General features: G+C 53.5%; 38 protein-coding genes and 3 pseudogenes. 19 read left to right on the top strand and 22 right to left on the bottom strand.

Translation table 11 applies throughout. From position 1 onward, the window contains the following. Positions 1-140 precede the first annotated feature (140 nt). Positions 141-302, bottom strand: coding sequence for a DUF1127 domain-containing protein (locus tag FHC48_RS20595; protein WP_008501333.1), 162 nt, complete (start codon positions 300-302; stop codon positions 141-143). A gap of 176 nt (positions 303-478) precedes the next feature. On the opposite strand from FHC48_RS20595, the gene FHC48_RS20590 reads away from it, so the two are divergent. Beyond that, positions 479-1,894, top strand: coding sequence for a PLP-dependent aminotransferase family protein (locus FHC48_RS20590; RefSeq protein WP_023326637.1), 1,416 nt, complete (start codon positions 479-481; stop codon positions 1,892-1,894). A gap of 91 nt (positions 1,895-1,985) precedes the next feature. On the opposite strand, the gene FHC48_RS20585 is transcribed toward FHC48_RS20590, so the two are convergent. Together FHC48_RS20585 and FHC48_RS20580 are read right to left on the bottom strand one after the other, a co-directional pair. Then, positions 1,986-3,107 (bottom strand): cupin domain-containing protein, encoded by a 1,122-nt coding sequence (locus FHC48_RS20585; protein ID WP_045415517.1) that lies wholly within the window; start codon positions 3,105-3,107, stop codon positions 1,986-1,988. A 136-nt stretch (positions 3,108-3,243) separates the two neighbouring features. Beyond that, positions 3,244-3,849: pseudogene (locus FHC48_RS20580) on the bottom strand (ATP-dependent Clp protease proteolytic subunit); the annotation flags it as partial. An 85-nt stretch (positions 3,850-3,934) separates the two neighbouring features. On the opposite strand from FHC48_RS20580, the gene FHC48_RS20575 reads away from it, so the two are divergent. After that, entirely contained in the window at positions 3,935-4,321 is a 387-nt protein-coding gene (locus FHC48_RS20575) for a VOC family protein (protein WP_059363227.1), read from the top strand. A gap of 179 nt (positions 4,322-4,500) precedes the next feature. Next, positions 4,501-5,118 carry a response regulator transcription factor gene (locus tag FHC48_RS20570; RefSeq protein ID WP_059363226.1) on the top strand — a complete coding sequence of 206 codons (618 nt, stop codon included), beginning with the start codon at positions 4,501-4,503 and terminating at the stop codon, positions 5,116-5,118. A gap of 3 nt (positions 5,119-5,121) precedes the next feature. On the opposite strand, the gene FHC48_RS20565 is transcribed toward FHC48_RS20570, so the two are convergent. From FHC48_RS20565 to FHC48_RS20545, 5 genes are all read right to left on the bottom strand, one after another. Next, entirely contained in the window at positions 5,122-10,704 is a 5,583-nt protein-coding gene (locus FHC48_RS20565; protein WP_119311980.1) for an ATP-binding sensor histidine kinase, read from the bottom strand. Between the two features lie 9 nt (positions 10,705-10,713). After that, a complete protein-coding gene (locus FHC48_RS20560; protein WP_008501346.1) occupies positions 10,714-11,094 on the bottom strand; it encodes a response regulator transcription factor in 381 nt (126 codons plus the stop codon). 20 nt (positions 11,095-11,114) lie between these two features. Further along, the gene (locus FHC48_RS20555; protein WP_008501347.1) at positions 11,115-11,378 is read right to left on the bottom strand and encodes a XapX domain-containing protein; all 264 of its coding nucleotides are present in this window, start codon (positions 11,376-11,378) and stop codon (positions 11,115-11,117) included. Then, positions 11,375-11,596, bottom strand: coding sequence for a DUF1427 family protein (locus FHC48_RS20550; protein ID WP_008501348.1), 222 nt, complete (start codon positions 11,594-11,596; stop codon positions 11,375-11,377). The genes FHC48_RS20555 and FHC48_RS20550 overlap by 4 nt, the downstream gene beginning before the upstream one ends. A 61-nt stretch (positions 11,597-11,657) precedes the next feature. Then, complete coding sequence (locus FHC48_RS20545) at positions 11,658-12,344, bottom strand: hydrolase (protein WP_008501349.1); 687 nt, start codon at positions 12,342-12,344, stop codon at positions 11,658-11,660. A gap of 218 nt (positions 12,345-12,562) precedes the next feature. Here FHC48_RS20545 and FHC48_RS20540 point away from each other — a divergent pair, with 218 nt between their 5' ends. The 4 genes from FHC48_RS20540 to FHC48_RS20525 are packed head-to-tail and all read left to right on the top strand — an operon-like array spanning position 12,563 to position 17,309. Continuing rightward, entirely contained in the window at positions 12,563-14,434 is a 1,872-nt protein-coding gene (locus FHC48_RS20540) for an amidohydrolase (RefSeq protein WP_059365211.1), read from the top strand. Then, positions 14,434-14,841: a DoxX family protein gene (locus tag FHC48_RS20535; protein ID WP_059365212.1), complete on the top strand. Its 408-nt coding sequence runs from the start codon at positions 14,434-14,436 to the stop codon at positions 14,839-14,841. The genes FHC48_RS20540 and FHC48_RS20535 overlap by 1 nt, the downstream gene beginning before the upstream one ends. After that, on the top strand, positions 14,838-16,457 hold the full coding sequence (locus tag FHC48_RS20530; protein WP_059365213.1) for an MFS transporter: 1,620 nt from the start codon (positions 14,838-14,840) through the stop codon (positions 16,455-16,457). The genes FHC48_RS20535 and FHC48_RS20530 overlap by 4 nt, the downstream gene beginning before the upstream one ends. Before the next feature lie 30 nt (positions 16,458-16,487). Beyond that, a complete protein-coding gene (locus FHC48_RS20525) occupies positions 16,488-17,309 on the top strand; it encodes an alpha/beta fold hydrolase (protein ID WP_220420580.1) in 822 nt (273 codons plus the stop codon). 41 nt (positions 17,310-17,350) lie between these two features. Here FHC48_RS20525 and FHC48_RS20520 read toward each other — a convergent pair whose 3' ends face one another. Together FHC48_RS20520 and FHC48_RS20515 are read right to left on the bottom strand one after the other, a co-directional pair. Then, positions 17,351-18,745, bottom strand: coding sequence for an MFS transporter (locus FHC48_RS20520; protein ID WP_059365215.1), 1,395 nt, complete (start codon positions 18,743-18,745; stop codon positions 17,351-17,353). A gap of 50 nt (positions 18,746-18,795) precedes the next feature. Further along, a complete protein-coding gene (locus FHC48_RS20515) occupies positions 18,796-19,884 on the bottom strand; it encodes a cellulase family glycosylhydrolase (RefSeq protein WP_059365216.1) in 1,089 nt (362 codons plus the stop codon). 185 nt (positions 19,885-20,069) lie between these two features. Between FHC48_RS20515 and FHC48_RS20510 the strand changes: the two genes are divergently transcribed. Beyond that, a complete protein-coding gene (locus FHC48_RS20510; protein ID WP_059365217.1) occupies positions 20,070-21,077 on the top strand; it encodes a LacI family DNA-binding transcriptional regulator in 1,008 nt (335 codons plus the stop codon). Here the strand turns inward: FHC48_RS20510 and fosA are convergent. Then, positions 21,063-21,488, bottom strand: coding sequence for a FosA/FosA2 family fosfomycin resistance glutathione transferase (gene fosA, locus FHC48_RS20505; RefSeq protein ID WP_059365218.1), 426 nt, complete (start codon positions 21,486-21,488; stop codon positions 21,063-21,065). The two genes, FHC48_RS20510 and fosA, sit on opposite strands and share 15 nt — an antisense overlap. 199 nt (positions 21,489-21,687) lie before the next feature. Between fosA and trpS the strand changes: the two genes are divergently transcribed. Further along, the gene (gene trpS, locus FHC48_RS20500) at positions 21,688-22,689 is read left to right on the top strand and encodes a tryptophan--tRNA ligase (protein ID WP_059365219.1); all 1,002 of its coding nucleotides are present in this window, start codon (positions 21,688-21,690) and stop codon (positions 22,687-22,689) included. A gap of 44 nt (positions 22,690-22,733) precedes the next feature. Here the strand turns inward: trpS and FHC48_RS20495 are convergent, their stop codons facing one another. Next, positions 22,734-23,189 carry a SymE family type I addiction module toxin gene (locus FHC48_RS20495; RefSeq protein WP_072253954.1) on the bottom strand — a complete coding sequence of 152 codons (456 nt, stop codon included), beginning with the start codon at positions 23,187-23,189 and terminating at the stop codon, positions 22,734-22,736. Between the two features lie 459 nt (positions 23,190-23,648). On the opposite strand from FHC48_RS20495, the gene FHC48_RS20490 reads away from it, so the two are divergent. The 3 genes and pseudogenes from FHC48_RS20490 to FHC48_RS20480 all read left to right on the top strand — a co-directional run. Beyond that, positions 23,649-24,662 (top strand): HNH endonuclease domain-containing protein, encoded by a 1,014-nt coding sequence (locus FHC48_RS20490; protein ID WP_220418960.1) that lies wholly within the window; start codon positions 23,649-23,651, stop codon positions 24,660-24,662. Next, positions 24,662-25,246, top strand: coding sequence for a bifunctional 2-polyprenyl-6-hydroxyphenol methylase/3-demethylubiquinol 3-O-methyltransferase UbiG (locus tag FHC48_RS20485; RefSeq protein WP_119311976.1), 585 nt, complete (start codon positions 24,662-24,664; stop codon positions 25,244-25,246). The genes FHC48_RS20490 and FHC48_RS20485 overlap by 1 nt, the downstream gene beginning before the upstream one ends. Before the next feature lie 307 nt (positions 25,247-25,553). Next, positions 25,554-26,054, top strand: a pseudogene (locus FHC48_RS20480) (type I restriction-modification system subunit M N-terminal domain-containing protein); the annotation flags it as partial. Positions 26,055-26,110: 56 nt separating this feature from the next. Here the strand turns inward: FHC48_RS20480 and FHC48_RS20475 are convergent. Next, complete coding sequence (locus tag FHC48_RS20475; RefSeq protein WP_220420581.1) at positions 26,111-26,386, bottom strand: hypothetical protein; 276 nt, start codon at positions 26,384-26,386, stop codon at positions 26,111-26,113. 303 nt (positions 26,387-26,689) lie between these two features. On the opposite strand from FHC48_RS20475, the gene FHC48_RS20470 reads away from it, so the two are divergent. Next, a complete protein-coding gene (locus tag FHC48_RS20470; protein WP_220420579.1) occupies positions 26,690-26,902 on the top strand; it encodes a helix-turn-helix domain-containing protein in 213 nt (70 codons plus the stop codon). 38 nt (positions 26,903-26,940) lie between these two features. On the opposite strand, the gene FHC48_RS20465 is transcribed toward FHC48_RS20470, so the two are convergent. The 3 genes from FHC48_RS20465 to FHC48_RS20455 are packed head-to-tail and all read right to left on the bottom strand — an operon-like array spanning position 26,941 to position 29,409. Continuing rightward, entirely contained in the window at positions 26,941-28,053 is a 1,113-nt protein-coding gene (locus FHC48_RS20465) for a hypothetical protein (RefSeq protein ID WP_114502419.1), read from the bottom strand. Continuing rightward, positions 28,053-28,649 carry a pancortin-3 gene (locus FHC48_RS20460; protein WP_114502418.1) on the bottom strand — a complete coding sequence of 199 codons (597 nt, stop codon included), beginning with the start codon at positions 28,647-28,649 and terminating at the stop codon, positions 28,053-28,055. The genes FHC48_RS20465 and FHC48_RS20460 overlap by 1 nt, the downstream gene beginning before the upstream one ends. Positions 28,650-28,674: 25 nt before the next feature. Then, a complete protein-coding gene (locus tag FHC48_RS20455; RefSeq protein WP_114502417.1) occupies positions 28,675-29,409 on the bottom strand; it encodes a M48 family metallopeptidase in 735 nt (244 codons plus the stop codon). 1,159 nt (positions 29,410-30,568) lie between these two features. Between FHC48_RS20455 and FHC48_RS23855 the strand changes: the two genes are divergently transcribed. Further along, positions 30,569-30,640, top strand: a complete 72-nt coding sequence (locus tag FHC48_RS23855) for a hypothetical protein (protein ID WP_107111807.1) — start codon at positions 30,569-30,571, stop codon at positions 30,638-30,640. A 238-nt stretch (positions 30,641-30,878) separates the two neighbouring features. Here FHC48_RS23855 and FHC48_RS20445 read toward each other — a convergent pair whose 3' ends face one another. The 5 genes from FHC48_RS20445 to FHC48_RS20425 form a co-directional block, all read right to left on the bottom strand. Further along, positions 30,879-34,160 carry a type I restriction endonuclease subunit R gene (locus tag FHC48_RS20445; RefSeq protein ID WP_114502416.1) on the bottom strand — a complete coding sequence of 1,094 codons (3,282 nt, stop codon included), beginning with the start codon at positions 34,158-34,160 and terminating at the stop codon, positions 30,879-30,881. Positions 34,161-34,204: 44 nt separating this feature from the next. After that, positions 34,205-36,772 (bottom strand): AAA family ATPase, encoded by a 2,568-nt coding sequence (locus FHC48_RS20440; protein WP_114502415.1) that lies wholly within the window; start codon positions 36,770-36,772, stop codon positions 34,205-34,207. A 13-nt stretch (positions 36,773-36,785) separates the two neighbouring features. Continuing rightward, the gene (locus FHC48_RS20435; RefSeq protein WP_114502414.1) at positions 36,786-38,003 is read right to left on the bottom strand and encodes a restriction endonuclease subunit S; all 1,218 of its coding nucleotides are present in this window, start codon (positions 38,001-38,003) and stop codon (positions 36,786-36,788) included. Next, positions 37,993-39,516, bottom strand: a complete 1,524-nt coding sequence (locus FHC48_RS20430; RefSeq protein WP_114502413.1) for a type I restriction-modification system subunit M — start codon at positions 39,514-39,516, stop codon at positions 37,993-37,995. Before FHC48_RS20430 ends, FHC48_RS20435 begins: the two co-directional genes overlap by 11 nt. Before the next feature lie 73 nt (positions 39,517-39,589). Beyond that, a complete protein-coding gene (locus FHC48_RS20425) occupies positions 39,590-40,177 on the bottom strand; it encodes a restriction endonuclease subunit S (protein WP_114502412.1) in 588 nt (195 codons plus the stop codon). A 141-nt stretch (positions 40,178-40,318) separates the two neighbouring features. On the opposite strand from FHC48_RS20425, the gene FHC48_RS20420 reads away from it, so the two are divergent. From FHC48_RS20420 to FHC48_RS20400, 5 genes and pseudogenes are all read left to right on the top strand, one after another. Continuing rightward, entirely contained in the window at positions 40,319-41,707 is a 1,389-nt protein-coding gene (locus FHC48_RS20420; RefSeq protein WP_163761937.1) for a tyrosine-type recombinase/integrase, read from the top strand. After that, entirely contained in the window at positions 41,691-44,303 is a 2,613-nt protein-coding gene (locus FHC48_RS20415; RefSeq protein WP_142675309.1) for a hypothetical protein, read from the top strand. The genes FHC48_RS20420 and FHC48_RS20415 overlap by 17 nt, the downstream gene beginning before the upstream one ends. Next, positions 44,300-46,300, top strand: a complete 2,001-nt coding sequence (locus tag FHC48_RS20410) for a hypothetical protein (protein WP_220420578.1) — start codon at positions 44,300-44,302, stop codon at positions 46,298-46,300. The genes FHC48_RS20415 and FHC48_RS20410 overlap by 4 nt, the downstream gene beginning before the upstream one ends. After that, entirely contained in the window at positions 46,297-46,680 is a 384-nt protein-coding gene (locus FHC48_RS20405; protein WP_114502409.1) for a DUF6262 family protein, read from the top strand. The genes FHC48_RS20410 and FHC48_RS20405 overlap by 4 nt, the downstream gene beginning before the upstream one ends. A gap of 154 nt (positions 46,681-46,834) precedes the next feature. Continuing rightward, positions 46,835-48,313, top strand: a pseudogene (locus FHC48_RS20400) (N-6 DNA methylase); the annotation flags it as partial. Between the two features lie 20 nt (positions 48,314-48,333). Here FHC48_RS20400 and FHC48_RS23555 read toward each other — a convergent pair. Then, positions 48,334-48,424, bottom strand: a 91-nt coding sequence (locus tag FHC48_RS23555; protein ID WP_039391442.1) for a hypothetical protein, incomplete at its 5' end; no start/stop codon positions are given.

Raw genomic sequence — 48,424 nt, 5'->3', positions numbered from 1 at the left:
CAACGGAATAACGCTTGCGTACTACGACCGAAAAACCCAGAGTGTGGTGCGGATAGAGTAAAAGTGTTACCTATGTTCCCGGTCTGATCTGTCACCTATGTATCCGGTCATACAGTAGCGCCACCGGGCGATGATACGGCTCATACATCATACCGCGACAACCCAACGTCCTTGAGCTGCTCGTCGCTCATCTGGCTCAGGATGCGGCGGGTGCGGTTGATGCGATACCAGTTACGCAGCGTTTTCGCGATCCAGACAAACACAACAAACGGACGTTTTGAACGATTCTCGTAGAATTCCATGATGCTCTCCTCACTGTGTCAGTGGGGTTATCATCCCGGAAATCGGCCTGTGCAATACAGATGCAAAAACAACTTTTGTTTAACATACAGATCCGCTAAAACAGTATCTGCATGGCAATTTTCGCAGCAATCTGTACTGGTTTTATAATCTGTATGGTGAAAACAGAGGATACAGCATGACGCGCTATCAACATCTCGCCAACCTTCTGGCAGAACGCATTGAACAAGGGCTGTATCGCAGCGGCGAACGTCTGCCGTCGGTGCGCGCGCTGAGCCAGGAGCACGGCGTGAGCATCAGCACCATACAGCAGGCCTACCAGATCCTCGAAAACCTCCAGCTGATCACGCCTCAGCCGCGCTCCGGCTATTTTGTCTCGCCGCGCAAGGCCCAGCCGCCCGTCCCGGCGATGACGCGCCCGGTGCAGCGCCCGGTGGACGTTACCCAGTGGGATGAGGTGATGATGCTGCTGGACGCCCGCGCCGACAAAGAGATGATCTCCTTTGGCGGCGGTTCGCCGGACATTAACCAGCCGAGCCTGAAGCCCCTGTGGCGCGAGATGAGCCGCATCGCGCAGCATAACCCCGGCGAGATGCTGAGCTATGACGTGCTTGACGGGCGCCTGGAGCTGCGCGAGCAGATCGCCCGCCTGATGCTGGACGGCGGCTCCACCGTCTCGGCAAGCGACATTGTGATCACCAACGGCTGCCACGGCGCGCTGTCGATCGCCCTGCTGTCGGTGTGCAAACCGGGGGATATCGTGGCGGTGGAATCACCGTCGTTTCACGGCACGATGCAGATGCTGCGCGGGTTTGACATCAAGGCGATTGAAATTCCCACCGACTCTGAAACCGGGATCAGCATCGAAGCGCTAGAGCTGGCAATGGAGCAGTGGCCGATCAAGGCGGTGATCCTGGTGCCCAACTGCAATAACCCGCTCGGGTTTATCATGCCGGAGGCGCGGAAAAAGCAGGTGCTGGCCCTCGCCCAGCGGCACGATATCGTGATTGTCGAGGATGATATTTACGGCGAGCTGGCGGCGGAGTACCCGCGCCCGCGCACCATTCATTCCATGGATATCGACGGCCGCGTGATCCTCTGCAGCTCGTTTACCAAAACCGTGGCGCCGGGCCTGCGCGTCGGCTGGATTGTGCCGGGACGCTACTACGACCGGGTGATGCACATGAAATACGCCGCGGGCGGGTTTAACGTGCCGGGCACGCAGATGGCGGTGGCGGCGTTTATCCGCGACGGCCATTACCATCGCCACGTGCGCCGTATGCGCCAGATTTATCAGCAGAATATGGAAACCTACACCTGCTGGGTGCGGCAGTATTTTCCGGCAGAGATTTGCGTCACGCGCCCGCAGGGCAGCTTCCTGCTGTGGGTGGAGCTGCCGGAAAATGTGGATATGGTGTGTGTCAGCAAGCAGCTGTGCCGGCTGAAAATCCAGGCCGCGGCCGGGTCGCTGTTTTCCGCCTCCGGGAAGTACCGCAACTGCCTGCGGATCAACGTGGCGCTGCCGCCAACGGAGAAACATCGCGAGGCGTTGAAGAAGATGGGTGAAGCGATTGTGATTGCGATGGAGGAGTAGTGTTTTGCCGGGTGGCGGCTTCGCCTGACCCGGCCTACGTTCTTGCCGTTGTAGGCCCGGTAAGCGCAGCGCCACCGGGCAACAGGCCGCACTACTCGTCGAAGTACCAGTATCCCTGGTTAATCAGCCCGGTGAGCTCCTCGACAAACGCCGGGTTTTTCAGCGCATCGCCCAGCTCGGCCTGACCGAGTTCGGTGTAGCGGCACAGCGCATCCGCCGCCTTCGCGTCTACCGTCTCCAGCTGTTCGCTGTTGATGAAGAAGCTGCCGTTGATATTCAGCACGCGCAGCCCGCTCAGGCGAGACAGCGTTTCGCCGCCCTGCAGCGCATCCAGCACCTCATCCGGCGCGTACGGCGGCTCGGCGGCGGCGATATCCAGCTCGTGGCGCGGCGTGGAGACAAAGCTGCCAAACCATTTTGTGAAATCGTCCGGCTTGCCGATCATGTCGATCATCATCTGACGAATGCGATCAAGCTCGTACTGCTCCACGCGGCCCGGATGTTCGCGGCAGGTCAGATCCGGATCGCTGTAGTGCTCGCCGCCCAGATCGTTTTCCAGCGCGTAGTCGGCGAAGCTGCTGATCAGATCGCGGCCGTTCGGCCCGCGGAAGCCGACGGAGTAGTTGAGCGCCGTTTCATGGGTAAAGCCGTCGTGCGGGAATCCAGGCGGGATGTAGAGGATATCGCCCGGAGCCAGATCTTCGTCAATAATCGGCTCGAACGGATCCACATGCAGCAGCGCCGGATGCGGGCAGAACTGACGCATCGGCAGCTTGTCGCCCACGCGCCAGCGGCGGCTGCCCATCCCCTGAATGATAAACACGTCGTACTGATCGATATGCGGACCCACGCCGCCGCCCGGCACGGAGAAGGAGATCATCAGATCGTCCAGACGCCAGTCCGGCAGAACGCGGAACGGACGCACCAGCTCCGCGGCGGGCATATGCCAGTGGTTCACCGCCTGCGCCAGCAGCGACCAGCCGGTTTCGCCCAGATCGTCGAAGTGCTCAAACGGGCCATTGCTGGCCTGCCATTTACCGTTGAAATGGCTCACCAGACGGCTATCGACCTCCGGCTCCATCGCCAGCCCTGCCAGCTCGTCCGGGGTAATCGGATCGACAAAATTCGGGAAGGCATTTTTCAGCACAACGGGTTGTTTTTGCCAGTATTTCTCAAGAAATTCCGGCCAGTTCAGGTTCAGTTGATACGCCATGGGTAGCACCAGTGAGAGGGGAAACAGGCGCGATTATAGGTAAGAAAGCAGAGGGGGAACTTGTCATGGGTCAAACGAGGGCGTGTAGGTCGGGTAAGGCGTAGCCGCCACCCGACACGTACACGGCGGTAAAAACTTAGTCCAGCTTCAGCTCGTCATAATGGGTGATCAGCTTGCCCACGATGCCGTAGTCCAGCGCTTCCGCCGGGGACATCCAGAAGTTGCGGTCGGTGTCTTTTTTCACTTTTTCCAGCGGCTGGCCGGTGGCGTCAGCGATCAGCTTGTTCACGCGATCCAGCATGCGGATGATCTCGCGCGCTTCGATCTCAATATCCGTCGCCTGGCCGCGCACGCCGCCCAGCGGCTGGTGGATCATAAAGCGGGTATTTGGCAGCGAGTAGCGGTGCTCTTTTTTCGCGGCCAGGAAGATGGTGATCCCGGCGCTCGCCACCCAGCCGGTGCCGATGACGTGCACTTCCGGGCGAATGAATTTGATGAAGTCGTGGATGGTGTCGCCCGCTTCCACATGGCCGCCCTGGCTGTTGATGTACAGCTTGATCGGATCGTTGCTGACGCTTTGCAGCAGGATCATCTGGGTGATCACTTTCTGCGCCAGCTCCTGGTTGATCTCACCGGAGATCACAATCGAACGGGACTCCAGCAGTTTTTGCTGCAGAGCGCCCGCGCCGTTTGACCCTTCCGCTTTATCCTTGTCGCTTTCTTTCAGTGTGTAGTGCATTGTCTTTTCCTCAGCTTGTAGCGCTCAAAACCAGAGTGTAGCCTGTTTTACCGGTGAAAGTCCTCACCGACACATCACGAGGGAACTTATGCATATTGCCCATGTTGCACTCTGGACCCGCAGCCTGAACGCCCAGGTTCAGTTCTGGGAAACGGTTTTTAATGGCCGCAGCAATGAACGCTACGTCAGTAAAAATCGTCCGGGGTTTGAATCACACTTTATTACGCTGGATGACGGTCCGACCATCGAGCTCATGACGCTGCCAGAGCTGCCCGACGCCCCGCCGCACCCGGAGTTTATCGGCTGGGCGCATATCGCCATCAACGTCGGCAGCAAGGCAAAAGTGGATAGCATGGCCGAGCGAGCCCAGGCCAGCGGCACGCTGCTCAGCGCTCCGCGCCTGACCGGAGACGGCTTTTATGAGGCGGTGATCGCGGACCCGGACGGCAACCGCATTGAGCTTGTCGGTGCATAAAAACAGCGTTTCGTTCCTTCACCGCCCCCGCCCCGGCTCGCTATACTTCATACGGTTATCATATTGTTAAATGATAATGATAGTTAATGTGTTAAGATGAAAGGCAGCATAAACAGTCTCTTACGTCGCCGTAGTGACTGTTTGCATCCTCGACATGTCAATCAGCACCGGGGCGGTGAATGGAACACATTGTGTATGTGGTAGATGACGATGACGCCGTCAGACAGTCCGTGATCGGGCTGCTGGAATCGGCAGGCCTGAACGCCATCGGCTTTTCATCGGCAGAAGCGTTTCTGCAATACCGCTTTGAGGATCTGCCGTCGTGCGTGATCCTCGATATGCAAATGCCCGCCATTTCGGGTTTTGAGGTAGCAGACGCCCTCAAGGAAAGCGGGCGCGAAATCCCGATTATTTTCCTCACCGGCCACGGCACCATCCCGATGTCGGTGCGCGCCATCAAAGGCGGCGCGTACGAATTCCTTACCAAGCCCGTCGAATCTAACGCGCTGATAGACGCCATCGAATCCGCACTGCAGCTGGCGGAAAACAACGCCGTGCGCAATAAAGAGCACTACGCCCTGAAGCAGCGCCACATGTCCCTTACGCCGCGCGAGCACGAGGTGCTGACGCTGGCGATAAGCGGCATGCTGAACAAGCAAATTGCCGCCGAGCTGGGCGTCAGCGAGATCACGGTGAAGGTGCACCGACGCCGCGTGATGGAGAAAATGCAGGTGCGCTCCGTGGCCGAGCTGGTCAGGGCCGTTGAGCGCCTGACCAATAGCCAGCCTGCGGAGTAACCTTTACCCTTCCTGCGCGGCCAGCGGCAGCGCGAAGGCAAATACCGTGCCGTGCGGCTCCCGGCGGCGCGCGCTCAGCTTCCCGCAGTGGCGCTCGATAATGCTGGCGCTGATGGTCAGCCCCATCCCCATTCCCTGCGGCTTGGTGGAATAGAACGAGTCAAAAATCTGCTCCAGCCGCTCGGGCTCAATGCCGCTGCCGGTGTCGGCGATCTCAACGATCACCTTCCCGTCCGCGTTGCTGGTGCTGAGGGTGATGGTGCTGGCACGCTCCTTCACCTCGGCCATCGCCTCAACCGCGTTCATCACCAGATTCAACAGCACCTGCTGGATCTGCACGCTATCGCCGGTGATAAAGCTGTCGCTGGCGTTCAACAGATAATCAACGCTTATGTGTCGCTGCTCCAGCTCGCTGCGCGAAAGCGTGATGATATGGTGGATCAGGGAGTGCATGTCGATGCGCGAGAAGGTGGGATCCTGCTTGCGCGTCAGGGACTGAATGCTGCGAATGATCTCCCCCGCCCGCGCGCCTTCGGCGGCGATCTCCTCCAGCCCTTCCCGCACTTTATCCAGCCGGGCGGGCTCGCGGTTGAGCCAGCGCAGGCTCGCTCCGGCGTTCGAGACGATCGACATCAGCGGCTGGTTGATCTCATGGGCGATGGAGGAGGTCAGCTGTCCGACGGTGGTGGCCCGGGACACCCGCGCCAGATCCGCCTGCGCCACCCGCATGGCATCCTCCGCGGCGCGCTGGCTGGTGATATCGGTGATGATGCCGTAATACTCGTTCACCTCGCTGCCCACGCCCACCGGATCGCCAATGCCGAGGATGTAGCGCGTTGAGCCGTCGGGACGCTTAACGCGAAACTCCGCGCGCATCGAGAGCCCGTCGCGCACGCTTTGGGTAACAATGGCGCTGATGCGGGCGTAATCGTCCTCATGGACGAAGGTCAAAAACTCCGCCATGGAGATCGTCTTTTGCTGCTCGGGCAGGCCGAGAATGCGGGCGTATTCGTCCGAGACAAACATCAGATCCTGCTCCAGCTCCCAGCGCCAGCTGCCGGTGTGGCTGATCTGCTCGCCCAGCATCAGCGAGGTCTGGCTGGCGCGCAGCTCTTTCTCCACCCGGCGGCGCTGGATGTTCTCCGCCAGCAGCTCGGCGTACAGCCGCGCCGTCTCCAGGGAGACCGCCGCCTGCGCGCCCAGCAGGCTGACCACGCGCGAGTGCTCGGCGGTAAACACTTCCGGCATCAGCCGGTTTTCCAGGTACAGCACGCCCACCAGCCGCGCCTGTTTGAACATCGGGACGCACATCACCGCCGCCCCCGAGGTCACCAGATAGGGGTCTTGGCTGAAGGGGTGAAACTCCTCCGGCCTGCCGGTGCGGATCTCCTGCCCGGTGCGGATCACCGCCGCGAGCACCGACAGCGGCAGGTCGGTCGCCGTCGGCACGTCTTTCAGGATCCGCACCCGCACGCCGTCGGTGCTGGTCCAGGCGCTGGCCTCGATCTCCGGAATGAGGCTATCGCTCACGCGAAGCAGCAGGCCGCGCTGCGCCCCGGCGCGTTCGAGGAGGATCGTCATCAGGTTTTCGATTAAGCGCTCAAGGTTGATCTCTTCCGACAGCGCGCGGGAGGCTTTGATGACGCTCTGCAGATCGCGGATGGTCTCGTTCTGGGCGAACGCCACCGTGTCATAAGCGCTCGCCTGCCCGGAGGCCAGCAGGTGCGGGAAATCCTGCTCCAGCTGGCGCACCTTGGCCTGCGCGCCCGCGCGGCCCCAGGCGGAGATGGCCCCGCGGAAGTGTGCGTCCGAGGCGGTTGGATAGCCGCAGGCCAGCGCAAAGCGGCCCGCCAGCTCGTGGGCCAGGGCATTAATCGGATTAAATCCGCCCTCGCGGGAGAGCCGGACCGCCTTCTCGTACTGCTCAAGCGCGATGCTGTTCATCCCGTCCAGACGCACGATTTCGGCGTAGATCAGCGCCTCTTTATCCGCGAAGGTGCCGGGATTAATGCGCGCCCAGAGGGCGATTTTGTCGTAGTGGGCGTGAATGCTGCGGCGGTGGTTCGCCGAGAAGGTCTCCGGCGTCAGCTGACGCGAAAGCGCCAGCGCGCTGTAGAGATGGTAATCCAGCAGATGAATGTGCCCCGGCGCGGACCACGCGTACCAGCCCGCCATCTCCAGATCCGCCTGCGCGTCGGCGTACTCGCCACAGGTAAAGTGCGCCATGCCGCGATAGAGCCAGTACCAGAACAGCATGGTGGAGGTCTGCTCCGGGGCCTGCTCCGGCGACGCGGGAAGCAGCGCCTCGGGCAAGACCTGCGACGCGGTCCAGGTGCCGATGACCGGCGTGCGCAGGAACTCAACGTAGCCGCGCTGCACCATCAAAATGCTTTCCACGTCCTGGAAGTGGGTTTTACGCACGAACGCCAGGCCGCGATCGATGCTGGTCAGCACCCCGTCCAGGTGATCGCCCCGCGAGAGGAAGTTAATCACCTGGTGGCAGGCCGCAAAGCAGGCCATCGTCATATCCCCGTGGGTGACCGCCGCGCTGAAGCAGGCTTTCGCGCACTCGATGGTGAACGACAAAGGCTGGGTCCAGACGCTGAGCTGGTCGAGCGGCAGCAGGGTCTTGGCTTCAAAGGCATCGTAGCCGTGGCGGGTCACCAGCTCGCGGGCCAGCGTGCCGTACTGAAACCCGAGGCGATACTCGGCGTAGCGGTGGCCCATCAGCACGCCAAACCAGGCCATCGCCGTGGTGGAGGCGCCGGTGATGCCGTGGTCTAGGGTCAGGTGCATCATGCGGCAGAGCAGTAAGAAATGCAGGCGCGGGCAGATGAAGCTGGCGCAAATGCTGGCGCTGTAGAGCAGGTTCATCACCGCTTCCGTTTCCGGGTTCTCCATCCGCGAGAGCGGGGCAAAGAGATGTTGCGGCGCGTCATTTGCGCGGTTGCAAAAGCGTTCCCAGGCCTCGTCGCAGTCGGCATCTTCCGGATAGCGGCCAATCTGGATGCCAAACACCCCCAGCCAGCAGAGCGCCGCCTCCAGCGCCAGACGGCTGTCCGACTGGCGAATGTAGACTTCCACCAGCAGGTTGGCCGCCAGCGCTTTTTCGGTCAGCCCGCCGGGGCAGCCGAGGATGGCGTCACACAGCTCGCGGGTGCGCGCCAGGTGCCCCAGCGCAAACTCGCAGCCCGCCTCTTCGATATCGAGCATAAAGTCCGACACCGTCCCGGCGTTGCCCAGCGCTCTGGCGGTCTGGATATAGCTCAGCGCCGAAAGATAATCTCCCGAACGCTTCGCGCGTCGCGCGGCCAGCAGGCTCAGCTCGCGGAACCGCTGGCGCTGCGGAGCGGGCTGGATGCTGTCCAGTGCGGCCGTGACGTGATGTACAGCGCGGAACAGCAGCTCATTCCCCGCCGCCTGGCGCGCGGCGTCGGCCAGCAGGCTGGCGGTGGTCAGGTGAAGATGGCTTTTCTCATGCCGATCCAGCAGCGCAAAGGCGGCCTCCTGCACCCGGTCGTGGGTGAAGGAGTACGCTTTCTCCGTCAGCACGATGAGCTGCGCCATCACCGCCGGGTGCAGCGCATAGCGCATTTCCGCCATCGACATGCCGACCACGCGGCACATCATCTCCATCTCGCCCGTGCCGCCGAGACAGGCGATGCTGCCCAGCAGGCGGCGCGTCTCGTCGGGCAGCTCTTCGAGCTGCTCCAGCACCAGGGTGACCACGTTTTCGGTGTAATGCCGGGCGCGGATCGCCTGCAGATCGTAATGCCACTTGTCCTGGTATTTGTTATGCACCACCAGCCCGTCGTCGACGATGCGGCGGAAAAATTCATGCACAAAAAGCGGGTTGCCGCCCGTCTTCTCGTGGATCAGGGTGGCAAGGTCGGTCGTCGCCGCGCTGCGGGTGCGAAACACCGTTGCCAGCCAGCGCGCCACGGCTTTAACCGAGAGCGCCTGCGGGACAATCTCGCTCGCGTGCTGTGCCGCCTCCGGCAGGCTCGCCAGCTGCTGTTGCAGCGTGGGGTCGGACAACGAGCCGATATCGCGGTGGGCGACAACCACCAGCAGCGGGATGGCGCCGCAGTTCACCAGCAGCGCGTTGAGCGTTTGCAGGCTGGCGGCGTCGCTCCACTGAAGATCGTCCAGCACCAGCACCAGCGGGCAGCCCTGCGAGGCAAAGGTTTTCACCAGCGCCAGCACCATATGGCTGAAGCGCGCCCGGGCATCAATGGAAAACGTATCCGCCGAGAAGCGCGGCTTGCTCTCAAGCAGCAGGCCCAGCTCGGGCACCAGGCTGACGGCCAGTTCTTCATAGCCTTCAAGGGCGCGCGAGAGGCGGATTTTCCACTTCGCCACCTCGTCTGCCGGCAGCCCCAGCAGGTGCAGCGTCAGGGTGCGGAACGCGGAGCTTAATACGCCGTAGGGCAGCGACGGTGAAAACTGATCGACTTTGCCCACCGCCAGCAGCACCGTGCGCTGCTGCAGCGTTTTAAGCGCCGTCGCAATGATCGAGGATTTGCCGATCCCCGACGGCCCGCCGATGGTCACCAGCTCCGGCACGCGGTTCTGCACCACCCGCTCAAACGCGGCAATGACGTCGTTCGCCTGCGGATGGGTCGCGAACAGGGAGTCCGCCAGATGGATCGCCGGGGTACGGTCCTGCTGACCGGGGGTAAAGGCGACGATGTCGCCCTCGCAGGTCAGCGTCGCCTGGCAGCGGCGGAGGTCGGCAATCAGCCCGTCGACCGTCTGGTAGCGGTTATCGGGGTGCTTCTCCAGCAGCTTCAGGATGATGGTCGACAGCATCCCCGGCACGTCCGGGCGTATCGCGTCCGGGGCCAGCGGCGCCGAGGCGATGTGGTAATGCGCCCAGTTGGTCTGGTCGTCCTCTCCCAGCTCAAACGGCAGGCGGCCGGTCAGGAGTTCATACAGCACCATGCCGAGGCTGTAGAGATCGCTGCGGTTATCCACGGGACGCTGGGTGCGGGAGGTGTGTTCCGGCGACATCCAGGCAGGCGTACCGCCCGAAACGGCAAGCCGGGTCTGGGAGAAAGCATCGGAGAGCGTGCAGGAGAGGCCAAAGCTGCCCAGGCGGCAGGTGGCATCGTGCTGAACAAAAATGCTGCCGGGCTTGATATCGCCGTGGATCAGGTTTTGCAGATGCATCTGGCGCAGAGGGACGCAGATCTGGATCGCCAGCTCGATAAAGCGCGCGATCCCCGAGATCGCCCTGCCCGCGCGCCGCGCCAGCAGCTCAAAGGAAAACGGGGCGTACACCAGCGCGAAGCGTCCCCGGTACTGGGTGGACGCGACGGCGCGAATGGCCCAGCTGTCCTGCAGCGCGTCACGCAGCGCAAACTCGTTTTTCAGCAGCCGGGTGGCCCGCTCTTCCTCTTCGTCGCTGACCGCGGTGGCGATAATGAACGAGCCGCCGGAATGAGGATGTCGCGCGTGCATCCAGGCGATTCCGCCCTCCTGCGCCAGCACGGTAAAAATCACATCCTCTTTAAGGACAAAAACCCGCCCCTGGTGAAGATTCCCCTGGGCGGGCCAGAATGCAGGCTGCTCGTTTTCGTTCATCCGCGATCCTTATTGTCGGCGGGCCAGCTCCCGCTGGATATGATCCAGCAGAATATCGATGTTAATGGGCTTACGCAAAAAAGCAGCGGCGCCCAGACCGAGAGCGTACCGCTGCATATTTTCATCAGCATGACCGGAGATAAAGAGCACGGGCGGCGGCGGTACGGCCAGCAGCCGCAGCTTGTCAAACAGCTCAAGGCCGCTCATGCCCCGCAGCTTGATATCGGTGATCACCAGCGCCGCGCCGGACAGGGCGAGCGGATGGCTCAGAAATACCTCTGCCGAATCAAACGTATCGGTCGAATAGCCTTCCGACTCCAGGAGATTACTCAACCCGCTGCGGACGGAACGTTCGTCATCAATGATGGCAATGCGCCACGGCAGCGTCATGCTGTTATTCCTCTAACCAGTCATTTAACGTCGCGGGTATCCTTCGCGGGCGCAGGGGGCGCCGTGCCGCTGATTTTCGGTACGCATTCGTGACGAAACCAGGCGAGGGTAAGCGGTTCGCGACTCAGTAAACGCCGTCCCACCGGGATGAGCTGTTCACCCACCAGCATGCCAAACAGGCCAAGCAGGGCGACAACCGGCGGCGCCGGGGAATGGACGTCGAGCAGAGCGTAAATTACCCCAGCACCCACGCCGCACACCAGCGAAATTATCCATGCTTTCATGACGACGCTCCCGTCTGCGAACTGGCCTGCGGAACGATCGCCTGAGGCGGCGGCGCGCCGTCGCGGGATAAGAGATGGCGCGTCGCCTGTTCACCCGCCAGCATCCCCAGCAGGCCAATCAGCGCCAGCGCGGGCGGCGCGGGGGAGCGCACCTTCAGCACGGCATACATCAGGCCAATCAACACGCCTGCCGCAAGGGATATCAGCCCAGTACTCATCGTGAACTCCAGAGAAAGAGGCAGCGGCGAGCCGGATGAGGGACCAGCCCGCCAGCGGAACTTAGCGAGCCGGGACCGGCGCTAAGGTGCGGTGCTCGCTCTTCTGGCGAGACGGCGCTTTGTGCACCATGGTGTAGGCGTAATCCACGCCCATGCCGTACGCGCCGGAATGCTCGCGCACGATGTCCATCACCGCGGTGTAGGTCTCTTTACGCGCCCAGTCGCGCTGCCACTCCAGCATTACCTGCTGCCAGGTCACCGGGATCACGCCCGCCTGGATCATGCGCTGCATCGCGTAGTCGTGGGCTTCTTTCGAGGTGCCGCCGGACGCGTCCGCCACCATATAAATTTCGTAGTCGCCTTCCAGCATCGCGCACAGGGCAAAGCTGTTGTTGCACACTTCGGTCCACAGACCGGCCACCACGACCTTCTTCTTGCCGTTGGCCTTCAGCGCGTCGCGCACCTTCTGGTCGTCCCAGGAGTTCATGGAGGTACGCTCCAGAATGTCCTGACCCGGGAACACGTCCAGCAGCTCAGGATAGGTATTGCCGGAGAAGCTTTCGGTCTCTACGGTGGTGATGATGGTCGGGATGTTGAACACCTTAGCCGCTTTCGCCAGCGCCACGGTGTTGTTTTTCAGCACCTGGCGGTCAATCGACTGCACGCCAAACGCCATCTGTGGCTGGTGATCGATAAAGATGATCTGACAGTTCGCAGGGGTTAACACTTCGAGCTTTGAAGAGGTCATAGCATTTTCCAGTGGTTAAGGGTAGAAATCGCCGCGAGCGCCGCGACGATAAAGTCACCTTTATCCTGCGGTTTTCCGCCTCCGCGCGTAATTATCTCTTCGTATAGTTAACCTTAGGTATAGTTATACTTTGGTATACCTATCCTATTGTATAACTGGATCTTTGCCGAAACCGGTTCCCATAATCCTGACCATTCCCCTCTCAGTCAGGAGCAGTTATGGTTACCCTCGGTAAAGCCGATCTCATTCTGGTTAACGGCCAGTTTCACACCGTCGATCGCGAGAACCCCGTCGCGGAAGCCGTTGCCGTGCGCGACGGAAAATTTCTGGAAGTGGGTACCGTCGCCGAGGTGATGCAGCACCACGGCGACGGCACTCAGGTGGTGGACCTAAAAGGCCACACCGCCATCCCCGGCCTGAACGACTCGCACCTGCACCTGATCCGCGGCGGGCTGAACTACAACCTCGAGCTGCGCTGGGAAGGCGTGCCCTCCCTGGCCGATGCCCTGCGGATGCTGAAAGAGCAGGCCCTGCGCACGCCGTCACCCCAGTGGGTGCGCGTGGTGGGCGGCTGGACCGAGTTCCAGTTTGCCGAGCGCCGCATGCCAACCCTGGACGAAATTAACGACGCCGCGCCGGATACCCCGGTCTTCATCCTGCACCTGTACGATCGAGCCCTGCTCAACCGCGCCGCGCTGAAGGTGGTCGGCTACACCAAAGACACGCCAAACCCGCCGGGCGGGGAGATCCAGCGCGACGCCAACGGCAACCCGACCGGGATGCTGATCGCCCGTCCGAACGCCATGATCCTCTACGCCACGCTGGCCAAAGGGCCGAAGCTTCCGCTGGAGCAGCAGGTTAACTCCACCCGCCAGTTCATGCGCGAGCTGAACCGCCTGGGGCTGACCAGCGCCATCGACGCGGGCGGCGGCTTCCAGAACTACCCGGAAGATTACGAGGTGATTGCCGAGCTGCACGAGAAGAAGCAGATGACCATCCGCATCGCCTACAACCTGTTTACCCAGCGTCCGGGCCACGAGCTGGAAGACTTTGAAAAATGGACCGACATGCTCACGCCGGGCCAGGGCAGCGACTTCTTCCGCCACAACGGCGCGGGCGAGATGCTGGTCTTCTCTGCCGCCGATTTTGAAGATTTCCTCGAGCCGCGCCCGGACCTCGCGCCGGGCATGGAGGATGAGCTGGAGCGCGTGGTGCGCCATCTGGTGGAGCACCGCTGGCCGTTCCGCCTGCACGCCACCTATAACGAATCCATCAGCCGCATGCTGGACGTCTTCGAGAAGGTGAACCGCGACATTCCGTTCAACGGCCTGCACTGGTTCTTCGACCACGCGGAAACCGTCACCCAGGCCAACATCGACCGCATCAAAGCGCTCGGCGGCGGCATTGCCGTGCAGCACCGCATGGCCTTCCAGGGGGAGTACTTTGCCGAGCGCTACGGCATCGAAGCCACCCGCCACACGCCGCCGGTGGCGAAAATGCTCGAGACCGGCGTGCCGGTGGGCTTAGGCACCGATGCCACCCGCGTGGCGAGCTACAACCCGTGGACCGCGCTCTACTGGCTGGTCTCCGGCCGCACCGTCGGCGGGATGCAGATGTACGATCACAGCGCCCGCCTGGACCGCGATACCGCCCTGATGCTCTGGACCCAGGGCAGCGCGTGGTTCTCCAGCGAGCAGAACCAGAAGGGGCAGATCAAGGTCGGCCAGCTTGCCGATATGGCCGTGCTCAGCAAAGACTACTTCCGCGTGCCGGAAGAGGAGATCAAGGGCATCGAGTCCGTCCTGACGGTGGTCAACGGCGATATCGTCTACGCCGCGGGCAGCTTTGGCCCGCTCGCGCCGCCGGCCATCCCGGTCCTGCCCGAGTGGTCCCCGGTGGTCAAGGTACCGGGCCACTACCGCAGCGCGCCGCCGCAGGCCGCCCGCGTCGGCATGAGTCCTATTCACCACTGCAGCGGCCCGTGCGGGGTTCACAGCCACCAGCACGATTTCGCCCGCACGTCAGCGATGCCGGTGTCCGACGATAACGCTTTCTGGGGGGCGCTGGGCTGCAGCTGCTTTGCATTCTGATGAAAAACACCACTATGCCGCCCCGGATCGACCTGGGGTTGTTCTTCCTGCGCCTGACCGGCAGCCTGCTGCTGCTGTACGTGCACGGCCTGCCGAAGGTGCTGTACTTCAGCGAAGAGCTGACGCGCATTGAAGATCCGTTCGGCTTCGGGCCTTACGCGAGCCTGATCCCGGCAATATTCGCGGAGGTGATCTGCCCGCTGTTGATCATTGCGGGCGTCTACACCCGCCTGGCGTGCCTGCCGATTATCGCCGTGCTGCTGGTGGCGATGCTGGCGGTCCACCCGAACTGGTCGATTGCCGAAGGGCAGTTTGGCTGGCTGCTGCTGATTATCTTCACCACTCTCGCCCTCACCGGGCCGGGCCAGTGGCGGCTGCAGCGTAAGGCAGCGGAGAGGTTCGCATGACCCAGGTTAACGACGTTCGCGACGCACACGTCGAGACGACGCCCGCACCGACGGTTTCGCCGTGGCAGCCGCTGAGCCAGCCGGTGTTCCGCATGCTGTGGATCGCCACGGTGGTCTCTAACGTCGGCTCATGGATGAGCGACGTCGGCATCAACTGGAGCATGCTGACCCTGAGCGCCGACCCGCTGGATATCGCGCTGGTGCAGGCGGCCAGCAGCCTGCCGATGTTCCTCTTCGCCCTGCCGTCCGGGGTGATGGCGGACATCGTTGACCGGCGTAAATACCTGCTTTTCTCCCAGCTGTGGGTTTTCATCGCCGCCGCCGGGCTGACGGTGCTCTCCTTCACCGGACACGTCACCCCCACCGTGCTGCTGGTGGCGACGTTTCTGCTGAGTGTAGGGGCGGCGATGAGCTCGCCGCCGTTCCAGGCCGTGGTGCCCGATCTGGTGAGCAAGCCGGAGCTGGGCGCCGCCGTGGCGCTGAACTCGCTCGGGGTGAACATCAGCCGGGCGATTGGCCCCGCGCTGGGCGGTTTCCTGCTGTCGCTCGCCGGGCCGTGGATGGTGTTTGCCCTGAACGCGCTCTCCGTGGTGGGCGTGGCGTGGGTACTGTGGCGCTGGCGTCCGGCCCCGTCCATTCAGCGTCTGCCGCCGGAGCACTTCTTCTCTGCGGTGCGCACAGGCATCCGCTACGTGCACGCCGCCCCGGTGCTGCGCAACGTGCTGGTGCGTACGGTGGCCTTCTTCGTTTTCGGCAGCGCAGGCTGGGCGCTGCTGCCGCTGGTGGCGCGCCGCGAGCTGGGCCTGGGCCCGGCGGGCTACGGCGTGATGCTGGCGTGCATTGGACTGGGGGCGATTGCCGGGGCCATCCTGCTGCCGCGCCTGCGCCAGCGGCTGAACGCCGACCGCCTGATGGTTGCCGCGAGCCTGGTCTTTGCCCTCACCATGCTGGCGCTGGCGTTTGTGCGCCACGTCTGGCTGCTCAACCTGTTTGAGTTCTTCACCGGCTTCGCGTGGATTGCGGTGCTTTCAACGCTGAACCTCGGCGCGCAGCGCAGCGCCGCCCGCTGGGTGAAGGCCCGCGCGCTGGCGGTCTACCTGACGGTGTTCTTCGGCTCGATGACCACGGGCAGCGCCATCTGGGGGCAGATTGCCTCCCGGTTTGGCACCCCGACCGCGCTGGTTGTCGCCACGCTGGGGATGGTGCTGGCAAGCGCCACCGTGTTCCGCTGGAAGCTGGAGAAAGACCCGGACCTGAACCTCGACCTGAGCGGCCAGCCGCTGGACGGCGTGGAGATCGACCTGCCGAACGAGCGCGGCCCGGTGCTGGTCTCGCACGAGTACATCATTGACCCGCACAACGCGAAGGCCTTCCTGGAGGCGGTCCACGAGCTGCGCCGGGTGCGCCGCCGCGCCGGGGCGATGAGCTGGGCGGTGTATGAGGATATCGAACGTCCCGGACTGTTTATCGAGACCTTCCTGATGGGCTCCTGGATTGAGCATCTGCGCCAGCAGGAGCGCCACACCATGAATGACCTCCTGCTGCAGAGCCGCGTTCTGGCTTTTCATCAGGGCACAACATCACCGGCCATTCGCTACCTGGTCGCGCCGGTATAACCCTAACCATCACCTGTACAGGAACACACTATGGCAACGTTTAAGGCAAAAGACGGCACGCAGATTTACTACAAAGAAGGCGGCGCGGGCAAACCGGTTCTCTTCAGCCACGGCTGGCCGCTGGACGGCGACATGTGGGACAGCCAGCTGAACTACCTGGCCGAGCGCGGCTTCCGCGCCATCGCCTTTGACCGTCGCGGCTTTGGCCGCTCGGATCAGCCGTGGAACGGCTACGACTACGACACCTTTGCGTCCGACATTAACGACCTGATCACCACCCTGGATCTCCAGGACGTGACGCTGGTGGGCTTCTCCATGGGCGGCGGCGACGTGACCCGCTACATCAACAACTACGGCAGCGCGCGCGTGGCCGGTCTGGCGCTGCTGGGCGCGGTGACGCCGATCTTTGGTAAATCTGAGACCTTCCCGCAGGGTGTGGATCAGAGCGTGTTCGACGGCATTCGCGACGGGCTGCGCAAAGATCGCGCCCAGTTCATCAGCGACTTCGCCACCCCGTTCTACGGCATCAACGCCGGGCAGACCGTTTCCGCCGGTGCCCTGACCCAGACGCTGAACATCGCCCTGCTGGCGTCCCTGAAGGGCACCATCGACTGCGTGACCGCGTTCGGCGAAACCGACTTCCGCCCGGATATGGCGAAAATCGACGTGCCGACGCTGGTGATCCACGGCAGCAACGACCAGATCGTGCCGTTTGAAAGCACCGGCAAGCTGGCGGCAGAGATGATCAAAAACGCCACGCTGAAGGTGTACTACAACGCGCCGCACGGTTTCGCGCTGACCCACCAGGATCAGCTCAACGAAGATCTGCTGGCGTTTGTGAAGGCGCTGTAAGTCTTTAAAAGCGAAGCCTGATGGCGCTTCGCTTATCAGGCCTACAAGGGCTGGTCCTGTAGGCCGGGTAAGGCGCAGCCGCCACCCGGCGCTTTCGCAGACGCGTTGCGCTCCGCCAGCAGCCGACAAATCTCCGCATGCTTCTCCTCGGTAAAGGTAAAGCGCGACATAAAGCCCATGCGGATCAACGAGCCAATCGCCGGTAACAAACAAATCCCGAAGAACAGCCCCGACAGCACGCTCTCGCTCTGAATTTGCGCCTGCGGCACGTAGCCGATCATCGTCAGAAACACGCCGATTAACCCGCCGCCTACCGCTACCGACATCTTGCCGGTAAAGGTCTGCCCGGAGAAAGTGATCGCCGCGCAGCGCTTGTGGGTGTGGTACTCCGCGTACTCGATGGTGTCGGCAATCATCGACGAGGTGAGGATGTTGGTCATCATCACGAACAGCGTGCTCAGGCCGAGGAGAATAAACAGCATCGTCACCTGCTGATACCCGACAAACCACATCACCACGCGCACCGCCACGTCCAGCCCGCAGAGGATCATAAACAGCTTCCGCTTCTGCATCCGGCGCGTCAGCATCGGGGCGACCAGGCACAGCACCGCCGCCACAATCCCCATCACGCCAATCGCCATCTGCAGGCTGCCGTCGCCCAGGTTGTTGATAAAGAAGTAGATATACAGCCCGCCCGCCACGTTGTGGAACACGCAGAAAAAGAACGACAGCAGGACGATAAACAGCGGCTTGTTCTGGCGCAGGTTGTGGAAGGTGTCGCGGATGGTCACCTTTTCCGGACTCGGCGGCACGCGCTCTTTGATCTGCATAAAGCCGTTAAGCATCAGCGGCAGGCCCACCAGCATCATCACCAGCACCGCCATAAAGTAGCCTTTATCGTTGCTGTACTGGGCGAAGAACGCCGCCAGCTTCGGGAAGAAGATGTTGGCGCAGGCAATGCCCGCGTTCACCCCGAGCATCGCCGCCGTCACCGCGCGGGTGCGCTGCCCGGAGTCGTTGGTCATCACCGACGACATCGACCAGAACGGGATATCGGAGATGGCGTACAGCGTCCCCCACAGGATATACGTCACCCCGGCGTAGAGGATTTTGGTGGTCATGTCCGCTTCGATTTTATAGAACGACAGCAGCGTGACGCCGGTGATCAGCAGCGGCGCGATCAGCAAAAAGTGGCGAAACTTGCCGAACCGGCTGTTAATGGTGTCCATAATGCTGGCAAACAGCGGATCGTGAACCGCGTCCCACGCGCGGGCAATCAGGAAGATGGTACTGGCCGCCAGCGCCGAGATCCCCAGCACGTCGGTGTAAAAATAGTTAATAAACGAACCCACTAAACCAAAGCTAAAACACTGACCTAAACCATAGCCAAAATAAGACCACAGCTCGCGAGACGGTATTTTCATTGTCATTGCCATTGTTATATGCCTGCCTGGTTGCCCGGCGGTCGGCTGCCGGGTCGATATTATTAGCCCTGAACTTTCGGGGCGATCTTGCGCAGCTGCTGCATCAGGGCGATTTCACGGCGCGAGAACGGAATACCGTTCTCCTCAAACACGTCGTGGAACCAGAGACGGCAGTAATCCGTGGACTCCTTCATCACCACCGGCCACGGCAGCCACGTCTGGGTTTTGCCGCGCACCAGCCCCCACTGATACGGCGCGACCTTCGCCGCGTACATCAGCGGGAGCTGCTCTTCGATGGTGCTGCCCACGTGGCGCGCCAGCCATTCGGTGCAGAACAGCGGGCGACCGAACTTTTGCAGCTGCTGGATAATCGCCGTCATCCGCCCGGTGTGGGTGTAGGCGTGGAAGCTCACCACGTCCGAGAGCGCCAGCGCGGTCTGGTCCAGCGGATGTTGGAAGAACGTCTCGCCCTCCTCTTCCGGCGGCAGGCGCCACGCGCAGACGGTGAGCGGCTGGGTCGGGTCTTCTTCGCGCACCCACTGGAATGCGAGCTTCATCAGCGCGTGGGCGCAGGTCTCCAGCTGCGCGTCGTACTGCACCTCCTGCGTGCCCGTCGCGAAAATGCCGCGGTTGCCCGGCTCGTTATACAGATCCCACAGCAGCACGCGCCTGTCGTCGCGGAACTGGCGTACAACATCGCGGATATAGCGCTCAATGTCTGCCCAGCAGTCGGGATTGCACACCTTGTCGCGCCCCGGGCTCGCCGCCGCCTGGCTGTTGTGCTTGCCCGGCACCGGCGGCTTTTGCGGGCCGAGGTACGGCTCGTCGCCGGAGAAACCGCAGTCGTCCATCAGGGTCAGCATGGTGCTGAAGCCGCGGCCGTCGGCAATCGTCAAAAAACGGTCGATGCGCGCCATCAGCCCGTCGCGGTCGTGCTCCCAGACGATAAACGGCAGGTTGATGCGCAGGGTGTTATAGCCCGCCTCCGCCGCCCAGCCCAGCTCGCGCTCGATGGTTTCGGCATCGAAGGTCTCTGCCTGCCAGATATCGGTCCAGTTCACCGCCGTCGACGGCAGGTAGTTAAACCCGCACAGCCAGCCTTTTTGCTGATACCACGCCTGTGCCTGCTCCCTGCTCCACTGCTCTTTCATTACGCGTCCTCTTACTGATAATGTTTAGCTAATAAATATTAGTTGCAGGATAAATGCGCAAATCACGGCGTTGAGAAAAGCGATGCCCCTCACAAAGTTCACGCTTCGATGAATGAGAAACGTGATCGACGACGCTAAAGCGTGCGGTTAGGGTATGATGCGAATTCGCGAAAGGGAGAGGACGGATGAAGCGAAAAACGAAAGTGACGATGAACGATATTGCGCGGGCGGCGGGGGTGTCGCAGGCGACGGTATCGCTGGTGCTTAACCAGTCCCGCAACATCAAGCTCAGCGACGACACCCGCCAGCGGGTGATTGGCGTCGCCACCGAGCTCGGCTACGACCGCCTCCCCGCCGTTCACGCCCCGCGCAACCAGGAAGAGATCGCCCTGCTGGTGAGCTCCATGCAGAGCTTCGACCCGTTTATCGACGCCATCAGCCAGGCGCGGGAGGCCGCGTGGCGCAATGAGACGTTGCTGACCGTCTACGACTACGGCGACGACATCGAGCTGGCGCTGAACATCATCCGCCAGCTGGAGAAGCGCAACTGCATCGGGATTGTCCTCGCCTCACCGGTCACCACGCTGGTGGACATGACGGCGTTTCAGGACTGCACCCGCATCCCGCTGGTGCTGCTCAACCAGCGCGACCCCGGCTCGCCGCTGCTGCCGTCGTTTATCCCGGATGACTACGCCAACGCCTTCCAGGTGACGAAACACCTCATCGCCTGCGGGGCGACGCGCATCGCCCACATCACCGGGGAGAGCTGGATGGAGGCCTCGCGCCAGCGTCTGGCGGGCTACCAGGCGGCATTACAGCAGGCCGGACTGGCGTGCGACGACGGTCTGGTGCGCCAAACCAACTGGCAGTTCAGCGAGTCCTTTACCGCCACCACCTCCCTGCTGGAACTGGCCGAGCGCCCGGACGCCATCTTCTGCGCCAGCGACTGGCTGGCGATTGGATGCTATCAGGCGCTGGCGGTGAACGGCGTGCGTATCCCGCAGGACATGCTGCTGGCGGGCTACGACGACCAGAAGATCTCCGAGCAGCTCACCCCGCCGCTGACCAGTATCCAGCTGCCCTACAGCGAGCTGGGACGGCTGGCGGTGGAGTACCTGTGCAATCAGGAAGATGCCGCCACGCACGTGACGCTGGCGGGCAGGCTGAAGGTGCGCGCCTCAAGCCCCGTCTGAGGTAAACACCATGCCCGCATAGGGCTTCTCGCGACACGCCGCCAGCCGCGCGGCGAGGCTGCCCACGTGCAGCTCCAGCTTGTGCCCGTCCGGGTCGAGAAAATAGAACGACGCCCCCTCGCTTTTGTTCTGCTTCCAGACGGTGACGCCCGCCTGCTCAAGCCTGTGCGAAAACGGTTCAAAATCCTCTTCTGTGACGGTAAACGCGTAGTGGGTGTAGTCGCTCTCCTGCGGCGGCACGTACTGACGCGCCTCGTCGTACGACAGGCAGACCCACAGATCGCCGCAGGTGAGATAGGCCCCGGTATTCCAGCGGGCGTGCAGGGTCAGCCCCAGCAGCTCGTGCCAGAAGGTGACGCTTTTTTGCAGGTCGCTGACCGCGATAGTCAGGTGGTTGAGTGATTGCAGCATGACGTGCCCTTTTGTTTTTCGCGCCGGACGTGGTACGGTAAAAGCATGAACATAAACCACGCCGTGCTCACCGTAAACCGCTGGTGGCTGCCTTCTTAAAGGCGGCACGGAGTAGTTTTCCCCATTTTCAGATAGCCGCCGAAAGGCGGCTTTCTCACATCTAAGACCCCTTTCGGCAACTGCACATTAAGGAGTCTTTATGAACGCACCAACTATCCTCACCGGCGACCGCCCAACCGGCCCGCTGCACCTCGGCCACTTCGTCGGATCGCTGCGCCAGCGCGTGGCGCTCCAGCAGACGCACAACCAGTTTGTGCTGATTGCCGACCTGCAGGGGCTGACCGACAACGGCAGCAACCCGCAAAAGATCCGCGACAACATTCCCGAAGTGCTGGCCGACTACCTCGCCGCCGGCATCGACCCGAACCTGACCACGATCTGCCTGCAGTCCGCCCTGCCCGCTCTCGCCGAGCTGACGATGCTGTATATGAACATCGTCACCGTCGCCCGCGTGGAGCGTAACCCGACGGTGAAAAACGAGATTGCACAGAAGGGCTTCGCCCGCTCGCTGCCGGTCGGGTTTATGGCCTACCCCATCAGCCAGGCGGCGGACATCACCGCGTTTAAGGCCGAGTGCGTGCCCGTCGGCGACGACCAACTGCCGATGATTGAGCAGACCAACGAGATTGTGCACAAGATGAATAGCCTGCTGCCCGCCCCGGTGCTGCGCCACTGCAAGGCGATGCTGAGCGACACCAGCCGCCTGCCCGGCATCGACGGCAGCGCCAAGATGTCGAAATCGCTCGGCAACACGCTGCACCTTTCGGCCAGCGAAGAGACCATCCATCGCGCGGTAAGCGCCATGTACACCGACCCGAACCACCTGAAGGTGAGCGACCCGGGGCAGATTGAGGGGAACGTGGTGTTTACGTATCTCGATGCGTTTCATCCGGACAAGGAGAAAGTGGCGGCGATGAAGGCGCACTATCAGGCGGGTGGGCTTGGGGACCGGGTTTGTAAGAACGAGCTGGAGGCGTGCCTGCAGGAGCTGATTGCGCCGATGCGGGAGCGGAGGGCGATGTATATGCGTGACAGGGGCGAGCTGATGGCGATGCTGAAGCGCGGGACCGAACGGGCGCAGGGGGTGACGCAAGGGACGTTGAGGGAGGTGAAGGTTGGGCTGGGGGTGCCGGTGTTTTAAAACACAGCTTAAATAATAATCCCGGCGCAAGGCCGGGATATTTATCAGGCGTTACGCTTAATCACCGGAATATCACCGGTGTCATTTAACGCACCCGGAAACGTTTTTAACCACTGCGCGACTTTCTGTTTATTTATATTCACTACGCTCATACCTTCCAGGCATCCCCATAATTCTCTTGTATGTTGTGGCGTAATCACAATACAGTCTTTCATGGCGCGGATTTTCACCGGCATACCGTTGATAAAGCCTGCACGGGTTAACCAGTCTCCGCCCAGTAGAAGATATTTCATGTCTATGCGAGCATACAGCTCGCAGCAGGCGGCACTGTCCTGCGGCGTTTCCGCGCGGGGATGAATGGGTGCCGCGTTGGGCTGGTTGCCGTGAAGACGGCGGGCGCTGTTTTTGCGTACCAGCTCGCGGTTTTCAATCATGCCGGTGAAAGCGTCTGATTCTGTTTTGCAAATAGTAAACTCTGGCTTAAAATTCGTCGCAGCCATTTTCAACTCCCTTATAGTTGGTTGTGGTTAGCGGTATGGGGGTGTTGCAGCACCTTCATATCGCGAATTCTCTCTTCAAATATTCTTCAATATTTCCTTTGCCGTTCGGCGTAATTTCTGGTGACCATTATACAGGGCTGAATATAAATACAGCGGTTTGATGTGGGGGAAATTTGGAATTTGCGAGGGGGATTCAGGAAATAACGGTAGGTATTTTTTAATTCGAGAAACAACAACGCTTCGGCCTGAAAATCATTTCATCTCGTCTCCTCCAGATATCTTTTCGTTTGCGAACCTGACACTATTGCCGCATCGGTTGCCTCAACACCCTCCTCTCAGACCTCTCAAAAATTCATCAAACCTATAGATTAACGATTTACATCACCCTGATTTTGTTATGTGATCCCGTTACAGGCTTTAGTAACGCCCTGCCCAGCCAACCGTAACAGGACTTCATCGATGGAATTTTATCAGGCCGATCCGACGCTTGAGAACTACTGGCGTGGTGTGATCCTCTTTGGAAGAAACGTCGCATCTTACAAATTTGCGCTGGCGTCAGCATTGTATGAAGTGGATAAGACGGGCAGCGATTTGATTACGCTCGACCTGCTTGCCGTACCGTTCAGCCGCTATCTTTGCGAGCACCTGAAGCATACGCCAAAACAGATCACCTCCTGCAGCAGTCAGTTTTTGGAAACCTGCCTGAAATTCAACAGAGGTGAAATCACCCATGCTCAGCTCATTGAAGCGACGGTACGCCTTGGCTTTAACAACGTGATCGATGCCTTTCATTACGTGAACCAGAACGAGATCGATAAGCGTTTTTTCCTTGATGAGCGCAAAACTAATAATGGGATCCGCCTGACGGATAACTTCTTTTTACTGAGTGAACGCCTGCAGTATAAAAACCTCGCTTTTGAAACCAATGCCCGCTGGAACCTGGTGGAACAGGCCTGGTCGATGGGGATTTCACGTAACCTTGTGGGCGTGGAGTTCGACGAAGATAATCAGTTGCTGTTCACACGGGTGAACGCGCGTCGCGTAGACATCACCAGCTGTCGCGACAGCCTGAATGGTTACCAGAAAGGACGGTGTTTTTACTGCTTCAAACCCATCAGCCTGGTACCGGGAGACGCAGCTCTGGCGGACGTCGACCACTTTATTCCCTGGGCTGCCCGCAAAGAAGTGAACAACATTAACGGCGTATGGAACTTAGTACTGTCCTGTCGATGTTGTAACCGTGGCGTCGAAGGCAAGTCGGCACGCATTCCCGAGCTCAGGCTCCTGCAGCGGTTACACACCCGCAATGAGTATTTTATTCAGAGCAAACTGCCGTTGCATGAGACGATTGTTCAACAGACAGGGCAACGTCCTGAAGCACGGATAAGCTTTCTCCAGCGTAACTGGCAGGCCGCGCTGGACAAACTTATCCATACCTGGAAACCCAACGCGGAAGGCGAGGCAACGTTTTAATGACACTTCACTACTATCAGAACCACGCACAAGATTTCTTCGATGGCACGGTCAATGTCGATATGACCTCGCTCTACGAGGCCTTTACCCAACAACTGCCTGACGGTGGACGGGTTCTGGATGCGGGCTGCGGTTCAGGCCGGGACGCAAAGGCATTTCATGAGATGGGTTATCTGGTGGATGCTTTTGATGCCTCTTCCGCGATGGTGGAGCTGGCAAGGCAACATACCGGGTTACCCGTGCAGTTGATGACATTTTCAGAGATCGACGGTAAAGCGCAGTACGATGGGATCTGGTGCTGTGCCTCTTTGCTGCATGTCCCCTCTTCTGAGTTGTCTACAGTAATGCAGAAGTTTGCGGATGCGCTTAAACCTGGCGGCGTATGGTATGTGTCCTTTAAGTATGGCAACGGTGAGCGGGTGCAGGGTGAAAGACGGTTTACGTACCTGGATGAAGAGGGGCTGCGGGAGTTGCTGAGGGCGGTTCCGGGGATGGAGATAGCTTCGCTGTGGGCGACTCAGGATAACCGCCCGGACAGGGATGAGACATGGCTTAATGGGTTATTACGAAAAAACGCCGCTTGATTATCAGGAGGTGCTAATCGAGACGGAGTAAATTAACTTGGTTATTCATCACCTTAGCCAGCTCAACTTCACCCGTAGCGGCGTTGAAGTACAAATAGCCCTTTACCATAATTTCCCTACTTCACGTCTAAGTGAAACTTACCTTTTTATCTACAGCAATATCTGAATTTGATGTACAGACGTCCATGGTCGAAGCCCCACCAACTTGATAAACTCTCTCGTAAATTCTTACGGGGCAGAAACTATTTGGACGATTGTGTCGTCACCTCTTTGCCGCGTTACATGCATTGTTTTCACCGGAAACCATATGGCTATCAAGAAGAACGAACTTTACTCCTCCCTTTGGGCGAGCTGCGACGAGTTGCGTGGCGGAATGGATGCTTCACAGTACAAAGACTATGTGTTGACTCTACTGTTTATGAAGTACGTCTCTGACAAAGCTAAGGGCAACCCTTACGCGATGATTGAAGTGCCGGAAGGTGCAAGTTTCGACGATATGGTTGCTCTCAAGGGCAACAAAGAAATTGGCGAGAAAATTAACAAAACCATCAGATTACTGGCTGAAGCTAACGACCTGAAAGGTGTTATCGACATTGCCGACTTCAATGATGAAGACAAGCTGGGTAAAGGCAAGGAGATGATCGACCGCCTTTCCAAGCTGGTGGCAATCTTCGAAGGGTTGGATCTCTCAGCCAACCGCGTTGACGGAGACGATCTGCTGGGTGATGCCTATGAATATTTGATGCGTCACTTTGCTACAGAGTCAGGTAAATCCAAAGGGCAGTTTTACACAATGTCATCTTCATCATGTGCGAACAAATGCCACCTTGGTAGTTTCCAGATTAGTGTTACAAGCTTAGCGGCTTAGTCCCAGTCGATCAGCTCTTTTACAGGCACATCATACGTATCTTCATTAAGCCGGTCTTGAAGACTCTCATCATCCAGATACTTAGCTAGTCTCGTTGCGACACTGGCAGGGTTGCGTCTTAGCTCCTCGGCCATTTGCCTGCATGTGCAGGCCAGTTCAATCATGTCGTACAGCACCTCTTCATCATCTTTAGACCAGGTCTTGCCAAAGTTTTCTGGTAAATCAAGTTCCTCAGTTAGGTATCGGTGATAGAAATCTGATAGTTCACCCATGAAGATTTCTGATACTGCGCCGTTTGATGAGATCTTCTTATATCGCCCAGACCGAGGCCATAAGTACCATTTTCGGTCTTTGTAATTGATTAGGCACTTGTATTTGCTGACTTTTCTGAATCTGATGCCTGGGTGATTCAGGATTCTTTCCAGTTGATTTTGTTGCTTGTTGCTCCACATACGCTCATCCCATTTTCCATTTGATTGGTTAAGCGTACCGCAAAAATACATAAAATGAGCGATATATCCCGTGGTGATATATTCACTACTTGGTGATAGTTCTGTCTTTTGAACAGAGCAATCATGAAAGATCCACGTTTAGTCGCATTTGGGGAACAAGTTCGCCAGATAAGGAAAGAGAAGGGGTTGTCGCAGGAAGCCTTGGCCGATCTAGCAGGGATAGACCGGAGTTATATGGGACATATTGAACGCGGTGATCAGAACATTACACTCACTAAAATCTATCAGATATCTGAAGCTTTAAGGGTGTCAGTTTCAGATTTGATTTCTGACTAAGTATGACGCCCTTCTTTGCAAGAAGGGCATTCAATCGGCTAGAAAAAAACCACTTGTCGATTTCGTAATACATCGCCATCATATTTTTCTTTCAAAGGGTTAATGGCCTTTTGAACAGCTTCAGCAAGGTCATTTACTTCGTTGTAGAGTATCCTTAGTGCCTCGACTTTTTCTTCAGCGTTGAATATCTTTCTTGACTCATCAGGGGCTATTAGCGAGTTTCTTCTTTCATCAATATACGAAATTATTAGCAAATATGAGCGCAGATTTTCGAGAAGTGTTAGAGGTAAGTATTGGCTGCAATACAAACTCTCGTTCATAGAATAGGCAATCGCAGCAATGTCGTAACTAGTAAGTTTTTTTGCTTTTGATTTCTTATAATCTGGCATGTCGGCAATGATGTTTTTCATTAGCCGAGTTACTTTTTTAAGGTTGCCGCTGTACTGAGTGTCTCTGTCATTTACCTTCTTGATGTGAAGAAAAGGCTTGTTCTCAATTAAATCATGATTGTCTTTGTCGTAAATTTTTACTGCTCTGAAGTGCGCAAGCTTTGATCTTTGGTAGTCATGTGTGTCGTGCCAACTACTTGGAACGATATCCACTTTTCGTCTAAGGCTACCACCACTCAGGGCAATCGACTTGGCTCCGCTAGTGTTTACTTCTGCGGCATGATAACGAGACTTGAGTTTCGCTTCCGACTGAAGTCTCAACTCTCTTACAATATCAACCATTGGCCGAGTATCGCTTGAATCTGAGTAGTAGGTACCGGGCAAAGCTGGTCCTTGGACTGTAATTACGTCCGATTTCAGTATCAACATATCTACGTCAGAATGACCTTCGATATGAATATCCAATGCAACAGAGCCTTGCATTCTAGCTTCTGCATTGATTCCTGACGTTTTGAGCATGTCAATCAGTGTTGACGCTACTCGCTCACCCTCGTCTTTCGAAACTTTTGTAGACTCTTGGCTCACTGCCGCCATTGAACCAATTACATATTTTATCGCAGCATTTTCATGTAGCTTTTCATGCGCCTCTGCCGGTCTTAGATCGCCATAGTAAGAATACATGCCTTTTTCCAGGCGATCTCTTTCGGCAGTCCCTTGGCGGCGGTTCTTTAGGTTTGCTAGTCTGCTTTCAAAGTTGATCATTATTGTTCTTTCCTTAAAGTCATTTTTCCGAAAGTCCTTCTCCCGTTACTATTGAAGTAAGCGGCTTCACCTTGGTTTAAATCTTTGTTAAAAACTAATTCGCAATAGCCTTTGTGAGAATTCAATTCATGAAATTGATCGGTGTCAGGGTTATTCGTATAACTATAGTGAAGAATCCAACCGCTCTTTGTTCCTGGTTTTTTGCCAAGAGTTGCGGTATAGCTTTCGCTTGAACTCTTTGGCGTTTTTAATGTTATAGAGATTTTTTCCCAAGTTTGTTCGATATCTATTTCGGCGTCCCAGTTGTACTTTGTAGAACCGTCTTCATTTAGCGTTTCACCTTTCACTGACCATATGCCACTAATATTTGGGATGCTAAAGAACGGAATTTTCCATCCAAACTGGTCAAAACAGTAGTGAAGGACAAAATAAATTATGGCTGGCGTTATTATGGCAGTTGCGAATGCTTCTATGTTTGTCGCTTCATAAAGCCAAACCAATAACGAAGAAACAGCACCTGTTAAAATTACAGATGCAACACCGAGCCATCTCCCTATAGTGGCTCTGCTGTGCCCAAATATTGCGTAGTCGTGCATTTGTTTGCTCCTATGAATTCAGTAATCAATTTGCGATAACAGAAGCCATCCCATCCAGTCGTTCTTTCGTCTTTTCCCACTTTGGCATTACCTGGCCCATTAGCCGGTAGAACCGCTCGCTGTGGTTATGTTCGGCGATGTGGCAAAGCTCATGCAGGATCACGTAGTCAATACACTCACGAGGCGCTTTAACCAGGTGAGGGTTCAGGGTGATTCGGCCATTGGGTGAGCAGCTGCCCCATTGAGTTTGCATCGTCAGAATGCGCAGCGGCGGTCGTTCCTCTACCCAAAGGGCTTGTTCCAGCATGGCATCGAGACGCTTGGCGAAGGTTTCCTTAGCCCGCGCTTTGTACCAGTCTGTTAGTAGCTCTTTCACCTTGTCGGTGGACTTCGCTCGTACTGATACTTCAAGTTTGCCACGTAGTAGTTTCACGCCTTGAACCTGCTCAGGCGCTTCAATCACTTTCAGCAGGTACTGTTTTCCCAGGTAGTAATGGCTCTCACCACTGATGTATTGCCGAGGGGTGGTGAATTCAAGTTGTTTACGGAAATCCCGAAGCTGTTCGTATATCCAACGCCCACGCTTCTTAACAGCAGAAAGAACCGCATCATTGTTGGCATCTTCGGGACTCGACACGATTACCCTGCAATCTGGATGAACTTTGATTAGTATTCTATTTGAGACTGATCTTCTCGTTACTCGTTCGAACGGGATAAGATGATCGCCGTAGTGGAATTCAAAGCGCGTTGAATCAGTCATTTTCAAACAAGTCTCTTACATTTGAAGCTGATACTTTGTTCGGGCGTGCATCAATTAATACAAAGCCTTTGTCCTCTTTTAGTTTTAACTCCCTCATAACCTTGCTGACGGATTCAAGCTCGGAATCACTGAAAAAGATAATGACTTTAATTGACTGATGGGTGCAGTTTGCAGCCTCATAAATTTCAACTTGGTGTTTCAGGTTTTGCTTTAGCTTTTTGTTTGAAGCCAGCTTAAACTCAACGAGAGATTTATCTTTACTCCCGTTTGATATTTTAAAATCAACGGGCCCTCGACCATTATTAACTTCTGCATTTACATCATATTTACTGGCAAACCATGTAAGCTTGAATAGGAGCTGAAGGTCTTGCTCTCGTTTTATTGGATTTCCTTTTACATAGAAAAACCTGTAGCCATCATTGTTCTCAATCATCTGCTTTAGAAAGATAACACGCTGATACGCTTCGTCTAAGGAATTTGATGGTTGATCATAAAACTTCGTGTCTTTTTCTAGGCTGCTTACAAGCTCTTTAACTTTTTGAATGAACAGGTACTCTGTCTCATTTACCTTTAACTCGCTAAGCTTAACAGCCTGATCGCCATTCTCTTCTTTGAGCTTTATGAAATAGTCAATATATTGGGGGAATTTTATAATCGTACTTACGACGGCTTTGTCAAACTCTTTTTTATCTGGATCTTCAGGAAGCATCCTGGCCAGGTAGTCATTCAACTGCGCTCTTAATTGGTCATTTGGAATACTTTCTAGCACCCCTCTAAAGTCACCAATCATATCGGACTTGTTAATCCAGTTTTCATCTTTCGTAAGAATGTCTTTCGGAGTTAAAAGTACATAATCCTGTTGAAATGTTGGTAGCGTATAGGTTTTCGAAATCCATGATCTTGTCTTGTAGTTAAACTCGACTTTATCCACAAGGTGATTAGATAAAAACTTAGCATCAATATGCTCTAGGGCGAATGCTTGGGTGTAATCAAGTAAAAATCTTTTGATGAGATTGGTCGTGAAGTCGCTTATATTATCCCTTCCAACGCCATCTCTGATTAAGCAAAGCTTCTCAAGGTGGCTACCGTTGGTAATCTCTTCAGTGCCAAAATTCGTAAATACTGTGTTTAGGTTTTCGTTAAGAGATTTAGCGAACTTCTGGCCAAGGCCGCTACCACCATTGCCAATTTTGCTGTAACCAAACCATGTTTGTTTTACTTCTGGGAATAAGAACCATGCTTTTATTAACCCTTTGCTGATTCCTTCCTTTTCAGAACGGTCACGCAGAAATGCAACATATTGGATAATGTCATCATGTAGTTTCTGATATTCCGGTTTGTCGCTATTGAATAAGAGGAAAGGGTCAATGAAAAGGGGAAGGTCATTGATTAATGAAGGGTCAAATGCACCATATGCCTCTAGCTCTTTGGGCGAAACTTCAAAAAAATCAGAAAAATAAATTTTCATATTAAACCCCGCTCAAGCCCACACGAGTGATTTGAACAATCATCTCAACAATCTTCTTGGCCTGATCCATACCGCCACCAATGGCTTTGCATTCCTGGAACATGCGTGGCAGTAGCTTTTTACGAATGTCGGCTTCGATGTTCTGTGGATTGATAGAGTTTTCCGCGACAGAGGTTTCTACCGCCTGGTCAATTTCAAAGGCAACTTTGATCCATTTATCCTGAACTTGCTGGTCGAGCACAGCTAAGGCTTCCGGCAATACCTTTTTGAAAACACCGAAATAGGCCTGAGCATGGCGATTACCGGCAAATGCATCAGGTATGTCGTTTAAGCGCCTGTCTTGAACTTGCTCTTCAAATTCACGGAACAGCATGTACTGTTTCAGTGGATGGTCGAATAGCTTTTCGGCCTCTTCAATGGCCTGGCGCAATAGCTTGGAGAACGCTTCCTGAGCGTAAGGGTCATCCCGCAGCTCTTGCTCAATCATACGTGTCACACGGGTTTTGATAATGTCGGTTTCGTTGCGGGTTTTATCTTCGCTCCAGTCTTCTGGCTGTTGCTTTTGTCCCATCTTGCCCACTTCATAAGCGCCACCGGGTTCTTTAACCTCTACGCCTACCACATGCTTATCAAGCAGTTTTTTCACTTGTTCGGCGTATTCGTCGTAATTAATCCTCTCACCGGCATCTTGCTGCACCAGTTGGCGCAGGCTGGAGAATTGCTTAACCGTTTCTTTGTAGTGGCGACGATCCTCGTCGCTAAAACTCTTGTCTTCAAAGAAGGTGGCGGATTGCAGCGCTACCTTCAAGCAGCTGGCGAAGGCTGTCAGGGCTTCGTAGAAGTCTTCACGTACCTTGAGGTGTGCGTCAACCAGCTCACCATCTCTCTCTTCAATCTTTGGTACCAGTACCTGACGCAATTGCTCAATGTCGTTCTTGTTTTTCACGCCATCGAATATCGCCCATAGCTGCTTATACAGCTGTGGCAGGCGCTTGTACTCGGTACTCATCTGGTTGTAGAGGCCGGCAATATCATTGATGTCGTAACCGCCCTGAGTGCGGGAGGCCAGATCCTGATATTTCTGGATGGTGGTATCCAGCTCAGCCAGAATGCCGCGATAGTCGATGAGCAGACCAAACTTTTTCTTCGGGTGTAGTCGGTTTACCCGTGCAATCGCTTGGATCAGGTTGTGCTCTTTCAGGGGCTTGTCGATATAGAGCACGGCGTTTTTCGGCTCATCAAAGCCGGTGAGTAACTTATCAACTACGATGAGTATCTTCAGTGAATCATCTTTGTCGAAGCGTTCTATCAGGTGTTTGGTGTAAGCTTGTTCATCTTGGCTGCCAATATTGTCTTTCCACCACTGGGTCACTTCCGGTGTGGTGGCTTCATCGACAGCGGTATTGCCTTCACGGCTATCAGGCGGGCTCATCACAACGGCAGATTCAAACAAGCCTGCTTCGTCCAGATACTTTTTGTACTTGATCGCAGAGGCCTTACTGTCGCAGGCTAACTGGCCTTTCAAACCTTCGTCGATGTTCTTTACGAAATGGTTGGCAATATCCAGGGCAATCAAACGAATGCGGTCATCCGCACCGTATACCTGGCCTTTTTTGGCAAACTTGCGCTTTAGGTCGGCCTTTTGCTCGTCTGAAAGCCCTTCGGTAATACGCTCAAACCAACTGTCGATGGCACGTTCATTCACATCTAGGTCGGGAATGCGCTCTTCATATAGCAGAGGTGTAACAGTCTGGTCTTCCACCGCGCGTTGCATGGTGTAAGCATGCACAATGGGGCCAAACTTATTGGTGGTCTTGTCGTCTTTTAACAGTGGTGTGCCGGTGAAGGCGACAAAGGCAGCATTCGGCAGCGCCTGCTTCATACGGATGTGGTTTTCACCGCCCTGGCTGCGGTGGCCTTCGTCAATCAGCACAATAATGTCAGAGCTGTTGTTTACACACTCTGGCATTTTGGTAGCGGTATTAAACTTCTGGATCAGTGAGAAGATGATCCGCTCTGTGCCTTTACCAATCTGTTCAGCCAGGCGTTTACCAGAGGTGGCCATTGCTGCTTCTTTGTCTTTTTTACCGGCCAGTTCACCGCCCGAGGCAAAGGTTTTGCTCAGCTGGGTTTCCAGGTCTACCCGGTCAGTCACCACCACAATACGGCATTGCTTCAGGCTTTCGTGCAAGATCAGCGCCTTACTTAAAAACACCATAGTGAATGACTTACCCGAACCTGTGGTATGCCAAATCACACCGCCTTCACGGCCACCAGTGCTACTTCGGGTATTGATGCGCTCAATCAGTCGCTTAATACCAAACACCTGCTGATAACGGGCGACAATTTTGCCAGCCTTTTTATCGAACAAGGTGAAGTAACGGGTCATCTCCAGCAACCGAGTAGGGCTTAACAAGCTGATCAGTAATTGATCTTGCCCAGTAACAGCCAGTTCTCCCGCAGCGGTCAGGCTCTGGTACCAATCTAGGTCTTTTGCCGGACGGTGCCTGAATAAGCCTGCTAACTGCTCAGTTTTGAGCGTTTTGTTTTTGATGGCGTACATCTCAGCATCTGTGATGTCTTCTTCACGCCAGGCGGCCCAGAACTTTGCGAGCGTGCCACAGGTACCATAACGGCCTTCGTTGCCGTTTATGGAAAGCAGCATCTGGCTATAGGCGAACAGTAACGGGATTTCATCATGGCGCTGGTTACGCAGGCTTTGCGAAATGCCTTCGTCAATGGTGGGGCCTTTCTTGGCATTGCCATCGGGGCGTTTCGCCTCAATCACAACCAGGGGAATACCGTTCACAAAGCAGACAATATCCGGTCTGCGGCTTTCCACTCCCCCCGAGCGGGTAACCGTAAACTCTTCGGTGAATACAAAGCTGTTGTTGGCGGGGTTCTGCCAATCAATCAGCGCAACGGTCGGGCTGGCCTTTTTGCCATCCACAAACTCAGTGACCGAGATGCCATACAGCAGGTGGTTGTACAGACGCTCATTAGCAGTTAACAAGCCTTCATTTAGTGCTGGGCTACACACCTCGGCAATCAGGTTGTCGATAGCCTTTTCAGACAGCGGGTAGCTCTTCCCAGCAAAGTTAAACGATCGCTTCTTCAATTCGCTGCGCAGCACATTGCGTAAAACCACTTCATCGGCTTTACCACCACGGGCGGCTAACGCGAGTTCAGGAGGGAGGAACGACCACCCGAGGCTGGTCAACAACGTCAGCGCCGGTAACTTGGCACTGTATTCTTCCTGAAATTTGGGCGTGTATTGTGTCATTCGTTGTCTCTCATCAACCCCTGATACCCGAGGTGCGTATAAAATTAAAGTGTCGCTCGCTTCAAATATTCTTCACGCCAGGTTTTTAATGAAGTCATATCGGCCAGAAGATCGTCTGGCTTCGGAAGTTCCACTGGCGATTCTGTTGGCTGTGAATGTTCAAAGCCTGAGTATTTGGTCATGAGGGAATCAAGGAGATTGCAATCCACGTCTTTCAATTTGGCCATTTCCTTGAGCTTCAAGGTATTGACCGGCCGCTGAAATCTTTGAACTACCCCGCAAAGCAGATCATTTTCAATAGAGCGCTCCACCAATATCCTGAAGTCGCTGCATATTGATTTCAGCAAGATTTCTGCATACTCAAACTCGCCGTTTTCACTTGCCTTCTTTGCATCCTGATACCGCTGATTCATGAGTGTGTTCAGGGCGGTTTTGATATCGTTCTGTGAAAGTGGAATGGGAGCGGGCTCTCCGGTCCCCCAGTCTGCAGAGCGGATGCTCACCACATCTGGCTTGATGGTCTTTTTCTCGGCAAAATATCGAACCGTACCGAGTAAGGACAGGCGGTGAGTAAAGACAATGACCTGCTTGTCCTTAGACAGCTCGATCAGTCTTTGAACCACGGCCTCTTCATAGCTTTGGTCGAGTGAGGATATTGGATCGTCAAAGATAAACGGGGCCTGGTTGTTCTTGCCAGTTACGTCGGCCAAAAAAGCCGCAATGGAAACGATCCGATTTTCTCCCTCACTCAGAACATCGGCGAGGCCATTCTGAGAGGCCCCCCGAAGCTGGAGCTTATGCAGGACTCGGCCCTTGGATACTTTTGATTTCACGAGCTCAACCTTCACCTGAGATGCGCCCAAGGCCTTGAGCTCCGCCTTGAACCTTTGTACGAACGCATCCGTGATCAAGGCTTCTGCCAACTCGCCTTTCTTTCTTGATAAAACTGTCGTATCAGCGGATTTTTTAGCCGCCTTGATCTGGTTCAGCAGCTTCAATCGGGTTACGTCTTCATCAATGGCGGCGCGGTGTTCAGACAACCACTTTCTGGCCTGCAGGCTGTTTAGCTTCCTCCTGATCTCCTCACGATTATCGCTTTTGGCATCTTCATCATATTTTGCCGCGAGTTCATCGAGGCTTTTCGACTGAGTGTTGGCTTCTTCGATCCACTTAGGTGAGGGTATAGGGTTGGGAACGGCTTCTTCGGAATCTATCCCAGGGAGTAGGTCTTTTCTTGCCTGTAATTGAGCAAAGAAATCAGTGATCTGGCTAACGACGTCAGCCTGTCGAATGTCGGCCGCATCGATACGTGTCTTCAGCGTCTCCGATGTCGGTAGCGCCTCGATAACTTGACTGGTGGTCTCGTATTCCTTGGCTGCATCGGATGCAGCTTTCTGCAGTTCGCCCTTCACGAAATTTTCAAAGGAGGTCAATCGCTCCTTAGCCTCTTGGGACAAGCTCTGGTGACACAGGACACAACGGGAACCATCGATAATATTCGGATATTCGGCTTCTTTATAGGCAGCAGATAGGGAATAGCTCCGGGCGGCTTCCCAAAGCTCTTTCCAGACATCGGAGCCTATGCCTTCTAGCTCGCTGCCGGAGAACACCTTTTGCGCCGCCGTGTTTGCCGCAGTCTTCTTAAGGATCGACTTCTTCTTGGCCGCAACGATCCGCCGGTAATTATCGTCCGATAATTGATTCAGATACTTTTGGGCATCCTGGACCAGTGTGTCGATATGCTGTTTCTGCTTTCTCAGCTGCCTCGCCTTTTCTGCAGGAGCCTGTTCAGCAAGGCGCTGCTGCAGCGCTTGCATTTCGGTATCATCAGCACTGCTAAATGCGCAATGCTTGTCGATGTCCTGGGTGGTAGTCTGGTCATTGATGGACTCGTACCAGATTCCTTCAGGAGTTACCTTCTTATCGGCCGGAATAATTGGCTTTTTGGACTGGTGCCGGTTGGCCTCGTTGTCTAATGTCGATGCGACCTTTTCGCATGTGAGGATGAGCGAACTGAAGAACGATAGAACTGGTGGCTCGTAGCTCACCTCGTCTTCGCTGCTGACAAAGACCTTACCAAATGAGGTGTCGAAAATATCAACGCTAGTTAGCTCATCACAGATGCTTTGACCAGACCAGGTATGAGTCTTCGGCACACCGTCTTGCTCAAACGAAATGCAGGCCTTCTGTGCGACAGAGTCAGGCTTATAGACATTGCGATGGAGGGTGCCCGCCACGCGGGCACCACATACATGTTTGAGGAGTCTGACGTAACCGGACTTGCCTGCCCCGTTGTTGCCATAAACAATCGTGATATTGCCCTTACCAAACTCAAGTGGTTTTTTCGGAGCAAGGGCGTTTACTCCTTCGATTTCACTGATCGAACACAATCGCAAGGAGCCTGCTGCGCCCTGGGAGAATGCGGTAGCAGGAAAAGAACAGGTTGTTTTGGACAGCTTACCGTCGGCTTCCTGCTGGCAAAGTTTTGCGAGCTCAGAGATGTCATTGTCAGTAAGCTCAGACTGCTGAAGTAGCCGAGTAGCTGCAATCTGGAGCCACTGAGGGCGCTCTGAAACCCACTTATTTAAATCATTTACAACCTCGGTGTTCATATTTTGTCTTCCTTTACTCTATGACGACACGGCGCTTACCCGTGAGTAGCTGCTGCATGAGGGCATTTTTCTCTTGCTTCAAGGCATCTAGCTTTTGTTGCAAGGCGCTGATTTCCTGATCAGCGGTGGCTAGTACAGTCGAGATTCTTTGCTGCTCTTCTAACGGTGGAAGTGGCACATGAATCAAGCTGAACTCTTTCCAACGTAGACTTCCTCGACGATCAACAGATGCATTAGTGGCTGCACCGAATATCTGCCGGTAGTGATCAGTCTTTAAAACTGCGTAAAGATAGGTGTTGTCTACTTTTTTCGGCTTTGCTCTAAAGACGACATAAATAGGGCTTACGATGCCAGTATCGTAGAGGTTCTGTAGCCCAATAGATCCCTCCTCAACGTGGTTAGATGGAAAGCCAAAGCAACCACGGTGAATGAGCCTATAGCCAGAGGTATCATCACTGTAAACTTTCTTTTTGAAGTATTTGAGTGAGTCAACAAAGCCATCGTACTTGGAGCATGAGAGAACCGGGTAGTCAGCAGATTCTGTATTTTTCTCAGTCACCTGAGTGCAAACATCCTTTATCGCTGGATATTCCCAATCTTTAGGAATAATCCCATATCGAGTTTTCTTAAAATCGTAACCATTAGCAGGCATGCCTAGGCGTTTTTTGCCGGTTAGTAGTTGTTGTTCTAGGGCTTTTTTCTGCTGCTGGCTGTTGGAGAGCAGTTGTTCGGTGGTGGTGATGGCCTTATCCCAGGTGGAGAGGATTTTGGCGATTTTCTTTTGCTCTGACAAAGGGGGCAATGGCATTGGATATGATTTCAATACATCCATTTCAATGCCAGTTTGACCTGATGTTCTCTGCGAGTGTGATTCAATCACTCTAAGTAGAGATTCACGACTCAAGAAATAATACATGTAGTCATTGTCAACACCATTTTTAGGCGATGCTTTGATAAGTGCTACATTATAAGCGCCTTCTATTCCTCGAAGAATTTGAAAAATAGGTGGGCCGTAACGGCCAATCATAACATCTGATGGAGAACAAAACTTCTTCGCAAGATTTTTAGGAATATAAGTGGCATATTTATCCGTCTTATAGTCTCTAATTTGAATCAATCTTATATAGTTTTCTTTAGGTTCATCAATAAATACCTCTCGTGGAGGTTGGGAACCACCTGAGAATGTTATATTATTTTCAATACTTCGATTAAGCCATCCCTTAGGCACCATAACCAAGCTCCTCAAGATACTTTGCCATCTCGGTTTCCAGCTCAGTCAGTTGGGCTTTTAGCTGCTCACGTTCGGCACGCACCGCCATCAGGTCGATTTCTTCCTCTTCTTCAAAGGTATCGACGTAGCGCGGGATATTCAGGTTGTAATCGTTCTCTTTAATCTCTTCGAGGCTCGCCACATAGGCGTATTTTTCCACATCGTTACCGGCGTGATAGGTAGCTACAATCTTGGCGATATTCTCCTCAGTCAGCAGGTTCTGGTTTTTTCCGGCTTTGAAGTCACGGCTGGCATCGATGAACATGACGTTATCGTCACTTTTGTTCTTCCTGAAAATCAGGATTGCCGCCGGAATGCCTGTGCCGTAAAACAGCTTCTCGGGTAGGCCGATCACCGCATCGAGCAGGTTTTCGTCAATCAGTTGCTGGCGAATTTTTCCCTCAGACGAGCCACGGAATAGCACGCCATGCGGCACAACAACGCCCATTCTTCCGCTTTTTGGTTTTAGCGTTTCAATCATGTGCAGGATAAAGGCGTAGTCGCCTTTGGTTTTTGGCGGTACGCCACGGCGGAAGCGGCTGAACTTGTCGTGCTCGGCTTCGTCGTGGCCCCATTTATCTAAGGAAAACGGTGGATTGGCGGTCACGATGTCAAACAGCATCAGGTCGCCGTTTTTATCGAGCAGCTTGGGGTTACGAATGGTGTCGCCCCATTCAATTTTGTGATTGTCTTCGCCGTGCAGAAACATGTTCATTTTGGCCAGCGACCAGGTGGAGCCAATGGCTTCCTGGCCATACAGGGCGTATTGCTTGCTGCCGTGATTCGCTACGACCTTGCGACCGCACTTCATCAGCAGCGAGCCAGAGCCACAAGCCGGGTCACAGATGCTGTCACCCGGTTGTGGGTCTAACAGCTCGGCGATGAGATCCGAAACTTCTGGCGGAGTATAAAACTCACCGGCTTTCTGGCCACCGCTGGCCGCGAAGTTTTTAATCAGGTATTCGTAGGCGTTACCGATCACATCCAAGGTGCCAACACGGCTGGTTTTGAGATTAAGTTCGGGCTTGGCGAAGTCTTCCAGCAGGTGGCGCAGAATGGTGTTCTTTTGCTTCTCTTCACCCAGTTTGTCGGTGTTGAACGAAATGTCCTGGAACACGCTTTTACCGGCGTCTTTTAGTTTGGTGCCGTTGGCTTCTTCAATGGCGTGCAGCGCCTGGTCGATGCGCTCACCATTACCGGGTTCGTGACGGCGTTCGTACAGGGCGTAGAAGCTAGCCGCTTTGGGCAGTACAAAGCGCTCGTTTTTCATCATCTCTTCGATGAGTTCCGGCTCGTTGCCGTACTCGGCCTTGTAGCCATCGTAGTGATCCTGCCATACATCGGAGATGTACTTGAGGAACAGCATGGTGAGGATGAAGTCTTTGTAAGTATCGGCGCTGATGGTGCCACGGAAGGTATCGCAGGCGTTCCACAGCGCTTTGTTGATGCTGTCTTGGTTAATCTTGTCGTTCATCCATTGCTTCCTTTTATGTGGGGCCAATCAATGGCTGGCCCGGTTCAAGTCTTAAATTCGTTGTGCAGGCTGTTTAGTGGCCATGCGCCTGGTATAAGTCGTTGGCGATTGCGCCCATCATGCGCTCACCGTTGTTTACTAGCCTCTGTATCAGCCTCTGCTCTTCACCCAAAGTGTTGGCCATCGCAATAATTGCTCGCTGCTTGGCAAGGGGCGGAACAACGACAGGGGCATCTTCCAGCACACTGCGGCGAATACTTTTTGTTAGGGTGCCTTCGGCATTTTGCTCAAAGTAACGTTGAGCCGGTGCCTGATTCAGTAACCACACCATAAACTCGGGCAGGATGTCTTTCTTCTTCAGGCTGACCACAAAAAAATGAGGTGCAGCAACGGCCTGCTTACCCGCAGAAGCCAATAACTGATCGACCTGCACGGCGTAGTTATGGCTACCACGAGCGGCCACTAAAATATCACCTGTGGTGAGGTAGTCGGGTTCACGCTTGCCGGTTAGCTCTGTTTCCAAGCAGTCTGACCAGCGAATCCCTTCGGTTAGCGAGACATCCTTCATCTGAACCGCGACCACGGCAGAGCCTGGCACTTCAGGGATTTTGCCCCGAAATGGGTAGCCTGCATTGATGGTTGCGATCTGTTTCAGCTTCAAGCCTTCACCTGTTCATAGTCAATGATGCAGAAATAATCTGTTGATCCTGGTTAAATGTCAAGCTAAAGTTGTTTCATCGCCTTTGATGCAAAGAAAGTGCTCAAGGGCTTTTTGTTGGGTAGGTGTAATACGTCATAGGTGATGATGCAGAAAAAAAGTGTAAGCATTCATAAGGTGAGATTCAACGTTGGGGCGTTACCAGTGTTCTCTGGTGAGGTAAACGATCATGGAATTAGAGCTATTGAATACCGAGCTGACCACTGGGTGGATAATTTCCCTCTGATTTGGTCGAACGACCGCCAGTTTGATGCGCTGGAGATGAATTTATTCCTAGAGCACCGCTACAAGGGGTTGCATCGCGCTCCTAAACGAGCTGCTAGGTCTAACCCATTGGGCGGGATCTCTCTCAAGACGCTGCAATCAATAGCAAACTCTTTGTGTATTTTTCTGAATTGGATTTCAGAAGAAAACGTTGATTGGCGTCAGGTTACTGCTCAGGCATCAACACAGCGTGCCAAGTATTGGCTGCCTGTTTATCGGTTTAGAAAGTTTCTAATCGATTTGATCCAGGCAAAATCTCTAGGCCGCGACAGCGCCAATTTGTATATGACCCATGTTAGACAATTTTACGAGTGGGCTCGTCGTAGAGGGACTATAGAAAAACTGCCGTTTGAATATCAGCAGTTACATATTAAACGCAGCAACGAGCACTCAGATATTAACTCAATATTTTCTATGGCCCATCATTCATCTGGAATAACTGTTCAAACATCCGACCTAACGATACCGAAGAAATACCGACAGAAATCACTGTCCAGTGACCAATTATCGCCATATACCACTGAAGAGCTTAGTGCTCTATATGGGACTCAATACCTCAAGTCTTCCTCAAGACGCCTGTGGGTAGATCTAGCCCTTTTCACTGGTATGAGAGCATTTGAAATTGCTAAATTTTTGGAAGTTTACGTAGTAGATCCATCAATAAGTGCCGTGCCTTCATATCATGCAACTATCACGGGCAAGGGGAATAAAGAGCGCCAGATACTAATACCGCGCACTCTAATGCAGCGATTGTGGCATTACAGAAATTGTAATGAACGAATGCATAGAGTTATGAAGTGGGAAGTGAAGAATGGAACTGATTGCGACAAACCACTTTTCATTAACCGCTCTGGCTTAGGAATCTCTGAAAAATCTGTTAGTAATACCGCGATTTTCGCCCGCAAAGAGCTGGCACGCACTGGTTATGTACTTGAGCGGAGCTTTCACGATTTGCGCTCAACATACGCAACTAATCTTGCAAAATATATGCTCGACAAAGGCTTAGAGCCTGGGTTCATCGAGTTTAAATTGATGGCGTTACTTGGTCATTCAAACTTCTCAACAACACGGAAGTATTTAAACTTCGCTCGTGCAGTTACCTTTGATAGCGAAATGAAAGGTTGGTCAGACACAATATTCGACGGCATCGATGAGCGGCTGGTTGGTGACTATCAGCACTTGCTAAGGGGGGATGATGATCAATCCTAGACAAAGGCTTTGCGATATATCTCCTGCGTTAGAACAGGAGTTTATGGAGCTTCACTACAAAATCGAAAATGGCTCAATTAAGGCCAGCAAGGTTACAGTGAAAGGTTATCGTAATGGCCTTTTACAAGGAATAAAGGCCTGGCCTGAAGTGAGTGCTGATCACCTTGCTCATCTTCAAAATCATGGAGTGAAGTCACTCAGAGATCAAAAATATTGGCTTCGTTTAGAAATCACTGCATTTAGCAATTTGGAAAAGCAGAAGGCCGTTGCATTCACTCGGTCATTGGACTTCCTATATAGGCTTTCTCATCCAGAAAACTACACAGGAAAACCAACCTTTGTTGCGGTTCATGGATCCTTGGTTGGTTTATTAGATATCTATCTTAAATCTGAGCTGCTTGGAGATTCAGTAAGAAGCGCAATAACGAAATTTGTTGACTCAGACGCTTTATCTGAGGCCACTAAAGTAGCTGTCGTACAACAAGTTGTGAGCATCATTAAAGCGTTAGCATCTGATGAGAGCTCTGATATTGTAGTGCTTCTAGAATCCGCTCTCGATGAGGGGCGTCTGATCGAGGCAGGTATTAAGAAGCACAGGGTTATACCAGTTAGATCACAGCTAAGGGCTTTTATTGAGGTTGTATATCCTGATCTGTTCTATAGACAAAAGCTGTTGATTGGCGGAAGGAGCCTGGATGTCACTGAACTCCATGCTACATCAAAAACTGCATTGATGCAGATAAAAGCTCTCGCTGGAAACGCCTACTATTCAGGCGAGTTTGGACATGTTTCGGGCGGGCTTAAAGGGCGGCTATCATGCTCTATAAGAACAATTCTAAGGTTTGTCCAAAAGGATCATAATTTCAAAAGCAAGTTTGCGGAAACTGGGCTGGATGCTTTGTCGTTGGAAGGATATCGGCCACTAAAAGATATTTTCCGGTACTACAAGCAACATGAAGCCACGGCAGTTGCAAATCTATACGAGCACCATTCAGGGATGAAGGTTAATCAGCGAATATTATTTCAAGACATATTATGTTTTGAAAACGATAAAAGCGGGAAAGTCAGAACCCTAGATATATCCATTATATCCGAAATATGCTTAAAGCTTAGGGAGGATATTGTATCCATTCACCAAGAAGAGACCGAACTTCTTAGTCAGAAAAATTATGGGGCTGAAACCCTTCATGCCCGCTTCTCAAAACTAATGAAAGTATTTTCAGCGTATTGTGATCGAGATACAGTAAATGGGCTTGGAGTGAGCTTTTTATCTGCTAACGACGGTAATATTCAGCTTGATATTTTGTCCAGAATACAATCGGATGTACTTACAAAATCCGTCTCAAGACGAACAGCTGAAGGTTATATTTCCGCTATCAGATGGCTTTGCGGAATAACTGGACAAAAATTTATTAACGCATATCGGATAACTAGCAATAGGCATGCTGTGCATGCTTCGAGAATGAAAAGTTACGATACATATACGTTAGATGAAGTACGGGAGCTAGCGTTTCATATAGAAAAAGGAATTTTAAAAAATGACTGGCCATTGCAGGATAAGCTGGCAATGTATTTTGCAAGAATACAAATTAAGACGTGCTGGAATACATCTTCAATAGCTCAAATCGAGTGTTCGGATATTCAGCAAGTTGGCATACCAACAAGCAATCGACCTATAACAATGCTTGTTCAAAAGCCCCGTAAAAGCTATCAGACAGACCATTTTAACTTTGACTATAAGTCATCCCGATCCGCTATTCATGATTTACTAACGGTACGGGATACCTTAACAAGATCTACCAGGAACAAGTATGCTGGATATGATAATTCAAGGTTCCTATTTATTTATGAAGAGCTAGGCCAGCTTAAGACGATAAATTACAACAGTATTGTAGCCAGGATAGCCACGATTCTTATGGGGCTTGGGTGCTCGATAAAATATAACTCCGCAAAGCTCAGAAAAACTGGTTCTAATGAGGTCTATCGCCAGCTTTCAAAAGATTTCAGAAGATATAAAGATGCCTTTAAACATACATACCCTACCTTTATAAAAAACTATCAACGAGTCAATGAAGCATCTTCAAAAGCGACGCTTAGTGATGCAGCCAAAATTATGGAGCAGTATTTCAGTGGTAAGGAGCTATCGACTGAGATCAAAATTGTTACTGAATACGAATATGGTACTCAACTAACCCCGGTGGGAGGATGCAATGCAGAGAGAGGGTCTAAAGAAGCGCAAGTTTATGCAAAGCAAAATAGGATCTTAAGCTCTAATGAAATCGACAGATGTGGCGATTTTATGGCGTGCATATGGTGTAAACACTACAGGGTTGTAGCTGATGCCGATCATGTGTGGCAATTACTGTCTTTCAAAGATTATGTCTTGGGCGATATGCAGGGGACTATCGCACATTTTTCCGATGCTAGCCTGCAAAAGCAGGCTCATCGCGCCTTATCTGAAAGAGTTGATGAAATCATATCCAGGCTAAAAATTACAAACTCTAGTCAGGTTAGCCAGGGGCGAACATTGTTTAAAAATAATGGGCTGCATCCAGTCTGGAACTATGCCATATCTGATATCGCAGGTGTTGTATGAGTATTTCCTTCGTACTTTCCGAGTGCCTCAGTGGCATTGGGGAATACAATATAAAGCCATATTGCGAAAAACGTTGGCTATCTTTACGCGATGAAATTGTCTGGAGTGGTTCTGATCGTATCGGTTACTCACGGGAGGTTAGACTTTCAGATTCCACGTGGAAGCCGATCGGAGAAAAGATTGGGATATCGTTCAATGAACTCAGCATCGAGTTTGAGTATGAATTCAAGATATTGATATTGGCACTGTACACGTCAGGGATTGGTGAAGGTATGCCGCCTCTGAAATGGAGTACCATTATAAATGGGGCAAGAAGTCTGATTACTATTGCCAGATTTCTTTGCGTAAAGCGAATTCATTCTTGGATTGAACTCGATAAACTTAATAATTTAAAAAAATCACACTACTGCGCTGAAGTTATTGGTTACATTGGAGCTAACGATAAGCCTAGTTTGTGCGTTTCGATTAACACTGCTACTAAATGGTTGAAATGCTACGGCTTACTTGGAAAGGAATCATTTAATTTGATTTCTGATAAGTTCACGCCAATCGTGGCTGCTTATCAAATAAACGGAAGGAAGAAACACCCGGTTATTCCCTGTGGTGTTCTAAAAAAACTAATTTCAAAAGTTATCTATGAGCTTGATTTGATCAATGAAATTCGTGACGAATGGATTCGACGCCAATCCGATGAGATACGAAGAATAGAAAGAGGTCAGTACAAAATTGTAAACGGGCGGTACAGAAGCATCTGCAGCGGAGGTGATGCAGCTGTAACAGCAAAGATTGGTAGAATAAGAGGCTTAGTAAATATCTTAGTTCTAGCTTTTACAGGGATGAGAGATGGAGAAGCGCTAGCTCTTGCAAATGATTGCTTAGTCACTAGAGAGAGTGATATTGGCGAACTTCACTACTCGCTGTTATCCGAGCTAACAAAAACAACTGATGGTTCGCAGAAAGTAGAATGGGTATGCGGAGAGATTGTTTCAAAATACTTAACTCTCATATCCATGTTGAATGAAGTGGTTTATGAAAAAGCTACTGCCATTATAGAGTATCTATCATCTGAAATCTCGGATGAATATCTAAACGAATTGCAGCAAGGGCTAAAATATAAGTATCTCTTTACTGTCAACTATTCGCTTGCTGGCTGCGGATTCTATCGAATGAACAAGCGACCAAACTCTGCCGCTTTCAATATTAGTGACTTCTTTAAGATCCCTCTCAATACATCAGATATAGAGCAACTTGATCGCCTTGGATGTAATTACAAATCAGTTGCTCCAAACAATTCAGACCGACATCAACCATACAAGGCAGGTGATTACTTCAACTTCACTCCTCATCAGTTCAGGCACACATTTGCCTGGTTTATCATCGCAAACCGCTTAGGTGAGTTGGATGATATTAGATATCAGTACAAGCACTTATGGCAGAATATGACTCTCGTCTATGCCCAGCGCGGATTCGAGTCTATCGGGGAACTGCTAAATATAGCGGATGAGTTTTCAGAACATATTACAAGCTTAACGGTGAATGAGATTGTCGAGGCCTCACTCGATGGAAATATTGCTGGGCACGGTGGTGCACGGTTCTCTAGTCGAATTAAGGAAATGCTGGGAAACCAAGTTGAAGAAAATGTTCAACCACATTTCAAAGATATAAATCAACTGGTGGAATTTATATCGAAAAACTCAAACGACTTGCGAGGAGTTGGACACGGTTATTGTACGAAAGCTAAGGATTGTAAGGTCAAGAATGTAGCTGATCCGAGCCATTGTGTTTATTGTGACGGATATATTGCAACTCCTAGGCACTTAACTTACTGGAAAACAATTCAGCTGAACTGTGAAGATAAAATCAAGAAGATTGAATCAGCGCCAGATGGGGTAAGGGAAAGGCTGGATTCTTTTAGTATGGTTCTAAAAAGTAACCTAGAGGCTGCCAGGGTTATTATTGAGCAGCTAGAACCGTTAAGAGGGGTTGATCAAGCATGAGTGAGAATACCAGGCAATCCTTAATTGATGCCTTATATCAATTGGTTAGCGAAGGTAAAAAAGTAAGCATTAAATCAGTTGCCGATAGAGCTGGTTTAAGCCATTCCATTATTTATAACCGATATCCAGAATTAAAGTGCATGATTAAAGACGAGCAAGTAAAGCAAACTGAGCATCTGAAACGGGATAGGGAAATAGCGGAGTTAGAGAAGCTAAAAAGCAAACTTTCGTCAGTTAAAAGAAAGAATCAAAAGCTTGAACAAGAAAAGTCAACGGATTTTCCTGCCTTACTTGCCCATATCCAACAAGTCTATTCGATGTACGACCAACTAGCTGAAGAGCATGTTGAAGCTCTTAACCGCTTGCGTGAGATAAAGTAACAACCAAATAAAGCATTGCTGTCGAGATTAAGTTCTGCGGTCTCCATGATCGCATTTGGCGTAACACTCTAGGATATTTTCGGATAGCGATTCTAAGATTTAGGCTTGAAACACTGCCGAAAGTGTTACTACCCCAGAGTCCCCGCCAAATCACCATGTAACACTTTTTCAGAACACTGAAGATGGCATTGTCTTTACTCCTGCAGAGGTGTCACGCATTCTGGCGAAAGTTATTGGCATCAGCAAACAGACACCACAGGATGCTACCGTTTATGACCCTACCTGTGGTTCAGGCTCACTGCTGTTGAAAGCCAGTGACGAAGCCGGTCCGAAAGGGCTGACCATTTATGGCCAAGAGATGGATTATGCGACCAGCGCACTGGCACGCATGAACATGATCCTGCATGACAACGCCACTGCTAAAATCTGGAAAGGGAACACTCTGGCGGATCCACATTGGAAGGATGGCAACGATAACCTGAAAACCTTCGACTTTGCTGTAGCTAATCCCCCTTTTTCCAACAAAAACTGGACCAGCGGGCTGGATGCTGCGAACGATCCTTTTGACCGTTTTATCTGGGGTACTCCGCCAGAAAAGAATGGTGATTATGCTTTCCTGCTACACATCATCAAAAGCCTCAAGAGTACAGGCAAAGGCGCGGTGATCTTACCTCACGGCGTTCTGTTCCGGGGCAATGCTGAAGCGCGTATTCGTGAAAATCTGCTCAAACAGGGCTATATCAAAGGCATTATTGGCCTGCCTACTAACTTGTTTTATGGCACAGGCATTCCGGCATGCATCATTGTCATCGATAAAGAAAATGCCCAGTTCCGAGCTTTCAATGCTAATGGCGAGAGTCAGCAAGGCATCTTTATGATCGATGCCAGTAAGGGCTTTATTAAGGACGGCAATAAAAATCGCCTACGCGCCCAGGACATCCATAAAATTGTCGATGCATTTAATCGTGAGCAGGAAATCCCCCGTTTCAGCCGCATGGTACCGCTCTCAGAAATTGCGGCCAACGACTTCAACCTCAATATCCCTCGCTATATCGACAGCAGTGATCCTGAAGATCTGCACGACCTTTCTGGCCATTTGGCTGGCGGCATTCCCGATCGCGATATTGATGCTCTCAGTGCTTACTGGCAGGTTTTCCCTACTTTACGCCAGGAGCTATTCGAACCTGCCCGCCCAGGCTACAGCAATGCTCGAGTTGAAGCAGATAAAGTGAAGAGTACAATTCTGGCACACCCGGAATTTGCCGCTTTCAAAGCAGGAGCACTGATACCATTTGAAGAATGGTTTACAAGTTGTCAGCTTGAAGAAATTGCTCGCGGCGACTCACCGAAACAACTGATTGAAGAAATTGGTGAGCGTCTCCTCGCTGCCTATGCTTCTGAAACCACCGCTGATGTACCGCTGCTAGAGAACTACGCTATCTATCAGTTGCTAATGGATTACTGGATGGAAGTGATGCAGGACGACGTTTATGTCCTGAGCCAGGATGGTTGGCAAGCAGGTAAAGTGCTACGTGAGCTGGTTGTGGAAAAAGGCGAAAAACTCAAAGAAACGCCCGATCTGGTAATTGGTAAGAAGAAATATAAGGCTGAACTATTGCCGCCAATCTTTCTAAATAGCTGCGCCTAATACCGCTACACTTTTGCCTGACCATGTTTTCCTCCGGGGAATGGGCTGGCGGTTTCCATAAAATGGCGGACCTTTTTCAGTAACTGCCACATTGAG

The sequence above is a fragment of the Enterobacter sp. EC_50 genome, assembly GCF_019584525.1.
Lineage (GTDB): Bacteria > Pseudomonadota > Gammaproteobacteria > Enterobacterales > Enterobacteriaceae > Enterobacter > Enterobacter roggenkampii.
This window is presented reverse-complemented; position numbering and strand designations above follow the sequence as displayed.

What these genes read in the sequence shown, in the direction of transcription:
- FHC48_RS20595 (WP_008501333.1), bottom strand. Translation starts at nt 302, where the DNA reads ATGGAATTCTACGAGAATCGTTCAAAACGTCCGTTTGTTGTGTTTGTC.
- FHC48_RS20590 (WP_023326637.1), top strand. Translation starts at nt 479, where the DNA reads ATGACGCGCTATCAACATCTCGCCAACCTTCTGGCAGAACGCATTGAA.
- FHC48_RS20585 (WP_045415517.1), bottom strand. Translation starts at nt 3,107, where the DNA reads ATGGCGTATCAACTGAACCTGAACTGGCCGGAATTTCTTGAGAAATAC.
- FHC48_RS20575 (WP_059363227.1), top strand. Translation starts at nt 3,935, where the DNA reads ATGCATATTGCCCATGTTGCACTCTGGACCCGCAGCCTGAACGCCCAG.
- FHC48_RS20570 (WP_059363226.1), top strand. Translation starts at nt 4,501, where the DNA reads ATGGAACACATTGTGTATGTGGTAGATGACGATGACGCCGTCAGACAG.
- FHC48_RS20565 (WP_119311980.1), bottom strand. Translation starts at nt 10,704, where the DNA reads ATGAACGAAAACGAGCAGCCTGCATTCTGGCCCGCCCAGGGGAATCTT.
- FHC48_RS20560 (WP_008501346.1), bottom strand. Translation starts at nt 11,094, where the DNA reads ATGACGCTGCCGTGGCGCATTGCCATCATTGATGACGAACGTTCCGTC.
- FHC48_RS20555 (WP_008501347.1), bottom strand. Translation starts at nt 11,378, where the DNA reads ATGAAAGCATGGATAATTTCGCTGGTGTGCGGCGTGGGTGCTGGGGTA.
- FHC48_RS20550 (WP_008501348.1), bottom strand. Translation starts at nt 11,596, where the DNA reads ATGAGTACTGGGCTGATATCCCTTGCGGCAGGCGTGTTGATTGGCCTG.
- FHC48_RS20545 (WP_008501349.1), bottom strand. Translation starts at nt 12,344, where the DNA reads ATGACCTCTTCAAAGCTCGAAGTGTTAACCCCTGCGAACTGTCAGATC.
- FHC48_RS20540 (WP_059365211.1), top strand. Translation starts at nt 12,563, where the DNA reads ATGGTTACCCTCGGTAAAGCCGATCTCATTCTGGTTAACGGCCAGTTT.
- FHC48_RS20535 (WP_059365212.1), top strand. Translation starts at nt 14,434, where the DNA reads ATGAAAAACACCACTATGCCGCCCCGGATCGACCTGGGGTTGTTCTTC.
- FHC48_RS20530 (WP_059365213.1), top strand. Translation starts at nt 14,838, where the DNA reads ATGACCCAGGTTAACGACGTTCGCGACGCACACGTCGAGACGACGCCC.
- FHC48_RS20525 (WP_220420580.1), top strand. Translation starts at nt 16,488, where the DNA reads ATGGCAACGTTTAAGGCAAAAGACGGCACGCAGATTTACTACAAAGAA.
- FHC48_RS20520 (WP_059365215.1), bottom strand. Translation starts at nt 18,745, where the DNA reads ATGGCAATGACAATGAAAATACCGTCTCGCGAGCTGTGGTCTTATTTT.
- FHC48_RS20515 (WP_059365216.1), bottom strand. Translation starts at nt 19,884, where the DNA reads ATGAAAGAGCAGTGGAGCAGGGAGCAGGCACAGGCGTGGTATCAGCAA.
- FHC48_RS20510 (WP_059365217.1), top strand. Translation starts at nt 20,070, where the DNA reads ATGAAGCGAAAAACGAAAGTGACGATGAACGATATTGCGCGGGCGGCG.
- fosA (WP_059365218.1), bottom strand. Translation starts at nt 21,488, where the DNA reads ATGCTGCAATCACTCAACCACCTGACTATCGCGGTCAGCGACCTGCAA.
- trpS (WP_059365219.1), top strand. Translation starts at nt 21,688, where the DNA reads ATGAACGCACCAACTATCCTCACCGGCGACCGCCCAACCGGCCCGCTG.
- FHC48_RS20495 (WP_072253954.1), bottom strand. Translation starts at nt 23,189, where the DNA reads ATGGCTGCGACGAATTTTAAGCCAGAGTTTACTATTTGCAAAACAGAA.
- FHC48_RS20490 (WP_220418960.1), top strand. Translation starts at nt 23,649, where the DNA reads ATGGAATTTTATCAGGCCGATCCGACGCTTGAGAACTACTGGCGTGGT.
- FHC48_RS20485 (WP_119311976.1), top strand. Translation starts at nt 24,662, where the DNA reads ATGACACTTCACTACTATCAGAACCACGCACAAGATTTCTTCGATGGC.
- FHC48_RS20475 (WP_220420581.1), bottom strand. Translation starts at nt 26,386, where the DNA reads ATGGGTGAACTATCAGATTTCTATCACCGATACCTAACTGAGGAACTT.
- FHC48_RS20470 (WP_220420579.1), top strand. Translation starts at nt 26,690, where the DNA reads ATGAAAGATCCACGTTTAGTCGCATTTGGGGAACAAGTTCGCCAGATA.
- FHC48_RS20465 (WP_114502419.1), bottom strand. Translation starts at nt 28,053, where the DNA reads ATGATCAACTTTGAAAGCAGACTAGCAAACCTAAAGAACCGCCGCCAA.
- FHC48_RS20460 (WP_114502418.1), bottom strand. Translation starts at nt 28,649, where the DNA reads ATGCACGACTACGCAATATTTGGGCACAGCAGAGCCACTATAGGGAGA.
- FHC48_RS20455 (WP_114502417.1), bottom strand. Translation starts at nt 29,409, where the DNA reads ATGACTGATTCAACGCGCTTTGAATTCCACTACGGCGATCATCTTATC.
- FHC48_RS20445 (WP_114502416.1), bottom strand. Translation starts at nt 34,160, where the DNA reads ATGACACAATACACGCCCAAATTTCAGGAAGAATACAGTGCCAAGTTA.
- FHC48_RS20440 (WP_114502415.1), bottom strand. Translation starts at nt 36,772, where the DNA reads ATGAACACCGAGGTTGTAAATGATTTAAATAAGTGGGTTTCAGAGCGC.
- FHC48_RS20435 (WP_114502414.1), bottom strand. Translation starts at nt 38,003, where the DNA reads ATGGTGCCTAAGGGATGGCTTAATCGAAGTATTGAAAATAATATAACA.
- FHC48_RS20430 (WP_114502413.1), bottom strand. Translation starts at nt 39,516, where the DNA reads ATGAACGACAAGATTAACCAAGACAGCATCAACAAAGCGCTGTGGAAC.
- FHC48_RS20420 (WP_163761937.1), top strand. Translation starts at nt 40,319, where the DNA reads ATGATGCAGAAAAAAAGTGTAAGCATTCATAAGGTGAGATTCAACGTT.
- FHC48_RS20415 (WP_142675309.1), top strand. Translation starts at nt 41,691, where the DNA reads ATGATGATCAATCCTAGACAAAGGCTTTGCGATATATCTCCTGCGTTA.
- FHC48_RS20410 (WP_220420578.1), top strand. Translation starts at nt 44,300, where the DNA reads ATGAGTATTTCCTTCGTACTTTCCGAGTGCCTCAGTGGCATTGGGGAA.
- FHC48_RS20405 (WP_114502409.1), top strand. Translation starts at nt 46,297, where the DNA reads ATGAGTGAGAATACCAGGCAATCCTTAATTGATGCCTTATATCAATTG.